Genomic DNA, 55,234 nt, shown 5'->3' with positions numbered 1-55,234 from the left:
CGCGCCGTGCGCGAGAACGTCGTCGCCGCGGTGGAGCGCATGACCGGGCTCGAGGTCGTCGAGGTCAACATCGCGGTCAGCGATGTGAAGCTGCCGGACGAGGAAGAAGAAGAGCCGGAACCGCGGATCCAGTAGCCCAGTGGCGGATCCAGTGGCTCCAGCAGGGGAGCGAGCTCACGAGAGGGGCTCACGATGAGCATGGCGGTGGCCGGCCTGTTGGCCGGCATGGCGCTCGGATTCGCCGGGTACTTCGGCGGTTTCGGGGCCTTTCTCCTGGTGGCCGCGCTCGGCGCGGTCGGGTTCGTGGCCGGCCGCTTCCTGGACGGCGACCTCGAACCGGGTGACTTCTTCCGGCGCCGCGAGCACGGCGACCGGCGGAGGTGACACGGCGTGGCCGCGGAGTCGACTCCGCCCGTGGCGACGAAGGAGATCGAGGCGGCGGAGCGGGGAGCGACGACGATCGCCGACCGGGTCGTCGCCAAGATCGCCGCGCAGGCGGCGCGGGAGGCCCTCGTACAGGTGCCGGAGGGCGGTGAGGCTCCCCACGCCACGGTCACTGTGCACCATGACCACGCCCGCGTGCGGATCAGCCTCGAACTCGAATACCCCACCGACATCGGCGAGCAGTGCCGCGCCGTGCGTCGCCGTGTCGCGCAGCGGGTAGAGGCGTTGGCGGGGATGGAGGTGCCCGAGGTGGCCGTACAGGTCGAGCGGCTGCACTCCGTCCACACGCGCCGGGCGGCCCAGGGGAGGCTCCGATGACCGAACCCGTGAAGGAAGAGGAACAGGAGAAGGAACTGGACCAGTCGGCCTCCGCGGCCGCGTACCGGCCCGCCGCCGTGGACCAGGACGACCGCCGCGGACGCTTCTGGTCCAAGCGGCGGATCCCGGCCGGACTGCTCGCGGCCGTGGTCGCCGCCGTCGCGGGGATGCTCCTGTACGACGTCGCGGCCGTCCGGGCCGACCGGCCCGCCATGGCCTGGCGCCAGGGGATCGCCGACCGGCTGGAGCGATGGCCCGTCGACAACACCTGGGTGCTGGTGGGCGCGGGCGTCGCGGTGCTGCTCGGGGTGTGGCTGCTCGTGCTCGCGGTGACGCCCGGGCTGCGGGGACTGCTGCCGATGCGGCGGGACCCGTCGGACACGGACGTACGGGCCGGACTGGACCGGGAGGCCGCCGCGCTGGTGCTGCGCGACCGGGCGATGGAGGTGTCCGGGGTGCAGTCCGTGCGCGTACGGATGGGGCGGCGCCGGGTCGGGGTACGGGCGGTGTCCCACTTCCGTGAACTCGACGACGTGCGGTCCGACATGGACGCGGTACTCGGTGCGGGAATCCGGGAACTCGGGCTGGCGCATCCGCCGGCGCTGTCCGTGGTCGTCCGGCGGCCTGCGAAGAAGGGGTGACCGGGATGCTCCGCGTCGTCAACCGCGTGCTGCTCGGCCTCGCCGGGCTGGTGCTGCTGGCCGTGGGTGGAGGGGTGCTCGCCGCCGGGCTCGGCCTGGGCGTGCCGTCCTGGTGGCCCTGGTCGGGTCCCGACGACGTCCTGCTGAGCGGGAGCGCGCGGCAGCGGTGGCGGGCCGAGGGCTGGTGGTGGCCCGTCGTCATCGCGGCGCTCGCGGTCCTCGTGCTGCTCGCCCTGTGGTGGCTGGTGGCGCAGTTGCGCCGCTCGCGCCTCGCGGAGGTCCTGGTCGAAAGCGGCGACGGCGAGGGTGCGCTGCTTCGGGGCCGGGCGCTGGAGGCCGTCCTTGCGGGCGAGGCGGAGCACCTGGACGGCGTGGCCCGTGCCCGGATCGCCCTCCACGGCCGGCGCACGGCGCCCACGGCCCGGGTCCGCCTGCTCCTGGAGCCCTACGCGTCCCCGGGCGAGACCCTGCACCGCCTCTCGACGGAGGCGCTGACCCATGCCCGTGACTCGGCGGGCCTCGCGTCGCTCCCGTCGGAGGTCCGCCTCCGTGCGGAGAAGCACCGCGCACGCCGTGTGACGTGACGGGGCGCGCCCGTCGGCCCCCGGAGGGCCCACCGGGGCGAGCCCGCACACCTTCGGTTCCGGCGCCCACGGCCCGGGTGTCCGTTCCCAGGTGCCGGACCGGCTGGGCGCGGCCGTTGCAAAGCCCTCAGCAGGCGGCGACCTCGGGGCCGGGCCGGACGGTCGCTCGGGATGCGGGCCCGCGGGGGCGCTGGTTGGCTGGAGGAGCCCGCTCATTCCGACGTCCGAGGAGTGACCATGAGCGTTGCAGGTGAATCCGGTGGGCGCGTCCGGCAGATGCGTCAGAAGGCAGAGGAATTGAAGCAGGCTGCGGAACGGGCGACCGACCCGGAGGAGCGGCAGCGGCTCCAGGACAAGGCCCGCAGGTTGCAGGAGCAGAGCGAGCAGGAGAGCGCCATGGGCGCGGGGGACATATACCCCCAGGAGTAAGCACTCAGGCGTTCACCGGCCGGTGGCCGCTCGCGACACACCAGACGCGAGCAGTCACCGGCTCCGTGCATAGGGGCAGCCCTCAGCAGCCCTGAACGGCCCCGGCCGACCCCACCGAAATCCACCCCGGCGCCGCCGCGCCGCCACCGTGCTCAGAAGCCGTGCCGAGCCCCGCCGTCCACCGGGAGCATCACGCCCGTCAGATACGACGCCGCAGGGGACAGCAGGAACGCCGCCGTACGGCCGAACTCCGCCGGAGTGCCGTAGCGCCGCAGCGGAATGCGGGACTCGTTGACCGCGCGGGCCGCGTCCGCGTCGCCGGAGAGGGCGTCGAGTTCGCGGACGCGGTCCGTGTCGATGCGGGCCGGGAGCAGCCCCACGACCCGAATGCCGCGCGGGCCCAGTTCGTCGGCGAGGGACTTGGCGAAGCCCGCGAGGCCCGGGCGCAGACCGTTGGAGATGGTCAGGCCCGGGATCGGCTCATGGACCGAGCCGGACAGCACGAAGCCGATGACCCCGCCGTCGCCGAGCGCCTCCGCCGCAGCACGCGCCAGCCGCACCGCGCCCATGAAGACCGAATCGAACGCCGACCGCCACTGCTCGTCCGTGTTGTCCGTGACAAAGCCGGGAGGCGGGCCGCCGACGCTGACCAGGACGCCGTCGAGGCGGCCGAAGTGCTCGCGCGCTGCTGTGATCAACTGCTCGGCGACCGCCGGGTCGGCGTTGTCCACGGCGACTCCGACCGTCTGCGGGCCCAGCTCGGCGGCGGCCTTCGCGACGGACTGCTCCTCCCGCCCGGTGATGACCAGCTTCGCGCCCTCCGCCGCCAGCGCCCGCGCCGAAGCGTTGCCCAGTCCCCGCGTCGCTCCGGTGACGACGTACACACGGTCCTTCAGTCCAAGATCCATGGGCCCCATCCTGCCGCCTCGCACCAGGACAGGGACAGACCGGGGACGCTTGGGACCGCACCGCGGCCGACCGGGCGGCCGCCCGCGGAGCTGCCTACGCGGCCGCCGTCACCGACTCGGCCGCATCCTGCTCGCCCGCGGCCGCCGCGCGGTCGCGCTTCTCGCGGCGTACGAGGATCACCCAGCCGACGGGCACACCGGCCGCGAACAGCCACCACTGCACGGCGTACGCCATGTGCGCACCGATGGAGTCGTGGTCGGGGTCGGGGATCAGCTCGGGGGAGCCGCCGGCGGGTTCCGGCGCGGTCTGCTCCAGATAGCCGCCGAGTACCGCACGGCCGAGACTCTTCCCCTGCTGCTCGCTGTTGATCAGCATGATCTGGCGGGGCGGCAGCCCGGACAGGTCCTTGATCCCGCTGGAGCTCGTCGTCTGATCGGCCATCAGCCTCCCGGTGACGGTCACTTCGCCCCCGGGCGCGGGCGGCACCTCGGGGAAGGCCGCCTGGTCGGCCGCGGTGGGCACCCAGCCGCGGTTGACGAGGACTGCGCGGCCGTCGGTGAGGATCAGCGGGGTCAGTACGTGGAAGCCGACCCGGTCGTCGGCATTGGTGCGGCGGCGTACGACGACCTCGTGGGCCGTGTCGTACGTGCCGGTCGCGGTGACCCGCCGCCAGTAGTCGGCGCGGGGGACGGTGTGACCGGGGGAGGTCAGCTCGGCGACCGGGACGGGCCGGGCGGTGAGGTTGTCCGAGATCAGCTCGTTCTGTGCGACCCGGTGCTGGTGCCGGTGCAACTGCCAGAAGCCCAGTTCGACCATCGCGGGAATGAGGACGAGGCTGACGAGGGTGAGGATCACCCACTGCCGGGACAACAGGAAGCGGTACACCCCATGACCGTACAACTCGGCCATGGGGTGCTCGGAGGGAGGGTCCCGGGGCCGGGGAGCCTCGGGGAGTCCGGGAGTCCGGGACCCGCGCGGGAGGATCAGACCTTGTCGATGATGCCCACCTTTCCCTCGGAGCGTGCGCAGTGGGCGCCGCAGTACCAGTGCCCGTCGGCCTCGACGCCCTGGCCGATGATCTGGACCCGGCAGTGTTCGCAGACGGGGGCCATCCGGTGGATGGCGCAGGAGAAGCAGTCGAAGACGTGCACCGCGCCCTGCGCGTGCACCTCGAACGACATGCCGTAGTCGTTTCCGCAGACCTCGCAACGTGCCATGCGCCGCATGCTGCGGAGCACGGGGCACCGGAGCAAGATCCGCGCTGGCGGGTCGGCGCGGCAGCACCCGACCGGCGCAGCAGCGGATCCCTGCTGGTGCGGCCGGCGAGGCGGCATCCGGCCGCGTGGCGGCGCGGCGCCCTCCGGTCTGTATGGAGCCGAGAGCCGGCGTCCCGGCCGTCGCGGAGCACCGGGACGGCCCGGACTCAGTCGTCGGCCGCGGCCACGTCCCTCAGCAGCTGTGTGAAGGCCGCCTCGTCGACGATCGGCGTCCCGTACGACTTCGCCCTGACCGTCTTCGAGGTCGCCGCGTCGGGGTCGTTGGTGACGAGCAGGCTCGTCAGCCGGGAGACGCTCGTCGCGACATGGAGCCCGGTCTCGATCGCGCGGTCCTCCAGGAGCTCGCGCTCGATGGACGTGTCGCCCGAAAAGGCCACCCGCATGCCCTGCTTGAGTGGTTTGTCCGGCTCGTAGCGGCCAGGGTTCGGATACGGACACGCGGGACGCCTGCGCGACGGGCGCCAGCTGTTCGGCCGGTACGAGGACCCCGACGCCTGGTGGCCGATGCGTGGTGTGGTGGGCGTGGACGACCACTCGGTCAGCGGTCGGCACTCCAGCAGGGGCAGCCGCACTCCGCGCTCGGCGGCGGCGTGCAGGCTGGGCCGGAACGCCTCGGCCAGCACACGCGCGTCGTCCAGCGCGTTGTGCGCGCGCCGCTGGACGACACCGAAGTGGGCGGCCAGCGACTCCAGCTTGTGGTTGGGCAGCGGGAGCGAGAGCTCCTTGGAGAGGGCGATCGTGCACAGCCGCTGCCGCACGGGCGCGACGCGCTCCGCCCGCGCGTACTCCCTGGCGATCATCGACCAGTCGAAGATCGCGTTGTGCGCGACGAGGACCCGGCCGTCGAGCCGGTGCGCGAAGTCGTGGGCGATATCGGTGAAGAGCGGTGCGCTCTCCAGCACCTCGCTCGTCAGTCCATGGATCCACACCGGACCCGGATCCCGCTCCGGATTCACCAGCGTGTACCAGTGGTCCTCGACATTTCCCTGGGCGTCCAGCCGATAGACGGCAGCCGACACTATCCGGTCGTCGCGGGCGAGTCCGGTGGTCTCCACGTCGACGACCGCGTACCCCTGGGGATACGCGGCCGGCCACGCTGCTGCTGTCGTACGGTCGTCGAGCATGGTCACAGAGCTTACGGGCCGCCACTGACACGGCCGCCCCGGCCCGCTCGCGACCGGGTCGAACGGCCCGGGTCGCGACCGGCTCGGCCGAGCGCCGCCACGAGGTCCCCCGCCGCCAGCTGTTCCAGGCCGCAGCCGTCAACGGGCCCCGGCAGCAGGCGGTATACGGACCCGCGCGCACCCGACGGCGCGAGGTCGCCCTGCACCAGTGCGAGCAGCACCTCCCGCCCCTCGGCGGCCTGCTCCGCGTCGACGGCCTTGCCCCGGCCCTGCGGCTCCGTCAGCCCCCGCACGCGGGCGGCGAAGTCCGTGCTCCGCTCACCCTCGCGCCGCCGGTAGTGCCACAGCTCCTCGCGGTGTACGACCGCAACCTCGTCCGTGCGCGCGGCCGCGTGCCAGACCGCCAGATCCCACAAGGTCGTGCGGCCCGCCGTGAAGTACTGGTACAGGTCCTTGCCGATCCGGCCCAGATCGGCGCTGTGCCGGTACACGCTGTGGTAGCCCTCGGCCGGCGGCAGATGCACGTCGGTCCACAGGAACGTGCGCCGCTCCAGGTCGACCACCATCGGCACATGGATCCGGGAGTCCCCGACCAGGTCGTAACGCTGCCGCACGGTCCGCGGGTCGTACGAGGCGTCCCGATCGCTCTCGCGGGCCGAAGGAAGCGCCATGAACCCGGCGAAAGCGTCCAGGAGCTTCTCGAACGGCACATTGTTGAAGCTGAAGACGATGGGCATCGCGAAGCGCACGCCCGCGGCGGCGAGCCCCGCCGTGTCCAGGTCGACGTACTCCGTCGCACCGTCCGGCGCGGGAGCGGACGTCAGATCGCCGGAGTGGACGGCGACCCGCTTCCCGTACACGAGGCTCGTGTAGTCGCACAGTCCGACGTACTTCCACTCGGCGTCGAACATCGCCACCGACAGGTCGAGGTCCACCACGGTCTTCGCGGGCTCGGTCCAGTGCAGGAACATCCGCAGGATCTCGCCCTGCGGCAGCGGCTGCGTGCTGCCGCGCGGCAGGGAGACCAGGGCCTTCACCGCCGCGCTCTCGGCCGCCGGGACAGCGAGTCCGGCCAGGTCCGCGTCCAGGACGGCCACGTCGAACCGGGACGCACCCGACAGCCGGCGCACGACCTCGCGCTCCAGCAGCTCGCACACCCGCTCGACCGTGGCCGTCGGCAGCGGAGCGCGGGTGTCGTCCAGCGTGTACGAATGAGCCACCTGGCCGCGTGGGAAGAACACCCGGCGGTCGCCGGACATATGACGGATCCTCAGCCGTCCGAGAGCGGCCAGCAGCGGGCCGGGACCGGCCTTGGCCAGCCCCTCCTCCAGGACGGTGATCACCGCGGACGACGGTTCCCCGCCCTCGTGCAGACGCAGGACGTGGTCGAGCCGGCGCAGCAGCTCACCCGGCCGCTGTGCCAGCAGGCGGACGGCTGTGTCCAGTTCGCGTCCGGCGAGTGCCTGTTCGACCCGTCCCGTCCAGGTGTTCGGCTTGATCCGGGCGCCGTCGATCCGTACCGCCGCAGGGTGCCCGGCGGCCGTACGCAGCAGCGCGGCGCCCATCGGTCCCGCGGACAGGTCGGTGGCGCGCACCACCGCGAAGGCGAGCGCCGCCCTCGGGTGGCGTTCGTGGCGCTCGTACGGATGAAGGATCTCCGCCGCCCGCTTCCACCGCATCGAGTGACGCAGTACGTCCTCGACGAGTGACGTCGCCTCCAGCGCGTCGAGCACGCCGAGCAGTTCGCGCCGCAGCCCGCGTGGAAGCGAGCGGAACCGCCGCTCGTCGAGCAGGTCCGCCTCGCCGCCCGACCAGACGCTCAGCAGCCGCAGCACATCGGTCGCGGTGGTCAGATACACGGGCAGCAGCGGCCGTACGGCCTCGCGCGTGCGCCGGTCCAGCAGGAGCGTCCCGAGGACCAGCGACTTGGTCTCGCGTACGGGGATGTCGTCCGGCAACCAGTCGAGATCGGCAGGGGCGTGCGCGAGCAGCACCTTCACGTCGTCACGGTCCCGCGGCGGCAGCGGTGTGCGGCGGGCCAGCAGCTTGTCCAGGGCTCTGGCCGCGTCGGCGCCGGCGTCGATCCCGAGCGTGAGCGGCTTCAGCGGGCCCGCATAGCCGTCGGCCGTATCGGGAGAGGCGGGCCGGGAGGGCCGGAAGAAGGGGTCGGTGCGGTCGATGCGACGGTTGCAGACCGGGCAGCCGGCGTAGTCGGCGCCGTCCCAGCAGGTCCGGCACACGAGGTGCGCGCACGGCGCGACGGGATGCACGCTGCCGACCGTGCCGCACAGCACGCACGGCTGGTCGGGCCACTGCAGGAGCAGCGTGAACACCCGGTCGATGTACAGCTGGTACGTGTTCCCCGGCACGGACACCGGGAAGCTCCGGAAGAGCGGCATGTGCGTGCGGTCGGCGCCCAGCTCCGCGTCGATCAGACGCAGCAGCTCCTTGCCGGCCTCGCCGAGGCCCGCCGGGCCGAGCCAGGCGAGGGCATCGCGCAGTTGCGCGGTCGGGGTGAACCCGCGGTCGAGCAGTTCGGCTTCGAGGGCGACGAGCCCTTCGTCGGTCGGTGCGTCACCGGGGCGGGGCCCGGCCTGGGTGACGTAGACCGTACGGAGACGGCGCAGCAGCACGGGCGCGAGCGACGACGGCGACAGCACGGACAAACAGATCCCCCCGGACCTCGGAAAGTGTGAAGCGAGGGCGGAGAGTGAGCGCGCTACGGATTCATAGAAAGAGAGAGAAGGAAGCACGCTTGCGGAGCCGCCCCCGCTGGGAACGACTGTACGAGAGGCCTCCGCGGCGTTCCACCGATTTAATTCGCCTGTCCCGCCTGTCGATTCCCCTGGGAAAGCAGCGACTCCACCAGAGCCCGCACGGAGACGGCGAACAGCCGCTCAGGGTCGGCCGGGCGGGCGAGCGCACGTGCCAGCGCCGGGTCCTGCTCGGCCGGGTCGTCCTCCGCGCTCGCGCTGCCCCACAGCTCCTCCTCGCCCGGTGACTGCACGGGCGCGCGCTCCCGGTTCCGCTCGACGAGGACGAAGCCGACGATCTGGACCTGCACGGCCCGTACGGCCTCGGCGGCACGCGCACCACGCAGCCCGGCGGCATGCACTTCATGGACGAGCGCCCGCTGGGCGGGCAGGAACATCCGCTCGGTCAGACCCCGTTCATGGACCATCGCGATCAGATGCGGCCGTGCCCGCAGCTCGCGGCGCAGACGGCGCGCGACCGAGACGATCCGCTCCGCCGGGGTGCGCCCGGTGGGCCGGATCGCCCCCATCTCCTGGACCGTCCGCTCCACGAGCGCGTCCAGCAGCGACTCCCGGTTGCCGACATGCCAGTAGATCGACGTGACGGCCGTGCCGAGCCCGGCGGCGAGCTTGCGCATCGTGAGGGCGTCGGGGCCGTGCTGCTTCACGAGGCCGGCTGCCGCCTCCAGTACCTGGTCACGGCTCAGCGCGTTACGTGACATCGGCTCCTCGACTCCTGTCGCTGCAGGGCTCTTTACCCTTCATCGGCGCCGGTGTAACAGTGTTACAGGACCGGCCCCCGACGAACGACGAAGGGTGGTACGACATGGCACGCGTACGGTACGGCGCGCGCACCGAGGCCGAGATCACGGCCGCCCGCGCAGCCGGCGCCAAACTCCCCGGCATCTGGTCCACGGGCGTCGTGGCGGTCTGGGAGACCGACCCGGACGCGGTCGCGGCCGTCCTGCCGCCGCCGCTCAAACCCACCGAACGCCCGCTCGTGCGGGCCAACATCAGCAAGGTCGATCTGCCCGGCTGTCCTCCCCCGCAGCCTTCGGCGCGGGAGGTACTCCCAGGCGCGGGCTCGGTCGCCGTCGCCGCCGCACACGGCGATCGGCAGGGCTGGTATCCGCTCGTCATGCCGATGACCCATGAGCGGGCCCTCATCGGCGGCCGTGAGGTCTTCGGCGAGCCGAAGAAGCTGGGCGAGGTGACCGTCGAACGCGACGGCCTGGTCGTCCGGGCCGCCCTCGCCCGGCACGGGATCGCCTTCGTCGAGGTGCGGGCCGCGGTGTCGGGCCCCCTGCCGCTGCCCGAGCCGGGCGAGAAGCTGGACTTCTACTTCAAGTTCCTGCCGTCGGTGGACGGTTCGGGATCCGGATTCGACACCGACCCGGTCCTCGTCCACTGCGTACGGGGCGAGAGGTTCCGCAGGCTGGAGCAGCTCACCGGCGATGTCGTCCTGCGGGAGTCGATGTACGACCCGGTCGCGGACCTGCCCGTACGGAAACTGGTCGGGCTCACCATCGGTGAGAAGACCACCGACCAGAAGGGCCGCGTGGCCGAACGGGTCAGCGCCCGGGCCCTGCTCCCGTACATCCACCAGCGGTACGACGACCCGCAGCAGATCCTCGACGGACCGCCGGAGGGGAGCGTCCGGTGAGGCTCGCGGAAGGGCAGGTCGCCGTCGTCACCGGGGCGGCGGGCGGCATCGGACTGGCGATGGCCCGGCGGTTCGCCGCGGAGGGGCTGAAGGTCGTCCTCGCCGACGTCGAGGACGCCGCCCTGAGCAAGGCCACGGACGACCTCGTGGCGGCCGGCGCGGACGTCCTCGCACGGGTCGTCGACGTGTCCGACCGGGACTCCGTACAGCAGCTAGCCGACGCCGCGTACGAGACCTTCGGCGCCGTCCATGTCCTGTGCAACAACGCGGGGGTCGGCTCCGGTGCCGAGGGCAGGATGTGGGAGCACGAGCCGAACGACTGGAAGTGGGCCTTCGCGGTCAACGTGTGGGGTGTCTTCCACGGCATCCAGGCCTTCGTCCCGCGCATGATCGCCGGCGGTGAGCCCGGCCATGTCGTCAACACCGCGTCCGGCGACGGCGGTATCGCACCCCTGCCCACGGCGTCCGTGTACGCCGTCACCAAGGCGGCCGTCGTGACCATGACCGAGTCGCTGTACGCGCACCTGAAGGCCGAGGGTGCCCGGGTCGGCGCGTCCGTGCTCTTCCCCGGCCCGCACATGCTCCGCACCGGACTGTGGGAGTCGCACCGCAACAGGCCCGCGCGCTACGCCAAGGAACGGCCGCGCAGGACCCCGTACCGCAGCCTCGACCAGTGGGAGGCGGCGATGAGGGCCGCGGGGCACGAGGTCACGTTCACGCCGGTGGAGCAGGTCGCCGAGCACGTCGTGGACGGGATCAGGGCCGACCGCTTCTGGATGCTCCCGGCGAGCGAGCACAGCGACCGCCAGATCCGGGCGCGGTCGCAGTCGATGCTCGACCGGGCCGACCCTTCGTACCTGGAGAGCTTCATACTCGACTGAGGGAGCCGCGATGACGGACCCGTACGCACCGGCACCGAACGACCCGTACCTGATCATCTCCTCGGACTGCCACGCGGGACTTCCCACCGAGCGGTACCGGTCCTACCTCGACGCCCGCTTCCACCGGGACTTCGACGAGTTCCTCGCCGGGCGCGACCGCCGCCGCGAGGAGATGACCCGCCTCGGCGTGCGCAACGAGGCCTTCGCCAACAAGTGGTTCAGCGACAACGAGGAGGGCCTGCGCGGCGGCTGGGACACCGCACAGCGTCTCAAGGAGCTCGACGGGGACGGGGTGGCCGCCGAGGTCGTCTTCCCCGACGCGGACGCCGTCGACAGCGGGACCGCCGCGCCCTTCGGCGTGGGTCTCGGGCTCTCCGGCGACCAGGATCCGGACCTCGGCATGGCGGGCGCGCAGGCGCACAACCGCTGGCTGGCGGAGTTCGTCGGCGGGAACGCCGAGGACGCGGCACGGCACTGCGGTGTCGCGCTCCTCCCCGTCACCGGCGAGGTCGACAAGGTCGTCGCCGAGATCCACCGGGCCAAGGAGTCCGGGCTCGGCGCGCTGATGATCCCGTCGATGTGGGTGGACAAGGCCCCGTACCACGACCGGCGCTACGACCCCGTCTGGGCTGCCGCCGCCGAGACCGACATGCCGCTCGTCACCCACTCCGGTGCCGCCCCGCGCCACGAGTACGGAGACCACCTGGGGATCTACGTCTCCGAGGTCACCTGGTGGCCCGCCCGGCCGCTCTGGTTCCTGCTCTGGTCCGGGGTCTTCGAGCGCCACCCCGGGCTGAGGTTCGGCGTCGCCGAGTCGGGCTGCTGGTGGCTGCCGAATCTGCTCTGGTTCATGGACCGCCTCTACCTCGGCGCCCACGGCGGCAAGAAACTCTCGCCCTTCGCGGAGCTGCGGCGGCCGCCCAGCGAGTACCTGGACCGGCAGGTCTTCATCTGCGCCACCAACACCAAGCGGCGCGAACTCGCCCAGCGGTACGAGATCGGCATCGACAACATCCTCTGGGGCTCCGACTTCCCGCACCCGGAGGGCACCTGGCCCCACACCCGTGCCTGGCTGAAGAACACCTTCCACGACATCCCCGTCGCCGAGACCCGCCGCATCCTCGGCCTCGCGGCCGCCGAGGTCTTCGGCTTCGACACCACGAAACTCGCGCCGGTCGCCCGCCGCATCGGCCCGACCCCGGCCGAACTCGGCCAGCCCGACGACCAGGCCGCCGTGGAGGCGTCCTGGGCGCGCTCGCGCGAGGTCGGCCGGCACTGGCTGACGGACCACGACTTCCCGTCCCTGGGGGTGGACTGACCGATGGAGCGCTACACCGTCATCTCCGCCGACTGCCACGCAGGCGCCGATCTCCTCGATTACAAGCCGTATCTGGAGAAGCGCTTCCACGACGACTTCGACGCCTGGGCGGCGGCGTACGTCAACCCGTACGAGGACCTCGTCGCCGACACCGCGGACCGCAACTGGAACTCGGACCGCAGGATCGCCGAGCTGGAGGCCGACGGCATCGTCGCCGAGGTCGTCTTCCCCAACACCATCCCGCCCTTCTTCCCGTCCGCATCGCTGATGGCGCCGGCGCCGGCGCGCGAGGAGTACGAGCTGCGGTGGGCCGGGCTGCGCGCCCACAACCGCTGGCTCGCCGACTTCTGCTCCCTCGCCCCGGGCCGCAGGGCGGGCGTCGCGCAGATCCAGCTGAACGACGTGGACGAGGCGGTGGCGGAGGTCCGCCGCAGCAAGGAGGCGGGCCTCACCGGGGGGATCCTGCTGCCCGGCGCCCCGCCCGGTTCGGGCGTCCCCGAGCTGTTCTCGCAGACGTACGACCCGCTGTGGGCGGTGTGCGAAGAGCTCGACGTACCGGTCAACCACCACGGCGGGTCGGCCTCGCCGCCGCTGGGCGACGAACCGGCCGCACGGGCCGTGTTCATGGTGGAGACGACGTGGTTCTCGCACCGGGCGCTCTGGCATCTGATCTTCGGCGGCGCCTTCCGCCGCCACCCCGGGCTGAAGCTGGTGCTCACCGAGCAGGGCTCGGGCTGGATCCCCGCCGTCGTCGAGATGCTCGACTACTACCACGGCCGGCTCGTTGCCGCCGCGACCAGGGCAGCGACCGCGGAGTCCAAGTTCGGCGCCGGGCTTGCCGCCTCGATGGGCAAGGGCCCCAGCGAGGTGTGGCGCGACAACTGCTTCGTCGGCGCGAGCTTCATGCGGCCCCACGAGGTGCCGCTGCGCGACAGGATCGGCCTCGACAAGATCATGTGGGGCAGCGACTACCCGCACGACGAGGGCACGACCCCGTACTCCCGCGAAGGCCTCCGCATCGCCTACGCGGGGCTCCCGCGCGACGAGATCGCGGCGATGGCGGGCGGCAACGCCGCCCGGGTGTACGGCTTCGACCTCGCCTTCCTCGACACCGTCGCCGCCGTGCACGGCCCGACCGTCGAGGAGATCGCCGAGCCCCTGAAGGAGGTCCCGGCCGGTGCCACCAGCCCCGCCTTCGCGCCGGGCGGGTCGGTAAGGGTGTGGTGACTGGGCCCGCACCGCCCGAGGTGAGACCCTCCCCGCGTGACCGAACCCACCCACCACGAGCCCCACGGCGAATCCCTCGGTACACGTCTCAACTGGCTCCGCGCCGCCGTCCTCGGCGCCAACGACGGCATCGTCTCCACGGCAGGTCTCGTCGTCGGCGTCGCGGGGGCGACGAGCGACCGCGGGACGCTGCTCACCGCCGGCCTCGCCGGACTGCTCGCCGGCTCCATGTCGATGGCGGCCGGCGAGTACGTCTCGGTCTCGACCCAGCGCGACTCGGAGATGGCGGCGCTGGCGACCGAGAAGCGTGAGCTGCGCGAACAGCCGGAGGCCGAACTCGACGAGCTCACCGACCTCCTGGAGGAGCGCGGCCTCTCGCGCGACGTGGCACGTGAGGCCGCGGTCCAGCTCACGGAGCGCGACGCCCTGCGCGCCCACGCACGCGTGGAACTCGGCATCAACCCGGACGAACTCGCGAACCCCTGGCACGCGGCGGGCGCCAGCTGCCTGGCGTTCACGGTGGGCGCGCTCCTGCCCCTCCTGGCGATCGTGCTCCCGCCGTCGTCGGCCCGCCTGTGGGTGACCGTCGTGTCGGTGCTCGTCGCCCTGACCTTCACCGGCTGGTGGAGCGCCCGGCTGGGGGACGCGCCGGCGGGGCGGGCGATGGGGCGGAACGTGGGCGGGGGAGCGCTGGCGATGGGGGTGACGTACGCGGCGGGGTCACTGCTGGGGGCGGCGGGGGTCTAGTCGTGTGGTCCGGTCGTGTGGTTCGGCTGCGTGGTCCGTTGCGTGGCCGGCCGCTTCGTCCGGCCCTGTCGGCCAGTCGCGTCGCACGATGCGACCGGGCGGGAACAGCTCTTCGCCGATCACCGACGTACCGCGGCTCAGGGTGAGGACCAACCGCTCCATGCCGAGCAGCGGCCGCAGGCCGAGGCCGCATCCATCGGGGCCTGCGCACGCCGAGAGCCACAGCGAAGTCAGCTTGGGCAGCTCGCGCAGGGCCTCGAGCCCGTTCGGCAGCCCGCAGCGCCACATGATCAACCGGGCCGGTTCGGGCAGGTGAACGATCCGGCGCAGGTCGAGCGAGCTCTGTATCCGGAACCGCAGGCCGGTCGCCCGACGAGTGACGGCATCTCCGCGACCTGCCGGCCCTGGGCGTCGCCCACCACGGTGAGAACACCACGGACGACACCCTGCGGCGGCACGCTTGGCAGAAGTCACCAAAGACGCTGACAGGTTGTCTCGCATACTTGTTGGTAACGGCATCTAGCCGAGCCGCCGCACGCGCCTCTACGGTGCCCGCATGCCGTCCAACCTGCCCGATGTCGTGCTGTGGTCGATACCCGCCTTCGTCCTGCTCACCGTCCTGGAGATGGTCAGCTACCGGCTCCATCCCGACGAGGACGCCGCCGGCTACGAGGCCAGGGACGCCGCCACCAGCATCAGCATGGGGCTCGGCAGTCTCGGCTTCGACCTCCTCTGGAAGATCCCGGTCGTCGCCGTCTACGCGGCGGTGTACGAACTCACCCCGCTCCGCGTGCCCGTGCTGTGGTGGACCGTCCTCCTGATGCTGCTCGCGCAGGACTTCTTCTACTACTGGTCCCACCGCGGCCATCACGTCATCCGGGTCCTGTGGGCCTGCCACGTCGTCCACCACTCCAGCCGGAAGTTCAACCTCAGCACGGCGCTGCGCCAGCCGTGGACCGGGTTCACCTCCTGGCCGTTCTACCTGCCGCTGATCGCCTGCGGCGTCCACCCGGCCGCCCTCGCCTTCTGCTCCTCCGTGAACCTCGTCTACCAGTTCTGGATCCACACCGAGCGGATCGACCGGCTGCCGCGGCCCTTCGAGTTCCTGTTCAACACCCCCTCCCACCACCGGGTCCACCACGCCTCCCAAGGCGGCTATCTGGACCGGAACTTCGGCGGGATCCTGATCGTCTGGGACCGGCTCTTCCGGTCCTTCGCGGCCGAGACCGAGCGGCCCGTCTACGGGCTCACCAAGAACATCTCGACGTACAACCCGCTGCGCGTCGCGACGCACGAGTACGTCGCCATCGTCCGCGACGTGCGCGCCGCGAGCAGCTGGCACGAGCGCGCCGGGCGGATGTTCCGGGGTCCCGGATGGCAGCCGGGGCCGGCCGCCGTGCAGGGGAGCGCCGGGGACGCCGTACCGGGTCCTGCGGCCGCCGCGGAGCGTACGGCGTGAGCGCGGATGCGGATGCGGATGCGGATGCGGATGCGGATGCGGATGCGGATGCGAGCGCGGGCGCGGAGGCGGGGGCCGCGGCGGGCGCCTCCTCCGCGGCGCCTGCCGACTCCGACTGCGACTCCGACGTCGGTGAGCGGAGCTCCGGCCGCAGCGCCGGCAGGAAGAGCCTCGCCCGGCTCCTGCAGGCCCTCTTCGCGGCCGCCCTCCTGCTCGACCTCGGTGCCCTGCTCGGTGGCTGGGACACCGGGCATCTGATCGCCAAGCCGCTCCTGATGTCGCTGCTCGCGGCATACGCGGCGACCCGCGGCGCGCCCCGGCTCCTTGTGGCCGCACTCCTCTGCGGCTGGGGCGGGGACGTGTTCCTGATGGCCGACGCCGACTGGGCGTTCCTCGTCGGGATGGGGCTCTTCGCCGCGGGGCACGTCTGCTACCTCGTGCTCTTCGGCCGGAGGCGTACGAGCCCGGCGCTCGGCATCGCGTACGGCGCGTTCCTCGTCGGCGCCGTCGGGCTGCTCTGGGCGGACCTGCCGGCAGGGCTGCGGATCCCCGTCGCCGGCTACTCGCTGCTGCTGACCGCCATGGTCTACCGGTCGGGCGCGCTCGGGCGGACCGCAGGGGCGGGCGGGGCGCTGTTCCTGGTCTCCGACATGCTCCTGGCGACCGGCCTCGCCGAATGGCCGCAACTCCCTGCGCCCGACTTCTGGATCATGCTCACGTACGCGGGGGCGCAGTACCTGCTGACGACGGGCGCCCTGGGCGCCCTGGGTCGGTCCGGGGACGCGCCCTCGCCCGACCGGGCGTACCGTGAGGCGCGTACCGCCGTCTGAGAAGCCCCCGAGAAGGACCGCCGTCATGCGCGCCACCACGATCCACGCCCCGTTCGACATGCGCGTGGAGGACGTTCCCGACCCGGAAGTGCAGCAGCCGACCGATGCCGTGGTGCGGGTCCTGCGGGCCTGTATCTGCGGCAGCGACCTGTGGGCGTACCGCGGTGAGTCGGAGCGGCGGCCCGGGCAGCGCATCGGCCACGAGTTCCTGGGCATCGTGGAGGAGGCCGGCCCCGAGGTGACCGGCTTCGCGCCCGGGGACCTCGTCGTCGCGCCGTTCGTCTGGTCCGACGGCACCTGCGAGTACTGCGCCGAGGGACTGCAGACGTCCTGCCCGCAGGGCGGCTTCTGGGGCTCGCCCGGCTCCGACGGCGGCCAGGGCGAGGCCGTGCGCGTGCCCTTCGCCGACGGCACCCTCGTCAAGCTCCCGGCCGGCGCTGCCTCCGACGAGCGGCTGCTGACCGCCCTGCTCGCACTCTCCGACGTGCTCGGCACCGGCCACCACGCCGCCGTCGGCGCGGGCGTCACCAGGGGCGGCACCGTCGCGGTCGTCGGCGACGGCGCGGTCGGCCTGTGCGGGGTGCTGGCCGCGAAGAGGCTCGGCGCCGAGCGGATCATCGCGCTCGGACGCCACCAGGTGCGCACCGACATCGCCAGGACCTTCGGCGCCACGGACGTCGTCGCCGCGCGCGGGGACGAGGCGGTGGCCGCCGTACGCGAGCTGACCGGCGGTCACGGCGCGCACGCCGTCATCGAGGCAGTCGGCACCGAGCAGTCCATGCGCACGGCCGTCGGGATCACCCGCGACGGCGGCGCCATCGGCTATGTCGGCGTCCCGCACGGCAGCGGCACGGGCCTTGACCTCGGCGTCATGTTCGACCGCAACATCGCGCTGCGCGGGGGTGTCGCGCCCGTCCGCGCGTACATTTCGGAGCTGCTGCCCGACGTCCTCGACGGCACCGTCGACCCGTCCCCGGTCTTCGACCTGACCATCGGCCTGGACGGCGTCCCCGGCGGCTACAAGGCGATGGACGAACGCACGGCCCTCAAGGTCCTGATCAAGCCGTAGCCCACCCGCTGCGCCCTTCGGGCGCCTGCGGCGGGCTCTCCCCCGCTCCGCCCTTTCCGGGGTCAAGCCCTGTGGAGCGTCTCTGATTGGCTTAGGGGACCTGAGTACTGCTCAGGGTGTGAGCCAATCGCCTTCGTGCCCTGGTGCTGAACGGCAGGAGCCGTCAGCCCGCGTGGCACGTCCCTCCGGACGCTGGTCGGCTGGGCCGTATGACCCGACCGAGGAGGGTGCCCGACGTCGCCTGGGCGCCGGGCGTGCACGTAACACTCTGCCACAGGATCGCTACGTTTCGCTAATCCGAATGGTGAGCCTGGCCGCGTTCGAGGACGGAGACCCGGGTTGCCGGGTGGGTACCGATCCAGCCCGGCGCTCGAGGACGGACACACCGGACGACCGTCCGGTGAGGCGGATCCGCAGCGCGGTGGAGCCGCACCATGGGTGGGGCGGGACGCCACGCCCGCCGCAGACGCCGGTCAGAGCCACGTCGGCGCGTCCGCGCCCCAGACGCCCGGTGGGCGTGACCAGGTCGTCGGGCCGCCGTCGTACGACACCGGCGGCAGGGCGTACCGCAGCCTGCCGAGCGGGCTGTCGGCCTCGGCGAGCAGGCGACCGGCGTCGTACGACTCGGCCTCGCCGCCCGCCACGGACGACAGGCCGTGCGTCAGGAAGTGCGCGGTACGCGCCAGCGCCAACCGCACGAGACGCGTGCCGCCGTCCCGCTCCTGCTCGGTCAGCGACCGCAGCACCGCCGCTGCGAGCAGGTATCCGGTGCCGTGGTCGAGCGCCTGCGCGGGCAGGGTGCCCGGACGGTCCGGGGAACCCTCCACGACGGCGATCCCGCTCGCCACCTGTACGAGGCTGTCGAAGCCGCGCCGGTCGCCCCACGGCCCGTCGTCACCCCACGCCGACACCTGCGCGACGACGAGTCCGGGCCGGGTGAGGCCGTAACCGTCGAGCGCCCCCGGACGGTAGCCGGTGACCAGCACGTCGGCCCGGTCGAGGAGTTCGTCGAAGGTCCGCCGGTCCGCCGGGCTGTCGAGGTCCAGCGTCGCGGACCGCTTGCCGAAGCCGGTGTCGGCATGCTGGTCGGGGAGCTCGGGCAGCCCGGGCGGGTCGACGCGCAGCACATCCGCGCCGAGCAGCGCGAGCGTCCGCGTGGCGACAGGTCCCGCGATGACCCGGGTCAGGTCGAGCACCCGCAGCCGGTGCGAGCGGCGTCGCGGGGCGGTGTCGTCGAGCCGCTCCCGCGCCACCAGCCGCTGCCGGGCCGCCGCCGCGCCCTGCGGGTGCGCCGCCCACTGTTCGGGGGTGCGCAGGGCGACGGCCAGTCCGCCCGCCGCGTGCACCGTCTCCTCGACCTCCAGCGCCCGGCGCCCGGCGAGTGCTCTCTCCACACCGTCTTCGTCGGTGTCCAGCGCGGTGAGCAGGGCCGCCCGGTGGTGCGGGTAGTTGGCGTGCGTACGGACCCAGCCGTCGGCCGTGCGCCAGAAGCGGGACATCGGGGCGAAGTTGACCGGAGCCCGCCCGTCGAGCAGCAGATGCCGCTCGCTGACGAACGCCGTGGCGACCGCGCCGTCGTCGACCCGTACGGCGGGAACCGGGCCCGCGGCCCCGCACGCGGCACGCTCGGCGGCCGCGAGCGCGCACACCGCGACCGTGGCGCGGGCCAGTTCCATGACGGGGAGCCGGGCCGTGAGCAGCCCGCGCGGGCCGCTGTACGAGATCCGTCGGGTCAGCTCGGGGTCACCGCCGAGGGCCGCCCACAACTGCGCGGTCCCTTGCGACGTCCTCGGAGCCCCTGATGTTCCCGGAGTTCCCGGAGTTCCCGGTGTTCCCGGAGTTCCCGGAGTTCCCGGAGTTCCCGAAGTGTCCTGCGGAGTCCCGTGCGGACGAGTGTCGCTCACGGCCGCACTATGGCACCCCGTGCCGGACCGTGGCACAGGAAGGGGCCCGGGCGCGATCCACACGCCCGGGCCCCTCGGCACAACTCGCCTACCGGCGCACCGCGTCCAGCGCGTCCGTCAGCCCGGTTCCGTAGAACCCGTTCTTGCCCTTGCCGCCCTCGCACACGGCGTCGACGGTGCCGTCGCCGTTGATGTCGTACGGAGCGCCGCACGCCGTGTCGTCGGCCTGCGCGTACAGCAGCGCCTTGACCTCGGCCGCCGAAGCACGCGGGTGCGTCGACTTGATGAGCGCGGCGACACCCGCGACATGCGGGGACGCCATCGACGTACCGGCCTTGTAGCCGTATCCGCCGTTCATCACGGTCGACAGGATCAGGCCGCTGGTGGCGGGGGCGTCCGGCTTCTGGTAGGCCGTCGAGTCGCCGCCGGGCGCGGAGATGTCGATGTTGCCGTGGCCGTAGTTCGAGTACGACGACTTCAGACCCTTGGCGCCGGTCGCGGAGACGGTGACGACACCCGGCAGCATGGTCGGGTAGTCGAGGCACTCGCGCGGGTTGATGACCCGCGTCACCGGCGTGGTGTCGTTGGGGCTGGTGGTGTCGGTGAGCTCGTTCGCCGCAAGGTCCATCCGGGAGTTGCCGGCCGCGGCGACGTTCACCGCGCCCTTGCGCTCCGCGTACTTCGCGGCCCGCGTGACCGACTCGAGCAGGGCCTTCTGGTCCTCGTCGGTCTTGCAGGCGAACAGCCACGGGTCCGTGTAGTAGCTGTTGTTGGTGACGTCGACGCCGTGCTCGGCGGCCCAGACGAAGCCGCAGACGACCGACTCGGTGTAGAAGAAGCCGTCGGGGTTGGCCACCTTGATGCCCGAGACCTTGACGCCGGGGGCGACGCCGGTGACGCCGACATCGTTCTTCGCGGCGGCTATGGTGCCCGCGACATGGGTGCCGTGGTCGCTCTCGCCCGCGGCCGGCCGCCACGAGCCGGGGGTGGTGTCCGGCGCGCCGGACACGCAGTTGGCGGACGCCTCGACGTCGAAGTTCGGCGCCAGGTCGGGGTGCGTGTCGTCGACACCGGTGTCGATGACGGCGACGGTGACCTTCTTGCTCCCCAGCGTCTTCTGGTGGGCCTTGTCCGCCTTGATGGCGGGCAGGTCCCACTGCAGCGGCTCGAGCGGGTCCTGGTCGCCCGTCGCGCGTGCCGCCGCCTCGGCCGCCTCGGCCGTGCCGAGGGGCTGTTCGGCGTCGATGGCCGTGTCGGTCTGCGGGGCCAGCGGGTTGGTGCGGGTGGCGCCCGCCGAGGCGACGCCCTTGACCGCGCGGATCTGCCGCGCGAAGTCCGGGTTCTGCGAGTGGACGACGATGACGCCTATCTGGTCGTAGGCGATCACCACCGTGCCACCGGCCTTCGCTATCGCCCTCTTCACGGCCTTGGCGGTGGAGTGACCGCCGTGCGTGTTGACGACGTACGACAGCTTCGGACCGTCGGTGGCGACGGCGGCCGGCGTGGAGTCGTCGAGGGATACGGCCGACGCGGCGCCTGCGGGCATGAATCCGAGCGAGGCCGTGAGCGCCAGACCGGCGGGCAGGGCTATTGCGCGCGTCCGTCTGGATCGCAGATGAGCCATGGGTTCTCCACATCATCCGTAAAGCCGCCCAGACACCCGGTGCGAATGGGCGGGTACATGACGAGTGAAGTTATCCCGATCATCGGGGTACATCAACGACTTCCGATGGAAAACCCTGACGGGAAAAGACCGGAAGTGAACCGCTTCGCTGCCGCTTCCGTGCCGTTGTCAGGGGTGGAGCAGCATGCGTCCGTCCCCGTGAGGTCCCCGTATCCATACCTGCCGCACCCGCGTCGCGAGGAGATTCCGTGTCTACCGATGCACCGCCACCGCCCACGGGCGGTACGGACACCAGCCCTGCCCAGCCCACGACGGAGAAGTTCGCCGAGGTGCAGGAGAGTGCGGAATTCGGCGAACTGCGCCGCACGTACCGCTCCTTCGCCTTCCCTCTGACCATCGCCTTCATCGCCTGGTACCTGCTGTACGTCCTGCTGTCCAACTACGCGGGCGGCTTCATGGGCACCAAGCTCTTCGGCAACATCAATGTGGCGCTCGTCCTCGGGCTCGCCCAGTTCGCCACCACGTTCCTCATCGCCTGGTTCTATGCGCGGCACGCGGCCGAGAAGCTCGACCCCAAGGCGGATGCCATCAAGTCCCGTATGGAGGCCGACGCATGAGCAGCACCACCCTCCACAGCGTCCAGCTGGCCGCATCGAGTGCCACCAGCGAGCACCGGCCGCTGATCATCTCGCTCTTCGCGGCGTTCGTCGTCGCGACGCTGTTCATCACCGTCTGGGCCGGCCGGCAGACCAAGAGCGCCGCCGACTTCTACGCGGGCGGCCGCCAGTTCACCGGCTTCCAGAACGGCCTCGCCATCTCCGGCGACTACATGTCCGCCGCGTCCTTCCTGGGCATCGCCGGCGCCATCGCCCTCTTCGGCTACGACGGCTTCCTGTACTCCATCGGCTTCCTCGTCGCCTGGCTGGTCGCCCTGCTGCTCGTGGCCGAACCGCTGCGCAACTCCGGCCGGTTCACGATGGGTGACGTCCTCGCGTACCGCATGCGCCAGCGCCCGGTCCGCACCGCGGCCGGCACCTCCACCATCGTCGTCTCGATCTTCTATCTGCTCGCTCAGATGGCGGGTGCGGGCGTGCTCGTCTCGCTGCTGCTCGGCATCACCACCGACGCCGGCAAGATCGCGATCGTCGCCCTCGTCGGCATCCTGATGATCGTGTACGTCACCATCGGCGGCATGAAGGGCACCACCTGGGTGCAGATGGTCAAGGCCGTCCTGCTCATCGCGGGCACCCTGCTCATCACCTTCCTGGTGCTGTGGAAGTTCAACTTCAATGTCTCCGACCTGCTCGGCAAGGCCGCCGAGGAGAGCGGCAAGGGCGCGGCGTTCCTGGAGCCCGGCCTCAAGTACGGCGCCACCGGCACCTCCAAGCTGGACTTCATCTCGCTCGGCATCGCCCTGGTCCTCGGCACCGCCGGACTGCCGCACATCCTGATCCGCTTCTACACGGTGCCGACCGCCAAGGCCGCCCGTAAGTCCGTCATCTGGGCCATCGGCATCATCGGCTCCTTCTACCTGATGACGATCGCGCTCGGCTTCGGTGCCGCGGCGCTCGTCGGCCCCGAGGAGATCACCGCCTCCAACAAGGCCGGCAACACGGCGGCACCGCTGCTCGCGCTCCACATCGGCGGGGTCGACTCGGCGGGCGGCGCGATCCTGCTCGCCGTGATCTCCGCGGTCGCCTTCGCCACCATCCTCGCCGTCGTCGCCGGACTCACCCTGGCGTCCTCGTCGTCCTTCGCGCACGACATCTACGCCAACGTCATCCGCAGGGGACAGGCGACCGAGAAGGAGGAGGTCCGCGCGGCCCGCTGGGCGACGGTCCTCATCGGCATCGTCTCCATCGCCCTCGGCGCACTGGCCCGCGATCTGAACGTGGCGGGCCTGGTCGCGCTCGCCTTCGCGGTCGCCGCCTCCGCCAATCTGCCGACGATCCTCTACAGCCTCTTCTGGAAGAGGTTCACCACCCAGGGCGCCCTCTGGTCGATCTACGGTGGCCTGATCTCGTCGGTGCTGCTCGTGCTCTTCTCCCCGGTCGTCTCCGGCAAGCCCACGTCGATGTTCCCCTCGGTGGACTTCGCCTGGTTCCCGCTGGAGAACCCCGGCCTGGTCTCGATCCCCCTGGGCTTCCTGCTCGGCTGGATCGGCTCCCTGCTCTCCAAGGAGGAGCCGAACAAGGGCAAGTACGCGGAGCTCGAGGTCAAGTCCCTCACAGGCGTCGGCGCCCACTGAGGAGGATTCCGTCATTCGCCTGAGCGCGGCCGCGTCGTAGAGTCCTACGACGCGGCCGCGTCGTACGTCGTGTCATTCGGCACCTGGCGATGTCACAGGTGTCACGTAGGCTCGGCTGTATACACGAGTTCCTGTACGACTTCCGGACACCGGGGAGGGGGCCCGCAGTGCTCATCGACACCTACGGCCGTGTGGCCACTGACCTGAGGGTCTCGCTCACGGACCGGTGCAATCTGCGGTGTGCCTACTGCATGCCGGAAGAGGGACTCCAGTGGCTCGGCAAGTCCACTCTGCTCACCGACGACGAGATCGTCCGGCTCATCGGTATTGCCGTCACGGATCTGGGGATCACCGAGGTGCGCTTCACCGGCGGTGAGCCGCTGCTGCGGCCCGGCCTGGTCGGCATCGTCGAGCGCTGTGCGGAGCTCGCTTTCCGCCCGAAGATGTCCCTGACCACCAACGGCATCGGACTCAAGCGCACCGCGACGGCGCTCAAGGCCGCCGGACTGGACCGGGTCAACATCTCCCTCGACACCCTGCGGCCCGATGTCTTCAGGACCCTCACGCGCCGCGACCGCCACCGCGACGTGCTGGAAGGACTGCAGGCCGCCCGCGACGCCGGACTGACCCCGGTCAAGGTCAACTCGGTCCTCATGCCCGGACTCAACGACGACGAGGCTCCCGAGCTGCTCGCCTGGGCCGTGGAGCACGACTACGAGCTGCGGTTCATCGAGCAGATGCCGCTGGACGCCCAGCACGGCTGGAAGCGCGACGGCATGATCACCGCCGGTGACATCCTGCAGTCGCTGCGTACGCGCTTCGACCTCACGCCCGAGGGGGACGAGGCCCGTGGCTCCGCACCCGCCGAGCGCTGGATCGTGGACGGGGGACCGCACCGGGTCGGGGTCATCGCCTCCGTCACCCGTCCGTTCTGCCGTGCCTGCGACCGCACCCGCCTCACCGCCGACGGACAGGTCCGCACCTGTCTCTTCGCGCAGGAGGAGACCGATCTGCGCGCGGCCCTGCGCTCCGACGCGCCGGACGAGGAGATCGCCAGGATCTGGAAGCTCGCGATGTGGGGCAAGAAGGCCGGGTCCGGCCTCGACGACCCGTCGTTCCTTCAGCCCGAGCGTCCCATGTCAGCCATCGGCGGCTGAGTCCGTCCCCGCCGTCCCGGACCCCTGCTCCCACTCGTCGAGCGTCACGACATCCTTCAGGAAACCCCGGACACCGAGGAACTGGGACAGATGCTCGCGGTGCTCGTCGCACGCGAGCCAGGTCTTGCGGCGCTCCGGCGTGTGCAGTTTCGGGTTGTTCCACGCAAGCACCCAGACGGCGGCGGCACGGCAGCCCTTGGCGGAACAGATCGGGGTCTCGTCACTCACTCGATCATTGTCCACGACCATCGACGATCGCCGGTCGGCGAGTCATCGGACCCGGCGGGATCAGTGCGCCCGCAGGATCGGCGGGCGCTCCGCGATCGCTGGCCCGAAAAGGCGACGCCGAGCAGCCACGGGGGGAGCTGCCCGGCGTCGGTCCGTCGCTCCGACGGGGGATGCGGAGCGCACACGCAGTATGTCACGCGGAACCGCCCGCGGTGCACTGGAACTTCACGATTGATCTGAGGTTTTCCTGAGCTTCACAGAGCCCGGTTTCCGGGCCCTGTGAGCCGCGGACGCCGGCCCGGGGCCGACGGGGCGTCAGCTCTGGCGGGCGGGCCGTTCCGCCTGCTCCTCCGCTCTGGGGCCGCCCACGTTCGCTGCGGGCGACTGCACGTCCGGCGTGGAGCCGCCGGCGTCGATCATCGGCCGCAGCGGCGGGGCGAGGTATGTCGACGGCAGGGACGGCGCGTTCTCCCGGCCGGCATTGGCGATCACCACGGCTATGTACGGAAGCAGCACACCCAGCGCCAGCGCCACGATCGCCACATGCCGCTCGACATTCCAGAGCACCGCGGCCAGGATCACCGACAGGGTCCGGACCGACATCGAGATCACATAGCGACGCTGCCGGCCGCGCACATCGTCGGCGAGCCCCTGGCGGGCTCCGGTGATCCGGAAGACTTCGTTCGTATTCTTCCGCTTCCGCATGACATTCCACCGCCCGACCGCCGCGCCGGACTCTTCCCGGCTCAATCCTGGCTCCACGGTACGCCGCGGCTGCGACGCATTCGAGACCGGGTCACCGCTCAATCGGGCATAGGCCCGCCGCCGTACCACGTACGGAGCTGTCCGACATGCGTCGTATGGCTGATAAGCCGAGACTGTCCCGTAACTGCTCACGTCGATCCGAAACCGGGAGGCAGCCATGGGCTGGTTGTGGGCGATCATTGTCGGGTTCGTGCTGGGACTGCTGGCCAAGGCGATCCTGCCGGGGAAGCAGCACAGCCCGCTCTGGCTGATCACGATCTTCGGCATCATCGGCGGGATCGTCGGCAACTCTCTCGCCATGGCGTTCGGCATCGGCGAGACCCGGGGCATCGACTGGGGCAGGCACGCGCTGCAGATCGTCGCCGCGCTGGTCGTCGTGTGGCTCGGCGACATGGCCTACATGGCCCTGCGAGGCAGAAAACAGAGCGCCTGACGGACCCCGAGCGCCTGACCATCCGACAGGTCCGGGCGACCCGGGCCCAGGGCGCAGGCCCAGGCACGGCAGCGGCCGGGTGGGGACGGTCCCCCGGCCGCTGCCGTGCGTGTCGTGTCTTCGCTGCCGGTGGCTGTGCGCCGGTCCTGCGCGACGGGTCAGCCGCCCGCGACCTCGACCGCCGCCAGGTTCTTCTTGCCGCGGCGCAGCACGAGCCAGCGACCGTGCAGCAGGTCCTCCCGGGCCGGGACCGCGTCCTCGGCCGTGATCTTCATGTTGTTCACGTAGGCCCCGCCCTCCTTCACGGTGCGGCGGGCCGCCGACTTGCTGGCCACCAGACCCACCTCGGCGAAGAGATCCACGACCGGAGCGAGGCCGGCCACCCGTGCATGCGGCAGCTCGGCGAGCGCCGCCCGCAGCGTCGGCTCGTCCAGCTCGCCCAGCTCGCCCTGCCCGAACAGCGCCTTCGACGCGTTCACGGCGGCCGCGCACTGGTCGGCGCCGTGCACCAGTGTCGTCAGCTCCTCGGCCAGCGCACGCTGGGCAGCGCGGGCCTGCGGACGCTCCTCGGTGAGCTTCTCCAGCTCCTCGATCTCCTCGCGGGACTTGAAGCTGAAGATCCGCAGGAACTTGGAGACATCGCGGTCGTCCGCGTTCAGCCAGAACTGGTAGAACGCGTACGGCGTGGTCCGCTCGGCGTCCAGCCAGACCGTGCCGGACTCCGTCTTGCCGAACTTGGTGCCGTCCGCCTTGGTGATCAGCGGAGTGGCCAGGGCGTGCACCGCCGCGTGCGGCTCGACCTTGTGGATCAGATCGGCGCCCGCGGTGAGATTGCCCCACTGGTCGCTGCCGCCGGTCTGCAGCACGCAGCCGTGCCGCCGGTACAGCTCCAGGAAGTCCATGCCCTGCAGGATCTGGTAGCTGAACTCGGTGTAGCTGATGCCCGCGTCGGAGTTCAGCCGCCGGGCGACGGCCTCCTTCGCGATCATCTTGTTGACCCGGAAGTGCTTGCCGACGTCGCGCAGGAAGTCGATCGCCGACAGGCCCGCCGTCCAGTCCAGGTTGTTGACCATGGTCGCGGCGTACGGACCCTCGAAGTCGAGGTAGCGCTCGATCTGCGCGCGCAGCCGCTCCACCCAGGCCGCGACGACGTCCGGCGCGTTGAGCGTGCGCTCGGCGTTCGGCTTCGGGTCGCCGATGAGGCCCGTCGCGCCGCCGACCAGACCCAGCGGGCGGTTGCCCGCCTGCTGGATCCGGCGCATGGTCAGGATCTGGACCAGATTGCCCAGGTGCAGGCTGGGCGCGGTCGGGTCGAAGCCGCAATAGAACGTGACGGGACCGTCCGCGAACGCCTTGCGCAGTGCGTCCTCGTCAGTGGACAGGGCGATCAGCCCCCGCCACTGCAGTTCGTCGACGATGTCCGTCACGTCTCTCGTGTCTCCTTGCATGTGCTTACGGATGTCCTGGCGAAAGTCCTCGCGGACGTCTCCGAGGTTATACGCCCTGGCTGACCGAACTCATATTGAAATCGGGCACCCGGAGCGCGGGCATCGCGGCCCTGGTGAACCAGTCGCTCCACTCACGCGGCAGCGTCTTCTCCGTCCGGCCCGCCTCGGCGGCCCGCGACAGCAGGTCGACGGGTGACTCGTTGAACCGGAAGTTGTTCACCTCGCCGACCACCTCGCCGTTCTCGACGAGATAGACGCCGTCCCTGGTCAGCCCGGTCAGCAGCAGCGTCGCGGGATCGACCTCGCGGATGTACCAGAGGCAGGTCAGCAGCAGTCCGCGCTCGGTGCTCGCGACCATGTCCTCCAGGGAGCGCTCGCCGCCGCCCTCCAGGATCAGGTTGTCGATGCCGGGGGAGACCGGCAGGCCGGTGAGGCCGGCGCTGTGCCGGGTGGTGACCAGCCGGTCCAGCTTCCCTTCCCGTACCCACGCGGTCGAGGACAGCGGAAGACCGTTGTCGAAGACCGAGGCGTCGTCACCGGAGGCGTGCGCGATCACGAACGGCGCGGACTCCAGACCCGGCTCGTTCGGGTCGCTGCGCAGGGTGAGCGGCAGCTGGGACAGCGTCTCGCCGACACGGGTGCCGCCGCCGGGCTTGGAGAAGACCGTACGGCCCTCGGTGGCGTCCCGGCCGGTCGACGACCACATCTGGTAGATCAGCAGGTCCGCGACCGCGGTGGGCGGCAGCAGCGTCTCGTATCGCCCGGCGGGCAGCTCGATCCGGCGCTCCGCCCAGCCGAGGCGCGTCGCCAGCTCCGCGTCCAGCGCGGCCGGGTCCACGTCCTTGAAGTCGCGCGTCGCCCGGCCCGCCCACGCGGAACGGGTCCGGTCAGGGGACTTGGCATTGAGCTCCAGCGTGCCGGTGGGCTGGTCGTGGCGCAGCCGCATGCCCGTGGACGTGCCGAGATACGTCGAGGTCAGCGTGTGGTGGGCGAAGCCGTACAGCTCACGGTCGCCCGAACGGGCCCGGGCGAACGCCTCGCCCAGCGCGGGCGCGAAGTCCGCGAAGACGGCCGACGACGTCTCGGCCGGCGCGTCCGTGAAGTCCCCGGCGACCGGCACGCCCGGCACCAGAGGCTGCGCGTCCTCGGCGGGCCCGGCGGTCCGGGCCGCCGCCTCCGCGGCCCGCACCAGCGGTTCCAGGTCCTCGGCCGTCACGGCCGACCGCGACACCACACCGGACGCGGTGCCCTGCGTCCCGTCGACCGTGGCGATGACGGTGAGGGTGCGGCCACGGGTGACGCCGTTGGTGGTGAGGGCGTTCCCCGCCCAGCGGAGATTGGCGGACGAGTGCTCGTCGGCGATGACCACGCAGCCGTCGGCGGTGGACAGCTCGAGGGCGCGCTCGACGATCTCGTGCGGCTTGCTGACGGGGCTCATCGAGCGGCCTCCTGCGTGGTGTCGAGACGGTGCTGTCCCGGGGGACACTGCATCGGACCGCGGCCGGGCCGCGGTCCGGACCCCGGGCAGGGGACGGTGCGGGCGCGACCCGTGCTCATCGTCCGGCCTCCTGCGTCGTGTTCAGGATGTTGACGTCGCGGAACAGGGCGGACGGGCAGCCGTGCGAGACCGCCGCGACCTGGCCCGGCTGGGCCTTGCCGCAGTTGAAGGCGCCACCCAGGACGTACGTCTGCGGGCCGCCGACCTTCTCCATCGAGCCCCAGAAGTCCGTCGTCGTCGCCTGGTAGGCCACGTCGCGCAGCTGACCGGCCAGCCGGCCGTTCTCGATCCGGTAGAAGCGCTGCCCCGTGAACTGGAAGTTGTAGCGCTGCATGTCGATCGACCATGACCGGTCGCCGACCACATAGATCCCGCGCTCCACACCCCCGATCAGGTCCTCCGTCGACAGCCCGCCCGGCTCCGGCTGCAGCGACACGTTCGCCATCCGCTGCACCGGTACATGCGAGGGCGAGTCCGCGAAAGCACATCCGTTGGACCGCCCGAGGCCCGTCAGCCGGGCGATGCGCCGGTCCAGCTGGTAGCCGACGAGCGTGCCTTCCTTGACCAGGTCCCAGCTCTGCGCCTCGACGCCCTCGTCGTCGAACCCGACCGTCGCGAGACCGTGCTCCGCGGTCCTGTCGCCGGTCACGTTCATCACCGGCGAGCCGTACCGCAGCTTGCCCAACTGGTCGAAGGTCGCGAACGACGTCCCCGCGTACGCCGCCTCGTAGCCCAGCGCCCGGTCCAGCTCGGTGGCGTGGCCGATCGACTCGTGGATCGTCAGCCAGAGATTGGACGGGTCCACGACCAGGTCGTACCGCCCCGCCTCGACGCTCGGCGCGCGCATCTTCTCGGCGAGGAGCTCCGGGATCTCCTCCAGCTCGCTGCCCCAGTCCCATCCCGTGCCGGTCAGGTACTCCCAGCCGCGGCCCGCCGGTGGCGCGATCGTCCGCATCGAGTCGAACTCACCGGTCGTCTCGTCCACGGCGACCGCCGTGAGCTGTGGATGCAGCCGCACCCGCTGCTGGGTGGTGACCGTACCCGCCGTGTCCGCATAGAACTTGTTCTCGTGCACGGTGAGCAGCGAGGCGTCCACGTGCGCCACGCCTTCCGCGCCCAGCAGCCGCGAACTCCAGTCCGCCAGCAGCCCGGACTTCTCCGCGTCGGCGACCGTGAACGGATCGATCTCGTACGACGAGACCCACGTCCGCTCCGCGTGCACCGGCTCGTCGGCGAGCTCCACCCTCCCCCAGGCTTCGCCGGGGGGACCCCCAGCCGACCCGGCCGCCGCGATCACCTGAGCGGACAGCTTCGCCATCGCCACCGCCTGGCCCGCGACCCGGGCGGCGGCGTCCATGGTCAGATCCACGCCGGAGGCGAAACCCCACGCGCCGCCGTGCACCACCCGGACCGCATAGCCGAGATCGGTCGTGTCGGACGAGCCGGCCGGCTTGGCGTCCCGCAGTCGCCACGCCGCACTGCGCACCCGCTCCAGCCGGAAGTCGGCGTGCTCGGCGCCCAGCGCACGGGCCCGCGCGAGCGCCGCGTCGGCGAGGGCCCGCAGCGGCAGCGCGAGAAACGTTTGATCGATGTCATGGGCCACAGGCGGCCACTCCTTTTCACGCGTGCGTGCTCGGATCACTACGCGAAGTCAAGCACGCGGCCAGGACGGTTCCGAGGGGGTTTCCACACTCGTCGTCGCCGCTGTCACCGTCCTCGCCGTCCCACCGGGCCGTCCTGCGCCACCGTCGGCGCCGGACGGCCCGGTGGGACGGCGCGTCGCCCCGGCGCGCGTCCCGATCACCGGGGACGCCGACTGTAGGGTCCCCACAGCAGACGCGGGGAGCCACTGTCGGTGGCCGGTTCTCGTGATGCCGGGCGGTACCGATAGGTTTTCGCTGTAGAGACCGTATGCAGACCGCTATCGAAAGGGTGATCCGTTGAGCCGCTCGGTTCTCGTCACCGGAGGAAACCGGGGCATCGGCCTCGCCATCGCCCGCGCCTTCGCCGACGCAGGCGACAAGGTCGCCATCACGTACCGGTCGGGTGAACCGCCGGAGGAGCTGACCAAGCTCGGCTGCCTGCCGGTCCGCTGCGACATCACCGACGCGGAACAGGTGGAGCAGGCCTACAAGGAGATCGAGGAGAAGCACGGTTCTGTGGAGGTGCTGGTGGCCAACGCCGGTATCACCAAGGACCAGCTGCTGATGCGGATGTCCGAGGAGGACTTCGTCTCCGTCGTCGACACCAACCTCACCGGCGCCTTCCGCGTCGTGAAGCGCGCCAACCGCGGCATGCTGCGCGCCAGGAAGGGCCGCGTCGTGCTGCTCTCCTCGGTCGTCGGGCTGCTCGGCTCGGCGGGGCAGGCCAACTACGCCGCCTCCAAGGCCGGACTCGTCGGATTCGCCCGGTCCCTGGCCCGCGAACTCGGCTCGCGGAACATCACCTTCAACGTCGTCGCACCCGGTTTCGTCGAGACCGACATGACCAAGGTGCTCAACGACGAGCAGCGTGCGGGCATCGTCTCGCAGGTGCCGCTCGGCCGTTACGCGCAGCCGGAGGAGATCGCCGCCGCGGTGAAGTTCCTCGCCTCGGACGACGCCTCGTACATCACTGGAGCCGTCATCCCGGTTGACGGCGGATTGGGCATGGGTCACTGATCACATGAGTGGAATCCTCGCCGGCAAGCGCATCCTCATCACCGGTGTGCTGATGGAGTCCTCCATCGCCTTCCACACCGCGAAGCTGGCCCAGGAGCAGGGTGCGGAGATCATCCTGACGGCCTGGCCGCGGCCCACTTTGACCGAGCGGATCGCCAAGAAGCTCCCCAAGCCCGCCAAGGTCATCGAACTCGACGTCACCAACGACGAGCACCTCGGCCGCCTCGCCGACCTGGTCCGCGAGGAGCTCGGCAGCCTGGACGGTGTCGTCCACTCCATCGGCTTTGCGCCGCAGGACGCGCTCGGCGGCAACTTTCTGAACACCCCGTTCGAGTCCGTGTCGACCGCGATGCACGTCTCGGCGTTCTCGCTGAAGTCGCTGACCATGGCCTGCCTGCCGCTCTTTCCGCACGAGGGCGCGTCGGTCGTCGGCCTGACCTTCGACGCCCAGTTCGCCTGGCCGCAGTACGACTGGATGGGCCCGGCGAAGGCGGCGCTGGAGGCCACCTCCCGCTACCTCGCCCGCGACCTGGGCAAGCAGAACGTCCGCTGCAACCTGATCTCGGCGGGCCCGCTCGGCTCGATGGCCGCCAAGTCCATCCCGGGCTTCAGCGAGCTCGCGGACGTCTGGAACCACCGCTCCCCGCTGGAGTGGGACATGGCCGACCCCGAGCCGACCGGCCGCGGTGTCGTCGCGATGCTCTCGGACTGGTTCCCGAAGACGACGGGCGAGATCGTCCACGTCGACGGCGGCGTACACATGATGGGCGCGTAACGCACCGTTACGCGTCAGTACGGATTCACCCGTTCGCCTGTGATGCCCCGGTCACCCGCTGTGTGCGGCGTGGCCGGGGCATCGCCCGTTCGGAGTAGTGGAACAGGCGCCAGGGCCGCCGGCGGGTGACTCTGGAGAGGCAATCCCTCCCTTGTGGTGCAGCAGCGGTCCAGCCGCAGTACGGCCGAGGAGGTCTGCCTGTGCGTACGACCTGGCGTTCCATGCCCGCACTCGGGGTGCTCGCGACCCTGTTCCTGCCGGTGTCCACCGCAGCCGCGCTGTCGCCCGGGGATTCCGCCCCGCGGCCCTTCGGGGCCGACTGCGACGTCGTCGTCGAGGGTTCGCGTGCCACGGCGTACTGCCGCAACTCCTATCTCGACACGGACCGGGTCCAGCTGCATGTCGAGTGCGCGCGGTGGTGGGACGTCGATGCGGACAGCCGCCCCGTCGACGTCGCTCCCACCGCCCACGCCACGCTCACCGAGCGCTGCTGGAAGGAGATACGTACCGCCTGGGTGAGTCACGTACGCGTCTTGTGAACGCGGTGGTCCTGCGGCTTCGTGAGCGGGTCCCCGCGGCATCGTGGGGCCGTCGCCCTACGACTGCGCCGGGTTGCGCAGGCACATGAAGGGGTAGCTCGCCGCCTCCGCCGCCGCGGTGTCCCCGTCCCCCTCGCGGATGGCGTCGACGAGCCGTGCGTGGTCCATGTGGTTCTCCGGGCGCAGCTCGTGGCCCACGTCGTCGCGGAGCCAGTCGCGCAGCAGATCCCCGAGATCCGCGTAGAGCCCGGTGAGGACCTCGTTGTGGGACGCGGCGACCACGGCCAGGTGGAAGGTCGCGTCGGCGGTGACGAACAGCTCCGCGTCGCCCGTCTCCCAGGCCTCCTCGCGGCGCGCCAGCAGCGCGTCCAGTTGCTTCAGATCCCGTTCGGTGCGGCGCTCGGAGGCCATTCGCGCCGCCGACGACTCGAGCGTGGAACGCACTTCGGCGACATGACGTGGATCGGCGTCGGCGAACCTCCTGTGCATGACCCCGGCCAGTTCGCTCGTCGCCACGACGTACGTGCCGGAGCCCTGGCGGATGTCCAGGAGGCCGTTGTGCGCGAGCGCGCGGACCGCCTCGCGGACGGTGTTCCGGGCCACGCCGAGCTGCTCGACCAGCTCGGGCTCGGTCGGAATCCGTGAGCCCACAGGCCACTCGCCCGAGGTGATCTGGTTCCGCAGCTCGGTGATCACCTGGTCCGAGAGCGCGGAACGCCGGGGAGAGGACAGCGCCATGGTGCTCCTTGTCGACGAGACTCGTTCGGGATTGGACAACCAATCATCCTATGATTCTATGATGGCTCCATGGCGGACGAGACGCAGACCCAGACCGAGACCCACACTCGGACCAGGACCCTCAGCCCCGCCGCCACGACACTTCGTACCGGCATCGATTCTCCCGCCGCCAACCCCTCGGTCTGGCTCATCCGGCTGGTACTCGTCGGCCTCGCCCTCTCCGCGCTCAATCTCCGCCCGGCCATCACCAGCCTCGGCGCGGTGCTCGAGGAGGTGCGGGGCGGGCTCAACATGAGCGGCAGCGTGGCCGGGATCCTCACCTCCGTACCGCCGCTCTGCTTCGCCGTCTTCGGCCTCACCGCGCCACGGCTCGCCCGCCGCTTCGGGCCCGCCGCGATCGTCTGCGCCGGGATGGCGGCGATCGCCACGGGACTGCTGATACGGCCCTTCGCGGGCGGCACCCCCGGCTTCCTCGCCGCCAGTGCGCTCGCGCTCATGGGCATCGCCGTCAGCAACGTCCTGATGCCGGTGATCGTCAAGCGCTACTTCCCGGACCGCGTCGGCACTGTCACGGGGCTCTACTCCATGGCCCTGTCGCTCGGGACGGCGCTCGCCGCGGCCGCAACCGTGCCCATGGCCGAGGCGCTGGGCGGCAGTTGGCGCACGGGCCTCGGGGTGTGGGCCCTGGTCGCCGCCGTCGCCGTACTGCCGTGGATCCCACTGGTGCGCGACCGGGACCGGGACCGGAACCGGAACCGAGGTCGTGGTCGCCGGCCGAAGCGGGCCGGCGTTCCCGCCCAGGCCGTTCCCGCCCATGCCGCTCCCGGTCAGGCCACTTCCGGTCGGGCCGGTCCCGCCCAGGTCCCTCCCGTCCTGCGCATCACCCGCAGCCGCACCGCCTGGGCCCTCGCCTGCTTCTTCGGCCTCCAGGCCACCGGCGCGTACATCACCATGAGCTGGATGCCGCAGATCTTCCGCGACGCCGGCGTCTCGGCGGGCACGGCAGGCGTCCTGCTCGCCGTCACGATGGTCATGGGTGTACCGCTCGCCTTCGTCATCCCGCGGCTGGCCACCCGGCTCAGGACCCAGGGCCCGATCGTCGCCGCCCTCGGCCTGTGCGGACTCACGGGCTACACGGGTCTCTTCCTCGCGCCCGCCGCGGGTGCCTGGGTCTGGGCCCTGCTGCTGGGCATCTCCAACTGCGCGTTCCCGCTCGCCCTGACGATGATCGGCATGCGCGCGCGGACCGGAGCCGGCGTCGTACGGCTCTCCGCCTTCGCCCAGAGCACCGGCTATCTGATCTCCATCCCGGGCCCGCTCCTGGTCGGTGTGCTCTACCAGCACAGCGGCGGCTGGGGGCTCCCGCTGGCGCTGATGGCCGGGCTCATGGTCCCGCAGATCGTCGCCGGCAGCCTCGCGGGCCGGGACCGGACGATCGAGCACGAAGCCGGGATGCGAGACTGACCGCATGCCTGTGCTCGACCCGAACCCCCCGAACGGCCAGAAGAAGCTCCTGCTCGTCTTCGGCGCGATGATCGCCATCACCGTCGTGATCGGCGTGATCGCCTCGATCGCCGCACCGTGACGTCCGCCGTGCGTGCGGCGGATGGTGGTGCCGGCACCACCATCCCCTAGGGGGCCAGTGTCAGGGTGAAGTGGGTGGGTCACCGGATGGGAGACCGGGCCCATGATCCGTAGGTTTGAAAGCAGCTGAGCAGCCCGGCTCGGCAGCGCACCTTCAGACTCCACGGAGGCGGCCATGTCGGCCCGTACGCACACCCGCTCCCATGCCCCGGCCGCGGGCCGTGTGGACATACGGCTGCCGTGGTGGGCGCTCGTGCTGCCGGTGATCGCCTTCGCCGCGCTGCTGGTCCTGATGACCGCGTCCGGCGAGGCGCATGCCGTCCCCGGTGTCGCCGGTGACCCCTCGGTCGGCCTCATCCTGGACCGGATACAGACCCTGACCGGTCCATGACCAGTCCGTTGACCGGTCCATGATCGGTCCATGACCGATCGCTCATCGGCCCGGAGCCCCTGAGGGCTCCTGACCAGCCGGTGTCGTGACCCCGACACGACTCCGGACGCACGACGTCATCCTTGGCGGGGATGCGCATCAACACCCTGCGCCCGATGGCTGATTTCATGCGAAGCTGGGGACCATGAGCGCCGCTGAGCTTTCCGGGGGAACAGCCCCCGGATCCCCCGAAGCCCGAAGGATCGTCCTACTCCGCCACGCGAAGGCCGACTGGCCCCAGGTGTCCGACCATGAGCGGCCGCTCGCCGATCGAGGCCGCCTGGAAGCCGCCGTCGCCGGACGCAAGCTCGCCGACACCGGCATCCGCGTCGACCTGGCCCTCTGCTCGACCGCGGTCAGGTCGCGCGAGACATGGAAGCTGGCCGTCCATGAGCTGCCGCACCGTCCGCGGACGGTGTACGAGGAGCGGCTGTACGAGGCTTCGCTCGGTGACCTGCTCGCGCTGATCAACGAGACGCCCGACGATGTCGCCGACCTGCTCCTGGTCGGCCACAACCCCGGCATGCACGCCCTCGCCGACTCCCTCGCCGGTCAGGCCGAGGGCGACGCCCTGGCCAGGATGAACCGGGGCGGCTTCCCGACCGCGGCGTTCGCCGTCATCGGTTTCGAGGGCTCCTGGAAGTCCGTCGAGCACGGCGTCGGCAAGCTCCTCGACTACTGGGCCCCGCACGACTGACCGCCGCGCACCGGCAGACGAACGGCCCCGGTACGCGGATCGCGTACCGGGGCCGGATGCTTACCGGGGCCGGGAGTTGGCGCCGCGGACGGCCGGGCGCCCATGCGCCCCGGGGACCCGCCGCTCGTGCTCAGCCTTCGTGGACGTCCGCCGCCTCGACCTCTTCACGGGTGATCCCGAGCAGATACAGCACGGCGTCGAGGAACGGCACGTTGAGCGCGGTGTCGGCGGCCTTCCGCACCACCGGCTTGGCGTTGAAGGCGACGCCGAGCCCGGCCGCGTTGAGCATGTCCAGATCGTTGGCGCCGTCACCGATCGCGACCGTCTGGGACAGCGGCACCCCCGCCTCCGCGGCGAACCGCCGCAGCAGCCGCGCCTTGCCCGCCCGGTCCACGATCTCGCCGGTGACCCGGCCCGTCAGCTTGCCGTCCGCGATCTCCAGCGTGTTGGCGGAGGCGAAGTCCAGGCCGAGACGCTCCTTGAGGTCATCCGTGACCTGCGTGAATCCGCCCGAGACGACGCCGACTTGGTAGCCGAGCCGCTTCAGCGTACGGATCAGGGTGCGGGCGCCGGGCGTGAGCCGTACCTCCGCACGCACCTTCTCCACGACCGAGGCGTCGAGGCCCGCCAGCAGCGCCACGCGCGCGTGCAGCGACTGCTCGAAGTCCAGCTCCCCGCGCATCGCCGCTGCGGTCACCTCGGCGACCTCGTTCTCGCAGCCCGCGTGCGCCGCGAACAGCTCGATGACCTCGTCCTGGATCATGGTGGAGTCCACGTCCATGACCACCAGCCGCTGTGCCCTGCGGTGCAGCCCCGTCGACACGACGGCGACGTCCACCCCGATCTCCGCGGCCTCGGTGGCGAGCGCGGTGCGCAGCGGTTCGGTCTCGCAGCCGGACACCGCGAACTCGACGGCGGTCACGGGGTACTTCGCCAGCCGGAAGATACGGTCGATGTTGCCGCCGGTCCCGGTGATCCGCGCCGCTATGGCCGCGGTGGACTCCGCGGTCAGCGGGTGTCCGAGCACGGTGACATGGGAACGGCCACTGCCACGCGGCCGGTTGTCGCCCGTGCCCGAGATGATCTCGGCCTGGAGCTTCAGCGACTCGGCCCAGCTGTGCACGGTGGCCCGCAGTTCGCCCTCGCCCCCGACGGACGGCTCCGTGACGAGCGCGCACAGGGTGATGCGGCCTCGCGTGACGACCTGCTCGATGTCGACCACGTCGACGGAGTAGGCGGCGAGAGTGTCGAAGAGTCCGGCGGTGATCCCGGGACGGTCCTTCCCGAAGATCTTGACGAGGAGGGTGGGGACGTCGGAAGTCTCTGGGGACTGCGGTGCGCTCATGGTGCCTCCACCGTATCCGGCACCCGGTGCCACGCGCCGCTCCGTCCCGCGTACCGGACACGGGGAATGCGCCACCGGCCCGCACGGCGGAACGACTGATGACAAACCGCCCACAAACCCACCCGACGGCAACTGTCCGACGGCCACCCGGCGGCCTCAGCGCCAGGTACGCGGCACTCCGGGAGGCGGCGGCCCGTCGGGCGGCCCCTTCGACGGCGCTTCGGGCGGACCTGCCGGCGGCGGCCGGTCCTGCGGGCCCGGCAGGGGCGGCAGCCGCAGATAGGGGTTCGTGTCCGGGTTCGGCGGGCGGTAGGGCACCGACGGCCGGTACGGCCCGTCGGGCGGAGCGGGCACCGACGGCCCGCCCACGGCGAACGGCGCCGCCCGCCTCCCCGCCGCCCCGACCCCGTACGCCAGCAGTGCCCCCACACCTCCCGCCCCAGCTCCCCACACCGCTCCCAGTACCACCGCCATCCCCGGATGCCCGTGCAGCTCGATCCCCGCCCCGAACGCGTCGATCCCCAGCACCGAGAGCGACGCGTCCGCCGACACATCGGTCAGCACCACCAGCACCGGCAGTGCCACCGCTGTCACCACCCCCAGCGCCAACGCGCACCGCCCCGCGAACCCGGCGGCCCCCACCCCCTTCCGCAGCGGCGTCCGCGCCCCCACCAGCACGCCGGCGCACAGCATCATCGACGCGCACGCCACCGCCAGCAGCCACACCCGCCCGTCGAGCTCGGCCAGCCGCCCCACCGTCACCGGCTCGTCCGCCGAGATCCGCAGCAGCTCGTCCAGCGGATCGGGCAGCACCTTCGCCAGCTCGCCGGTCGCCTTCCCCTCCCACGGCACGAAGAGCCCGAGGGGCACACCGAGCCACGCGCCGTTCGGCGCGCCGAGCAGGGCCGCGCCGCCGATCCTCGCCGGGTGCTCGTCGCCGATCGCGGCGTACGCCGCCGCGGCGATTCCCGCCGTCACGGCGACCAGCAGCACGGTCACCAGGGCCGAGACCGCCGGCCGCACCGACCGGTGCACCGCCTCCCAACCGGGCGGCAGCGGCGTCCGGCGCGAGGCGAGCAGCGCGACGAGCAGCACTCCGAGCACCCAGAACAGCGCGCCCGCCAGCGAGTCGGCGGTGTCGACGCTGAATCCGACCGACGCTTGCGCGTCCACCAGATCCCCGAGCCGGTCGGGCAACAGCCCCCCGATGTCGCCGATGTCGCCGATGCCCCCGACGTCACCGAGTCCCGGGATCTCGAACCCGCCGTCCGTGTCTGCGTCCCCGCCCCCGTCGCCGTCCGGCAGTTCGTCCAGCCGCACTGCACCGCCGTCGAGCGTGATGACGTCATGCCCCGCCCAGGCCAGCCCGCCGACGACCCCGAGGAAGAGCGCCACCAACACCCCGGCCCGCGCGGCCAGTTCCGTACCCGACACCCACGCGCCCGCCGCGCGCAGCGACCTCAGGAAGAAATGGGACAGCAGCAGTGCCCCGACCAGGGCAACGCCGAGGGGCGTGAAGTCGAAGGCCGTCGACGCCTCTGCTCCCTCCAGGCCGAACAAGGACACATCGCCCGATGGCGTGATGGATCCCCCGACCGCGAGCACGGTCACCGCCGCGGTCATCGGTCCCAGTGAGCCGCTCGCATCGGCGCCCAGCAGATGCAGTCCGAGCGCCGCCGTGCCGGCCATCCCGGCCATCGCCCAGCTCACCGCGGCGATCGAGGCGAGCACCACATCACCCCATGGCACCGCACGTTCCGGGCCCCTGCCGTCGCTCGCCGCCATCAGGACCCCCCGATCCGTACGGACTTGTCCCCCTCGTGCCGGATCCGTGCGCACTCATGGGCGCTTACCACTCTCCGGGCACGTTTCTCCGCCGTCAACGGCGCGCCCGTCCGCGCCTGGACACCGTCTTGAGGAGGGCCGACTTTCGGTTACGGGACCGGGCCTGAAATAGTTCCTCACGATGTTCACCATCCCTAGACTCCCTGCGACGGGGGTAACTCGGGGGACAACTAGTGGGGCATGGAGTGCCTGAACTCGTACTGGAATTGAACGGAAGGACCTGGACCCTCGATCCGTCCAGGTCGTACACCCTGGGACGCGATCCTCAGGGGGACCTGGTGATCGAGGACGCCAGGGTCTCCTGGCGGCACGCCACCATCAGCTGGGGCGGCCGGAGTTGGGTCATCGAGGACCACGGCAGCACCAACGGCACCTATGTGCAGGGTCAGCGGATCCACCAGATGGAGATCGGCCCCGGCTCCGCCGTGCACCTCGGCAACGCCACCGACGGCCCGCGGCTCAGTCTGTCCGGTGCCGCCGCCGACGCGTACAGCGCCCAGAAGCCCGCCCCGCAGCAGGCGCAGGGCGCGGCGGGCGCGCAGGCCCAGCAGCCGCAGCAGTGGCAGCAGCAGGGCCAGGGGCCGGGCCAGGCGCAGGCCCAGGTCCCGCAGCAGCAGTGGCAGCAGCAGGCCCCGGCCGCGCAGATCCCGCACCAGCACTCCCCGGGGCAGCACTCCCCGGGCCAAGGCGCTGCCGCGGGCGCGCCGCCGGTGTACGGCGACCGCAGCCCGACCACCTTCCACCAGTTCTCGCTCGGCCGCGTCATGCGCATCGGCCGTGCGCTCGACAACGAGCTCGTGGTCTCCGACCTGCAGGTCTCCCGCCACCACGCCGAGTTCCACGCCACGCCCGACGGCCGTTTCGAGATCCGCGACCTCGGTTCCCACAACGGCACGTACGTCAACGGCCAGCCGATCGCCAAGGGCGGCACGGCGCTCCTCGGCCCCAACGACATCGTCGGCGTCGGCCACTCGACCTTCCGTATCGTCGGCGGACAGCTCGAGGAGTTCGTCGACACCGGCGAGGTCTCCTTCTCCGCCCGCCATCTCACGGTGACGGTCGACGGCGGCAAGCAGATCCTGAAGGACGTCTCCTTCGGCGTCCCGGAGAAGTCGCTCGTCGCGGTCATCGGCCCGTCCGGCTCCGGCAAGTCGACCCTGCTGAAGGCGCTCACGGGCTACCGTCCGGCCAACCAGGGCGATGTCCTCTACGACAACCGGAACCTGTACAAGCAGTTCGCCGAGCTGCGCCAGCGCATCGGTCTGGTTCCGCAGGACGACATCCTGCACAAGGAGCTGACGGTCAAGAAGGCGCTCAAGTACGCCGCCAAGCTGCGCTTCCCCGCCGACACCACTGCCCAGGAGCGCGAGGCCCGCATCGACGAGGTGCTGCGCGAGCTCAAGCTGGACATCCACAAGGACAAGAAGGTCACCTCCCTCTCCGGCGGTCAGCGCAAGCGTGTCTCCGTCGCCCTGGAGCTGCTGACCAAGCCCTCCCTGATCTTCCTGGACGAGCCGACCTCCGGCCTCGACCCGGGCATGGACCGCGACGTCATGCAGCTGCTCCGCGGTCTCGCCGACGACGGCCGCACCGTCCTCGTCGTCACGCACTCCGTGGCGGAGCTCGCGCTGTGCGACAAGCTGCTCGTAATGGCGCCCGGCGGTTCGGTGGCCTACTTCGGCCCGCCGGAGGAGGCGCTGAACTTCTTCGGCTACGACACCTGGGCCGATGTCTTCTCCGCCTTCGAGAACTACCGCGACTACGACTGGGCGGGCCGTTGGAAGGGCTCGCAGCACTACCAGATGTACGCCGCGGACATCGACGCCGTCGCCCCGCAGTCGGTGCACATGCCGCCGCCGCAGGCGATCAGGCCGCCCAAGCCACAGGGCTGGTTCTCCCAGCTCGGCACGCTGGTCCGGCGCTATGTCTCGGTGATCGCATCCGACCGGGGCTTCCTCGCACTGATGGTGATCCTGCCGGCCGTGCTCGGCGCGGTGAGCCTGCTCATCGATCCGGACAAGGGCCTGCTCCCCAACGGGGCGAACCCGCAGAGCGGCAGGATCATCCCCAACGGCACGGCCACGACCGTGCTGCTGATCCTCGCGGTCGGCGCGTGCTTCGCCGGCGCCGCCAACTCCGTCCGTGAGCTGATCAAGGAACGGGTGATCTACGAGCGCGAGCGCGCGACGGGCCTGTCCCGCTCCGCGTACCTGATGTCCAAGGTGATCGTCCTCGGCATGATCACGGTGTTCCAGGGTGCGCTGGTGGGTGTCATCGGCTTCTCCAGCCGTGAGATCCCCGAGGAGGGCCTCGTCCTCGGCAGCGCCACGCTCCTGGAGCTCTCGCTTCCGATCATGGCGCTCGGATTCACCTCGATGATGTTCGGCCTGATCATCTCGGCACTCGTGAAGACCGCCGAGAAGACCATGCCGCTGCTGGTGATGTTCGCCATCGTCCAGGTCGTCTTCACCGGCTGTCTGTTCATTCTGAACGGCACCGTCGGCGTGAACGAGTTCTCGTACCTCATGCCGTCCCGCTGGGCGGTCGCCGCCGCAGGCGCCACGCTGGACTTCAACAAGATCAGCCCGAACCAGGACGACCCTTCCAACACGGACCCGCTCTGGGACCACGAGGTCGGGGCCTGGGGCCTGGACATGGCCGCCCTGCTGGCGCTCGGCGCGGTGTGCGGTTTCTTCGTGGCACGTTTCCTGCGCCGTCACGAGCCCGAGGTCATGCGCAAGTAACCGCGCAGCACGCGCGACGCGGTCGTCCGCACCCGCGGTCGTCCGCACCCGCGGTCGTACGACGCCGAAGGGCGGCACCCCGCACGGGGTGCCGCCCTTCGGCGTGTGTGTCCGGCAGCGGTACAGCCGTACCGCCTTCACAGCGTCCGTCAGTAGGCGCTGTTGACGTTGTCGATCGAGCCGTAGCGGTCGGCCGCGTAGTTGCAGGCGGCGACGATGTTGGCGACCGGGTCGTACTGGTCCCAGGCGGTGCCGGGGATGTGGTACGCGTCGAAGGTGGGCTTGATGACCTGCAGCAGGCCCTTGGACGGAACACCGTTGATGGCGTTGATGTCCCAGTTGTTGATCGCGCGCGGGTTACCGCTCGACTCGCGCATGACGTTCTTGTGGATGCCGTGGTAGCTGCCCGGGATGTCGTGCTTCTTCATGATGTCCAGGGCCTCGCGGATCCAGCCGTCCAGGTTGTTGGCGTAGACCGGCTTGCGGGCGGCGGCGCGGCTGGCGGCGGCCTGCTTCGCGGCGCGCGCCTCGGCCTTGGCCTTGGCGGCGGCCTCGGCCTTCGCCTTGGCGGCAGCGGCGGCCTGGGCCTCCGCCTTGGCCTTGATCGCGGCGGCGGCGTCGGCCTTGACCTTCGCCTCCTGCTGGGCCTTGGCGTCGAGGAAGGCGGACTGGTTGGCGATGCTCGCCTGAAGGGCGGCGACCTTCGCCGTGTCGACGCTGGAGGACCAGGCGACATTCGCGGAGGACACGGCCTGCGTCTCGGTCTCGGCGACGGCGTTGCCCGGGACGAGGGAGAACGCGAGGGCGGAGGCGCCAACGGCGGCCACACCGGCAATCGTGAACTTGTGGGTCTTGGACAGACGAGCGGAACCGTGGGTGCGGGACGCGAACATGCGAGACGTACCTCTTCGAATAGCGGGTCGTCGCTACAGCCGGGTGGCTCAGCGCCTTCTCGGCGGCGACGGAACGCAATTCTTAGCGGCAGCAAAATCCTGTGGCAAAGGTGTGACGTACTACCCCGCATAGTGGATCAGGGTCAGGTGCGGACGCCCGAAAAGTGGCCCTGCTACCCGTTCACGTGGCGATTATTCGTCCCTTTTGGTTCCACTAGTTCGCTTCGTAAGTGATGTGGGTCCTATGCGCGGGCTCACATCGGGCACGCCGCAACCTCACCACCTGTTGATTCCTCATTGCAAAGCGTGAAGGTTGTCATTCGGGAATGAGGTGGGTGTCGCCGAACTCGTGCCAGAGGTAGAGACGGCGTAGTGCCTCGGCATAACCGCTCGCCAGGGCCTCGCGGCCGGCGATCGCCTCCAGCATCAGCAGATGCGAGGCCTCCGGCTCGTGCAGCCCGGTCAGCAGGCCGTCCACGGCCCGTACCCCGCGTCCGGGGGTGACGACGAGGTCGGTCCAGCCGGAGGCCGCGCGCACGACCCCGTCGGGGCCCGCGGCCGACTCCAGGGCCCGTACCGCCGTCGTCCCGACCGCGACGATCCTCCCGCCCGTCGCCCGGCCACCACCCCTGAACGAGACGCTTCGCGCCGCGAGACGATGCGCACGGGCCGCGTTCACCAGCCACGCCGTGGTCGCGGGCACAGCGAAGCGCTCCGGGTACGGCGGTTCGTGCGCCTCAGCCGACGCCACACCCGTGTGCAGCGTGATCGGAGCGAACTGCACCCCCCGGCACACCAGCCCCGCCACCAGGGCCTCGGTGAAGGGGCGGGCCGCACTGGGCATCTCGGCCGAGCCGGCCCCGTCGGGCACGGGCAGCGCGAACACCGTCTGATATGCGGCCAGCGGCTGGTCGCGTTCCGTGTAGCGGTAGCGGATGGGCCTGCCGTACCTCTTCATCAGTGTCGGCACGTCGACCGACGCCCGGGCCCACCACAGCCGGTCCGCGCCCCGCACCAGCGGTTCCTCCGGTACGAGCAGCCCGCCGCCGGGCAGCCGGATCTGTGCCCCCGCCGGTCCGCCCGCCCTCGGCAGCGTGCTCCCCGTCCCGTCCGGCGAACGCAGCTCCACCGCCCACAGGCCCTCGTCCCCGCGCGTGGAGAAGTGGACGACCAGCCGCTCCGCGCCCAGCCGGCCGTCCACCGCGGCGGGCAGCGTCGCCGACGTGTTCACCACCAGCACGTCACCGGCGCGCAGCAGTCCCGGCAGCTCCCGGAACGCGTGATGCGACACCTCCGTCCCCCGCGACACCATCAGCCGTACGTCGTCCCGCCCGCGCCCGCGCTGCTCCGCCGGCACCCGTGCCGACAACTCCGTCGGCACCCGCAGCGTCTCCAGCCCCTTCACCGCGCCCCCAGCAGCGAAGGCGCCGCATACCGTCCGCTCACCGGCCGCTCGTCCAGCAGCCGCAGGAAGCCCGGCACCACGGACTCCGCCGAGGGCCTCGGCTCGTCGTCGTCCGGCACGGCCGCCGCGTACAGATCCGTCTGCATGTCGCCCGGGTCGACCGTCCACACCCGCAGGTCCGGCTCCTCCACCGCCAGGACCGCCGCGAGGTGGTCCAGCGCCGCCTTTGAAGCCCCGTAACCGCCCCACGTCTCGTACGCCTCCGCCGCCGCGTCCGACGAGACCGCGATCACCGCCCCCGCACCGCTCTCCCGCAGCAGCGGCAGCGCCTCCTGCACGAGCCCGAGCGCGGCCACCGCATTGGTCTCCAGCGCCACCCGCAGCCCTTCGAGCGGGAGCTCCTCGAGCCGCACCAGCGGCTCGGCGCCCAGCGCGCTGGCGTTGCTCACCAGCAGCTCGAGCGAGCCGAGGTCCTTGGCCGCGGACACCAGGTCCTGGCGGTGACCGGCGTCCGTGACGTCCCCGGGCAGCGCCACGACGCGAGTCCCGTACCGCTCCAGTTCGCCGGCGGTGCCCTCCAGTACGTCCGGCGTCCGCGCGTCCAGCACCAGATCCCAGCCACGCTGCGCGAGCGCCGCACCCAGCGCACGCCCGAGCCCCTTCGACGCCCCCGTGATGATCGCGACAGGCATGACATCCATCCCCTCTGTGTCGGTGCCACCAGCGTGGATCGGGGCCCGGGCCGGCCACCTCGTCCCGGGGCCCGTACCGTGCAGGGCACTTCGACCTAGGCCCTCGGCCCCAGTGGGACGCCGTCCACAGGCCGATACGCACGGTCACGCCCCGCCGGTACGGTGATCTCATGAGCCATCGACCGAGCTCCGGCCTCGCCGCGGTGAGCACCGCTCTCCTCGCGATGAGCAGGCATCTCGAGGTGCGCGACGTCCTCAAGACGATCGTCGCCTCGGCCCGCGAGCTGCTCGACGCCGAGTACGCGGCGCTGGGCGTGCCCGACGACCACGGAGGCTTCGCCCAGTTCGTCGTCGACGGCGTCAGCGACGAGCAGTGGCGGGCGATCGGACCGCTCCCGCGCCAGCACGGCATCCTCGCCGCGATGCTCAGGGACGCGAAGCCCGAGCGGCTCGCCGATGTGCGCAAGGACCCGCGCTTCGAGGGCTGGCCGTCCGCCCACCCCGACATGTCCGACTTCCTGGGCCTGCCCATCAAGGACGGCGACGAGACGATCGGTGCGCTGTTCCTCGCCAACAAGAGGTGCCCCAGACCGGCAGGCAGCGGTTGCGGCTTCACCGGGGACGACGAGGAGCTTCTCTCGATCCTCGCCCAGCACGCCGCGATCGCCCTCACCAACGCCCGGCTGTACGAGCGCAGCCGCGAGCTCACCATCGCCGAGGAGCGCTCGCGCCTCGCCCATGAGCTGCACGACGCCGTCAGCCAGAAGCTCTTCTCGCTGCGGCTGACCGCCCAGGCCGCCGCCACGCTCGTGGACCGCGACCCCGTCCGCGCCAAGGGGGAGCTGCAGCAGGTCGCCGTCCTCGCCGCCGAGGCCGCCGACGAGCTGCGGGCGGCCGTGGTGGAGCTGCGCCCCGCCGCCCTCGACGAGGACGGCCTGGTCAACACGCTGCGTACGCAGATACAGGTTCTCGACCGCGCCCACACCGCCCACGTCACTTTCGACAGCTGCGGGGTCCGGGCACTGCCCGCCGCCCAGGAGGAGGCACTCCTGCGGGTCGCGCAGGAGGCCCTGCACAACGCCCTGCGTCACTCGGGCGCGGAGCTCGTCGCGGTCAGCCTGGCCCGCAGGGGCCAGGGCGCGGTCCTCAGCGTCACGGACGACGGCAGGGGTTTCGAGCCCCGCTCGGTCCGCAGGGCGGGCCGCCACCTCGGTCTCGTCTCCATGCGCGACCGGGCGGGCGGTGTCGGCGGCACACTCACGGTGGAATCGGCGCCCGGCAAGGGCACCACGATCGAGATGGAGGTGCCCGGTGGGTGACAAGGCGATCCGGGTGCTGCTGGTGGACGATCATCAGGTCGTCCGCCGCGGCCTGCGTACGTTTCTCGAGGTCCAGGACGACATCGAGGTCGTGGGGGAGGCGGGGGACGGCGACGAGGGCGTCGCGCGTGCCGAGGAGCTGAAGCCCGACGTCGTCCTGATGGACGTGAAGATGCCCGGCACCGACGGCATCGAGGCCCTGCGCAAACTCCGCGCGCTCGCCAACCCGGCGAAGGTGCTGGTGGTCACGAGCTTCACGGAGCAGCGGACGGTGGTCCCCGCCCTGCGGGCCGGCGCGTCCGGTTATGTGTACAAGGACGTGGACCCGGAGGCGCTGGCCGGCGCGATCCGGTCCGTGCATGCGGGCCATGTCCTGCTCCAGCCCGAGGTCGCGGGTGCGCTGCTCGCCCAGGACGACCCCTCCACCGGGCAGGGGCGGGGCACGTCGCTCACCGAGCGGGAGCGCGAGGTGCTCGGCCTGATCGCCGACGGCCGCTCCAACCGGGAGATCGCGCGGGCCCTGGTCCTCTCCGAGAAGACGGTGAAGACGCACGTGTCGAACATTCTGATGAAGCTCGATCTTGCGGACCGCACCCAGGCCGCGCTCTGGGCCGTGCGCCACGGGCTCACGGGCTGATCGGATCGTTTCGGCAGGTCAGGCCGACAGCCATCCGGACCGTCGCCTTCCGGTGTGAGATTCATACCGTCGGGTGTATGTCGCCCACATGGCGTATCCCGGGCGATGTTCCGGCGTTCTCCATGGCGTGCTGCCGCGAACCCGCCGCAGCGATGACCAGGAGGGTCCTGAAGTGAAGAACCTGAAGAAGGCCGTAGCCGTCACCATGGCCGCCGGTGGCCTCATCGCCGCCGGTGCCGGTGTTGCGTCCGCCACCTCCGCGCACGCCGGCGGCCAGACCAGCCACTCGCCGGGCGTCGGCTCCGGCAACCTGGTCCAGGTCCCGGTCCACGTCCCGGTCAACGCCGTGGGCAACACGGTGAACGTCATCGGCGCGCTCAACCCGGCGTTCGGCAACGAGGGCGTCAACTTCTGAGTTCCGACGCAGCCGCCGGCGGTCCCCGCCGCGTCGCCGTGACCACCGGACCCCGGGCATCGCCCGGGGTCCGGTCGCCTCACGCGCCCCTCGCACCGCGGGGCCCCGCCCGCCACCGCGACGCGGCGTCCGGCGGCGCAGGGTTCGAGGCCCCGCTAGTGGTCCCTCTGCCGCTCCAGCTCCTCGACGTACGCGTTGTACGCCGCCACCTGGGCGCGCCGGGCCACCCGCTCCACGGGCCGCAGCGCCGCACCCCGCGCCGCCATTTCCGACGCGCTCACCGCACCGCCGTGCCCGTGGTCGTACGCCAGCGAGATCAGCAGCCCGATCCGCTGCGCCAGCTCCAGCACCCGCACCGCACGAGGCGGATACCCGGGCGCCAGCACCTCGCGGCCCGCGTGAGCCCGAGCACGGTACGCGTCCACCGCCGCCTCCGCGACCGGGCCCGACGCCGCCACATCGAGCCGCGACAGCACCGCCGTCGCCTCCCGCAGCGCCTCCGCGAGCTCGCGCTCCGCCTCGCCGAGCGAGGGCACGTCGGCCGGCGGAGCCTCCCGCACGGGCAGGCAGTGCCAGACGACCTCCACGTGCACATCACCGGCCGGCCCGGCCTCGTACACCTCCGGCACCAGCCCGTACGCCGCCCCGTGGCCGACGACCGCCTCCTCGGCCTCCAGCGCCCGCGCATTGAACGCAGGCGGCCCGCTGAGCCCCAGCGGATGCCCCGGCGCGGGCAGCGCGACGCGGAAGCCGCTCACACCGAACCCGCGCAGCCGTCCGAGCGCCAGCGTGAGCCCGACCGGGCCCGCCTCGCCCGGCAGCCCCTCCACACGGTGCACCGCGTCGTCCCCGACAATCGCAAGCACCGCGTCATCCGGTGATACATATCCGGCCAACAGGGCATTTCCCCATGCGGCCAGCCGTCCTGAGCGTGGTTCCGAGAGCATGGACCCAGCCTAGGTACCGGACCGGGCCGTCGACCCACCCGGCAGGTGGCGTAGGTTTTCCCTGGGAGTCACGCCCACAGGCGGACCGGACTCCCGGGACTTCTCGAGACCTCTCGACGATTGCATGGGGAGACAACGCGCTCATGAGCGATGTACTGGAGCTGGTGGACGTATCCGTGGTCCGCGACGGACGCGCTCTGGTGGACGACGTCTCCTGGTCGGTCAAAGAGGGCGAGCGCTGGGTGATCCTCGGCCCCAACGGCGCCGGCAAGACCACCCTGCTCAACATCGCCTCCAGCTATCTCTTCCCCACCACCGGCACGGCGACGGTCCTCGGCGACCGGCTCGGCAAGGTGGACGTCTTCGAGCTCCGCCCCCGCATCGGCATCGCCGGCATCGCCATGGCGGAGAAGCTGCCCAAGCGCCAGACGGTCCTGCAGACCGTCCTCACCGCCGCCTACGGCATGACCGCCACCTGGCACGAGGACTACGACGCCGTCGACGAGGAGCGCGCCCGCGCCTTCCTCGACCGGCTCGGCATGTCCGACTACCTGGACCGCAAGTTCGGCACGCTCTCCGAGGGCGAGCGCAAGCGCACCCTCATCGCCCGCGCGCTGATGACCGACCCCGAGCTGCTTCTCCTGGACGAGCCCGCCGCCGGGCTCGACCTCGGCGGCCGCGAGGACCTGGTGCGCCGCCTCGGCCGGCTCGCCCGCGACCCCTACGCACCCTCCATGATCATGGTCACCCACCATGTCGAGGAGATCGCACCCGGCTTCACCCACGTCCTCATGGTCCGCCAGGGCAAGGTGCTCGCCGCCGGGCCCATGGAGACCGAGCTGACCTCCCGGAACCTGTCCCTCTGCTTCGGCCTGCCGCTCGTCGTCGAGAGCAACGGCGAACGCTGGACGGCCCACGGCCTGCCGCTCGCCTGATCGCGCCCTGTCGGGGCGGCGTCCGCGGTCCTACCATGCCCCTGTGGACATCGACGCATGGGTGTGGTGGCTCATCGCAGCGGTGGGACTCGGCATCCCGCTCGTGCTCACCGCCATGCCCGAATTCGGCATGCTCTCCGCAGGAGCGGTCGCCGGAGCCGGCACCGCGGCCCTCGGGTTCGGCGTGGTGGCGCAAGTGCTGGTGTTCGCCGCGGTGTCGGTCGCGCTCATCGCGGTCGTACGGCCCATCGCGGCCCGCCACAGCTCCCAACGCCCCCAACTGGCCACGGGCATCGACGCCCTGAAGGGGCGTCAAGCCGTCGTCCTGGAACGGGTCGACGGCACCGGTGGCCGCATCAAACTCGCGGGAGAGGTCTGGTCGGCGCGTTCGCTCGACACGGAACGGGCCTTCGAACCCGGTGAGCAGGTCGACGTCGTGGAGATCGACGGAGCGACCGCCGTGGTCATGTGACCGCCCGCCAGGTGACCACCCGTCACGACACCGATGGCCACTCGTCATGATCATGTGACCGAACCGCCCCCACGACCGTCCGCGGTCTGGGAAACTCGATCATCAGATCCATCCGGCAGCGAAGGGCACGGGGAGCACGATGCCATCGATCATCATCGTCCTGGTCATTCTGGTGATCCTGGTGTTCATCGCCCTGATCAAGACGATCCAGGTCATCCCACAGGCCAGCGCCGCCATCGTCGAACGGTTCGGCCGCTACACCCGCACCCTCAACGCGGGCCTGAACATCGTGGTCCCGTTCATCGACTCGATCCGCAACCGGATCGACCTCCGGGAGCAGGTCGTCCCCTTCCCGCCCCAGCCGGTGATCACCCAGGACAACCTCGTCGTCAACATCGACACCGTCATCTACTACCAGGTGACCGACGCCAGGGCCGCGACGTACGAAGTCGCCAGCTACATCCAGGCGATCGAGCAGCTCACCGTCACCACCCTGCGCAACATCATCGGTGGCATGGACCTCGAACGCACGCTCACCTCCCGCGAGGAGATCAACGCGGCCCTGCGCGGCGTCCTCGACGAGGCCACCGGCAAATGGGGCATCCGCGTCAACCGCGTCGAGCTCAAGGCCATCGAGCCCCCGACCTCCATCCAGGACTCGATGGAGAAGCAGATGCGCGCCGACCGCGACAAGCGCGCCGCGATCCTCACCGCCGAAGGCATCCGTCAGTCGCAGATCCTCACCGCCGAGGGTGAGAAGCAGTCCGCGATCCTGCGCGCCGAAGGTGAGGCCAAGGCCGCCGCCCTGCGCGCCGAGGGCGAGGCCCAGGCGATCCGTACGGTCTTCGAGTCCATCCACGCCGGTGACCCCGACCAGAAGCTGCTCTCGTACCAGTATCTCCAGATGCTCCCGAAGATCGCCGAGGGCGACGCCAACAAGCTCTGGATCGTGCCCAGCGAGATCGGCGACGCGCTCAAGGGCCTCTCCGGCGCCCTCGGCAACTTCGGCGGCAGCCCGCTCGGCGGCAACAGGAGCGACAACGGCGGCAACGGGAACGGCGGCAACACCATCCCGAAGCAGGGCGGCGGCACCGAACGCCGTGAGCAGCCCCCCATCGACTGACCCGGCCCCCCTCAACCGGCAGAGACGTGCAGTCGTGCATGATCGATGCGGCCCCTCGACCTTCAAGGCGGGGAGGCAGCACTCTGATCATGTAAGGAGATGGCGTTGTCCGTCTGGGAAGCGCTCGCGGTGTTCGCCGCCGGTACGGCAGCCGGCACGATCAACACCATCGTCGGCTCGGGGACGCTCATCACCTTCCCCGTTCTGCTCGCCACCGGACTGCCCCCGGTCACCGCGACCGTCTCGAACGCCCTCGGCCTGATACCGGGATCGGTCAGCGGAGCCATCGGCTACCGCGAGGAGCTCACCGGCCAGCGCCGCCGCATCCTCCGTCTCGGCTCCGCCGCCCTCATCGGAGGCCTCGGCGGAGCGATGCTGCTGCTCCTGCTGCCCTCGACGGCCTTCGAGACCGTCGTCCCCGTCCTGGTCGCGCTGGCCCTCGTGCTCGTGATCCTGCAGCCGCGGATCACCGGGGCCGTCCAGCGCCGGCGCGAGCGCAACGGGTCCGGAGCCCCCCACCCCGACGGCGGACCGCTCCTCTTCACCGCCATCATGCTCGCCAGCGTCTACGGCGGATACTTCACCGCCGCCCAGGGGATCATCTACCTCTCGCTCATGGGCATGCTGCTCCACGACAGCATGCAGCGCCTCAACGCGACGAAGAACGTCCTCGCCGCGATCGTCAACGGCGTGGCCGCGCTCTTCTTCCTCTTCGCCGCCGACTTCGACTGGACCGCGGTCCTGCTGATCGCGGTCGGCTCCGCCATCGGCGGCCAGATCGGCGCCAGGATCGGCCGCAAGCTCTCGCCCACGGTGCTGCGGACCGTGATCGTCATCGTGGGTACGGCCGCCATCGTCCAGCTGGTGCTGCGCTGACACCGTCGGCGCCACCCGCACGCGGAAGCCCGCCTCCCGAAGAAGGCGGGCCTCTGTCATCCCTGCTTCCGTCGCCCGACGGCTGCCGCCCGTACGACTGCGCGGTTACGCCGCCGACTGAACGACGGGCTGTGAGCTGTGCTGCGCCAGCCACTCCGGAAGCGCCGACCGCTCACCCGCCCGCAGCGCCAGCAGCATCGCGTCCGCCGGAGTCGGCACGAACGGCTCGTGCAGCAGCGGCATACCCGCCTGCTCCGGCGTACGGTCCGCCTTGCGGTGGTTGTCCTCGGCGCACGACGCGACGGTGTTCAGCCAGCTGTCCGCACCACCCTGCGCTCGCGGCACCACGTGGTCCACGGTCGTCGCCCGCCGCCCGCAGTATGCGCACCGGTTCTGGTCCCGTACCAGCACACCCCGCCTCGACCACGGGGCCTGTCTTCGGAACGGCACCCGTACGTATCTGCAGAGCCTGATCACCCGGGGCACCGGAAGATCCACCTCGGCACCACGCACACGCAGCTCGGGGTGGGCCTGCTCGACAACGGCCTTGTCCTGCAGCACGAGCACCACCGCACGGTTGAGCGTCACCGTCGAAAGCGGCTCGAAGCTCGCGTTCAGTACCAGCGTGTCCCGCATTGTGCCCCACCTCCCGTGTGCCGGCCCGGCCCTTGTGGCGGGCTCTGGGCTTGGATCAACTCTGGCCGGGCACGCCGCGATGGACAACGCAATATCCGCGCACAACGAAAGATGCCCGCTCCTGATCTCTCCAAGACCAGGAGCGGGCAAACAACAAGCGAACCCTCGGAAGGCTAGCCCCGGTTCTCGTACTCGCCGATGAGCTGGGCCCGCGCGAGCGCATGGAACCGCAGGTTGAAGCCCACGACCGCGGGCGACACATCGTCACGGGGCCCGAGCTTCTCCTGGTCCACCGCGTACACGGTGAACACGTAGCGGTGCGGTCCGTCGCCCTTCGGCGGCGCCGCCCCGCCGAAGTCCTTCGACCCGTAGTCGTTACGGACGTGCACGGCGCCCTTGGGCAGGCCCTCGAACGAACCGCTGCCGGCGCCCGCCGGCAGCTCCGTCACCGAGGCCGGGACGTCGAAAAGCACCCAGTGCCAGAAACCGCTTCCCGTCGGTGCGTCCGGGTCGAAGCACGTCACCGCGAAGCTCCTGGTCTCCGCGGGGAAGCCCTCCCAGCGCAGCTGCGGCGACGTGTTGCCGGACGAGTGGACCTGGGCGTCCTTCAGGACACCACCCGGCTCGATGTCGGCGCTCGTCACCGTGAACGACGGCACCGGCGGATGGAAGTCATGAGGCAGCGGAGCCCTCTTCGCCTCGGTCACGTCTGAACCTCCGAATCGGCGTTCCTGCGCATACGCGCTTGCGGCACCGAGCCTAGAGCCAGTTGCGACGGCCGCCGACATCGGCGAGCCACTGGTTGAGGTAAGCGGCGTAATCGGTCGCCTGGAAGTTGTGCAGATCCACCTGGAACGCGCGGTAGGAGTCGCTGCCCTGGCTGAAGAGCCCCGGCTTCTTGTCCATCTCCAGGACGACGTCCATCTCCCGGTTGTCGGCGACGAACGTCAGCTCGACCTGGTTCAGCCCCCGGTACTGCTGCGGCGGCAGGAACTCGATCTCCTGGTAGAACGGCAGCCGCTGCCGCGTTCCGCGAATGTGGCCGCGCTCCATGTCCGCGCTCTTGAAGCGGAAGCCCAGCTGGATGAAGGCGTCGAGAACCGCCTGCTGAGCCGGCAGCGGGTGCACATTGATCGGGTCCAGATCACCCGAGTCCAGGGCACGGGCGATCTCCAGCTCGGTCGTCACACCGATGTTCATCCCGTGCAGCTGCTGCCCGGCGATGCTCGTGATCGGAGTCTCCCAGGGGATCTCCAGACCGAACGGCACCACGTGCAGGGCACCGGCCTTCACCTCGAAGGCACCGCCGAGGCGCTGCTTGGTGAACTCGATGTCCTGCTTGACCTCCTGGTCACCACCCTCGACCTCGACCCGGGCCTGGAGACCGACCGACAGTCCCTCGATCTGCTGATCGACCGACCCGCCCTGGATCCGCACCTCGCCCTGGACGACGCCGCCCGGAACGACGTTCGCCTCGGTCAGCTCCGTCTCGACCGACGCACCGCCGGCACCCAAGCTCGCGAGCAGCCTCTTGAAGCCCATGTTCATTCCTCCTAGGTTCTGACCCCTACATACGCGCCAAGACCGTAGCCGGTTCCCCGGCAGGGACGAGTACCCTCCTAGGCCATGATCGAGAGCCCCGACCGAACGCCGCTGTCCCGGGACTTCTTCGACCGCCCGGTCCTCGTGGTCGCCCCCGATCTCCTCGGCCGCGTTCTGGTACGCAACAGCGAAGACGGCCCCATCGAACTCCGCCTCACCGAGGTGGAGGCCTACGCGGGCGAGGCCGACCCGGGCTCCCACGCCTACCGCGGCCGCACCGCCCGCAACGGAGTGATGTTCGGTCCGCCGGGACACGCGTACGTCTACTTCACCTACGGCATGTGGCACTGCCTCAATCTCGTATGCGGCCCCGAGCGCAGCGCCAGCGGAGTCCTGCTCCGCGCCGGCGAGATCCGGGTGGGCACCGAGCTCGCCCGCAAACGTCGAATCTCAGCCAGAAACGACAGGGAACTGGCCAAAGGCCCGGCCCGCCTGGCCACGGCCCTCGACATCGACCGCACCCTCGACGGCGCCGACGTCTGCGGTGGTACCGACACCCCTCTACGTATCCTCACCGGCACGCCTGCCGCCTCTGAACAGGTACGTAACGGCCCGCGCACGGGAGTGGGCGGGGCGGGGGCCGGCCACCCCTGGCGCTACTGGATCAGCGACGACCCCACCGTGAGCCCCTATCGGCCTCACTCGCCACGCCGCAGGTCAACTTGACTCTGCGTTTCGGGACGCCTAACGTAGCCCGAGCCGCTTGAACAGGGACTGCTGTTCAACAGCCCCCGAAGCGGCCATCCACTACTACGACGAACCCAAACCGGGTGGGATTTCGGCATGCCGAAATTCAACTCGATCGGCTCGATTATGAGTCGCCAGGGAAATCGGCTAACGTAGTGAACACGCCGAAAGGCAAAAGGCCCTCCAACGGCCACTGGAAACAGAATCCGAACCGGGAACGGAACGGAAAATGAATCTGGTAAGGTTGGAAACACCGAAGG

At 71.0% G+C, this 55,234-nt stretch carries 57 protein-coding genes (1 of these 57 cut by a window edge); 34 read left to right on the top strand and 23 right to left on the bottom strand.

Annotation, left to right across the window (positions count from 1 at the left end; all coding sequences use genetic code 11):
- The 6 genes from ABT078_RS08385 to ABT078_RS08360 form a co-directional block, all read left to right on the top strand.
- Positions 1-135, top strand: partial view of an Asp23/Gls24 family envelope stress response protein gene (locus ABT078_RS08385; protein ID WP_351225195.1) — the end only. It extends 330 nt beyond the left edge of the window; 135 of the gene's 465 nt are visible here — the last part of the coding sequence; its start codon lies off the left edge, out of view; its stop codon occupies positions 133-135.
- 57 nt (positions 136-192) lie between these two features.
- Positions 193-384 carry a hypothetical protein gene (locus ABT078_RS08380; protein ID WP_351225194.1) on the top strand — a complete coding sequence of 64 codons (192 nt, stop codon included), beginning with the start codon at positions 193-195 and terminating at the stop codon, positions 382-384.
- Between the two features lie 6 nt (positions 385-390).
- On the top strand, positions 391-762 hold the full coding sequence (locus ABT078_RS08375; protein ID WP_351225192.1) for an Asp23/Gls24 family envelope stress response protein: 372 nt from the start codon (positions 391-393) through the stop codon (positions 760-762).
- Entirely contained in the window at positions 759-1,403 is a 645-nt protein-coding gene (locus tag ABT078_RS08370; RefSeq protein WP_351225190.1) for a DUF6286 domain-containing protein, read from the top strand. Before ABT078_RS08375 ends, ABT078_RS08370 begins: the two co-directional genes overlap by 4 nt.
- A 5-nt stretch (positions 1,404-1,408) precedes the next feature.
- Entirely contained in the window at positions 1,409-1,987 is a 579-nt protein-coding gene (gene amaP / locus ABT078_RS08365) for an alkaline shock response membrane anchor protein AmaP (RefSeq protein WP_351225592.1), read from the top strand.
- 237 nt (positions 1,988-2,224) lie between these two features.
- On the top strand, positions 2,225-2,416 hold the full coding sequence (locus ABT078_RS08360; RefSeq protein ID WP_351225188.1) for a DUF6381 family protein: 192 nt from the start codon (positions 2,225-2,227) through the stop codon (positions 2,414-2,416).
- A gap of 152 nt (positions 2,417-2,568) precedes the next feature.
- Here the strand turns inward: ABT078_RS08360 and ABT078_RS08355 are convergent, their stop codons facing one another.
- The 6 genes from ABT078_RS08355 to ABT078_RS08330 all read right to left on the bottom strand — a co-directional run bounded on the left by ABT078_RS08355 (position 2,569) and on the right by ABT078_RS08330 (position 9,201).
- Entirely contained in the window at positions 2,569-3,324 is a 756-nt protein-coding gene (locus ABT078_RS08355; protein WP_351225186.1) for an SDR family oxidoreductase, read from the bottom strand.
- Between the two features lie 94 nt (positions 3,325-3,418).
- Positions 3,419-4,210 carry an SURF1 family cytochrome oxidase biogenesis protein gene (locus ABT078_RS08350; protein ID WP_351225590.1) on the bottom strand — a complete coding sequence of 264 codons (792 nt, stop codon included), beginning with the start codon at positions 4,208-4,210 and terminating at the stop codon, positions 3,419-3,421.
- A 98-nt stretch (positions 4,211-4,308) separates the two neighbouring features.
- Entirely contained in the window at positions 4,309-4,542 is a 234-nt protein-coding gene (locus ABT078_RS08345) for a metallothionein (protein ID WP_351225184.1), read from the bottom strand.
- 206 nt (positions 4,543-4,748) lie between these two features.
- Positions 4,749-5,732 carry a DEDDh family exonuclease gene (locus ABT078_RS08340; protein ID WP_351225182.1) on the bottom strand — a complete coding sequence of 328 codons (984 nt, stop codon included), beginning with the start codon at positions 5,730-5,732 and terminating at the stop codon, positions 4,749-4,751.
- A gap of 5 nt (positions 5,733-5,737) precedes the next feature.
- Positions 5,738-8,383: an MXAN_6230/SCO0854 family RING domain-containing protein gene (locus tag ABT078_RS08335; RefSeq protein WP_351225588.1), complete on the bottom strand. Its 2,646-nt coding sequence runs from the start codon at positions 8,381-8,383 to the stop codon at positions 5,738-5,740.
- A 158-nt stretch (positions 8,384-8,541) separates the two neighbouring features.
- Positions 8,542-9,201 carry a TetR/AcrR family transcriptional regulator gene (locus tag ABT078_RS08330; RefSeq protein WP_351225180.1) on the bottom strand — a complete coding sequence of 220 codons (660 nt, stop codon included), beginning with the start codon at positions 9,199-9,201 and terminating at the stop codon, positions 8,542-8,544.
- 104 nt (positions 9,202-9,305) lie between these two features.
- Between ABT078_RS08330 and ABT078_RS08325 the strand changes: the two genes are divergently transcribed.
- The 8 genes from ABT078_RS08325 to ABT078_RS08290 all read left to right on the top strand — a co-directional run bounded on the left by ABT078_RS08325 (position 9,306) and on the right by ABT078_RS08290 (position 17,673).
- Positions 9,306-10,142 carry an acetoacetate decarboxylase family protein gene (locus tag ABT078_RS08325; RefSeq protein ID WP_351225178.1) on the top strand — a complete coding sequence of 279 codons (837 nt, stop codon included), beginning with the start codon at positions 9,306-9,308 and terminating at the stop codon, positions 10,140-10,142.
- A complete protein-coding gene (locus ABT078_RS08320; protein WP_351225176.1) occupies positions 10,139-11,023 on the top strand; it encodes an SDR family NAD(P)-dependent oxidoreductase in 885 nt (294 codons plus the stop codon). Before ABT078_RS08325 ends, ABT078_RS08320 begins: the two co-directional genes overlap by 4 nt.
- Before the next feature lie 10 nt (positions 11,024-11,033).
- Positions 11,034-12,341, top strand: a complete 1,308-nt coding sequence (locus ABT078_RS08315) for an amidohydrolase family protein (RefSeq protein ID WP_351225174.1) — start codon at positions 11,034-11,036, stop codon at positions 12,339-12,341.
- A 3-nt stretch (positions 12,342-12,344) separates the two neighbouring features.
- The gene (locus ABT078_RS08310; RefSeq protein WP_351225172.1) at positions 12,345-13,568 is read left to right on the top strand and encodes an amidohydrolase family protein; all 1,224 of its coding nucleotides are present in this window, start codon (positions 12,345-12,347) and stop codon (positions 13,566-13,568) included.
- A gap of 36 nt (positions 13,569-13,604) precedes the next feature.
- Positions 13,605-14,315, top strand: a complete 711-nt coding sequence (locus ABT078_RS08305) for a VIT1/CCC1 transporter family protein (protein WP_351225170.1) — start codon at positions 13,605-13,607, stop codon at positions 14,313-14,315.
- A gap of 556 nt (positions 14,316-14,871) precedes the next feature.
- A complete protein-coding gene (locus ABT078_RS08300) occupies positions 14,872-15,774 on the top strand; it encodes a sterol desaturase family protein (RefSeq protein WP_351225168.1) in 903 nt (300 codons plus the stop codon).
- 182 nt (positions 15,775-15,956) lie between these two features.
- The gene (locus tag ABT078_RS08295; protein ID WP_351225586.1) at positions 15,957-16,604 is read left to right on the top strand and encodes a lysoplasmalogenase; all 648 of its coding nucleotides are present in this window, start codon (positions 15,957-15,959) and stop codon (positions 16,602-16,604) included.
- 25 nt (positions 16,605-16,629) lie between these two features.
- Positions 16,630-17,673 carry a zinc-dependent alcohol dehydrogenase family protein gene (locus tag ABT078_RS08290; RefSeq protein WP_351225166.1) on the top strand — a complete coding sequence of 348 codons (1,044 nt, stop codon included), beginning with the start codon at positions 16,630-16,632 and terminating at the stop codon, positions 17,671-17,673.
- A gap of 473 nt (positions 17,674-18,146) precedes the next feature.
- Here ABT078_RS08290 and ABT078_RS08285 read toward each other — a convergent pair whose 3' ends face one another.
- Positions 18,147-19,439: a CoA transferase gene (locus ABT078_RS08285; RefSeq protein ID WP_351225164.1), complete on the bottom strand. Its 1,293-nt coding sequence runs from the start codon at positions 19,437-19,439 to the stop codon at positions 18,147-18,149.
- A gap of 226 nt (positions 19,440-19,665) precedes the next feature.
- Complete coding sequence (locus ABT078_RS08280; protein ID WP_351225162.1) at positions 19,666-21,201, bottom strand: S8 family peptidase; 1,536 nt, start codon at positions 21,199-21,201, stop codon at positions 19,666-19,668.
- Between the two features lie 248 nt (positions 21,202-21,449).
- On the opposite strand from ABT078_RS08280, the gene ABT078_RS08275 reads away from it, so the two are divergent.
- The 3 genes from ABT078_RS08275 (at position 21,450) to moaA (ending at position 24,606) form a co-directional block, all read left to right on the top strand.
- Complete coding sequence (locus ABT078_RS08275; RefSeq protein ID WP_351225160.1) at positions 21,450-21,818, top strand: DUF485 domain-containing protein; 369 nt, start codon at positions 21,450-21,452, stop codon at positions 21,816-21,818.
- Positions 21,815-23,449 carry a monocarboxylic acid transporter gene (locus ABT078_RS08270; protein WP_351225158.1) on the top strand — a complete coding sequence of 545 codons (1,635 nt, stop codon included), beginning with the start codon at positions 21,815-21,817 and terminating at the stop codon, positions 23,447-23,449. The genes ABT078_RS08275 and ABT078_RS08270 overlap by 4 nt, the downstream gene beginning before the upstream one ends.
- 167 nt (positions 23,450-23,616) lie before the next feature.
- Positions 23,617-24,606: a GTP 3',8-cyclase MoaA gene (gene moaA / locus ABT078_RS08265; protein WP_351225156.1), complete on the top strand. Its 990-nt coding sequence runs from the start codon at positions 23,617-23,619 to the stop codon at positions 24,604-24,606.
- Here the strand turns inward: moaA and ABT078_RS08260 are convergent.
- Together ABT078_RS08260 and ABT078_RS08255 are read right to left on the bottom strand one after the other, a co-directional pair.
- Complete coding sequence (locus ABT078_RS08260) at positions 24,589-24,855, bottom strand: hypothetical protein (RefSeq protein ID WP_351225154.1); 267 nt, start codon at positions 24,853-24,855, stop codon at positions 24,589-24,591. The two genes, moaA and ABT078_RS08260, sit on opposite strands and share 18 nt — an antisense overlap.
- A 294-nt stretch (positions 24,856-25,149) precedes the next feature.
- Positions 25,150-25,539: a DUF3099 domain-containing protein gene (locus ABT078_RS08255; protein WP_351225153.1), complete on the bottom strand. Its 390-nt coding sequence runs from the start codon at positions 25,537-25,539 to the stop codon at positions 25,150-25,152.
- A gap of 217 nt (positions 25,540-25,756) precedes the next feature.
- Here ABT078_RS08255 and ABT078_RS08250 point away from each other — a divergent pair, with 217 nt between their 5' ends.
- Positions 25,757-26,032, top strand: a complete 276-nt coding sequence (locus tag ABT078_RS08250; RefSeq protein WP_351225151.1) for a GlsB/YeaQ/YmgE family stress response membrane protein — start codon at positions 25,757-25,759, stop codon at positions 26,030-26,032.
- Between the two features lie 158 nt (positions 26,033-26,190).
- Here the strand turns inward: ABT078_RS08250 and tyrS are convergent, their stop codons facing one another.
- From tyrS to ABT078_RS08235, 3 genes are all read right to left on the bottom strand, one after another.
- On the bottom strand, positions 26,191-27,459 hold the full coding sequence (tyrS, locus tag ABT078_RS08245; protein WP_351225149.1) for a tyrosine--tRNA ligase: 1,269 nt from the start codon (positions 27,457-27,459) through the stop codon (positions 26,191-26,193).
- Between the two features lie 67 nt (positions 27,460-27,526).
- The gene (locus tag ABT078_RS08240; protein WP_351225147.1) at positions 27,527-28,918 is read right to left on the bottom strand and encodes a metallopeptidase TldD-related protein; all 1,392 of its coding nucleotides are present in this window, start codon (positions 28,916-28,918) and stop codon (positions 27,527-27,529) included.
- A gap of 115 nt (positions 28,919-29,033) precedes the next feature.
- Positions 29,034-30,581, bottom strand: a complete 1,548-nt coding sequence (locus ABT078_RS08235; RefSeq protein ID WP_351225145.1) for a TldD/PmbA family protein — start codon at positions 30,579-30,581, stop codon at positions 29,034-29,036.
- A gap of 337 nt (positions 30,582-30,918) precedes the next feature.
- Here ABT078_RS08235 and fabG point away from each other — a divergent pair, with 337 nt between their 5' ends.
- The 3 genes from fabG (at position 30,919) to ABT078_RS08220 (ending at position 32,952) form a co-directional block, all read left to right on the top strand.
- Positions 30,919-31,638, top strand: coding sequence for a 3-oxoacyl-[acyl-carrier-protein] reductase (fabG, locus tag ABT078_RS08230; protein WP_351225143.1), 720 nt, complete (start codon positions 30,919-30,921; stop codon positions 31,636-31,638).
- 4 nt (positions 31,639-31,642) lie between these two features.
- Complete coding sequence (gene fabI, locus ABT078_RS08225) at positions 31,643-32,413, top strand: enoyl-ACP reductase FabI (protein ID WP_351225141.1); 771 nt, start codon at positions 31,643-31,645, stop codon at positions 32,411-32,413.
- A 221-nt stretch (positions 32,414-32,634) separates the two neighbouring features.
- Entirely contained in the window at positions 32,635-32,952 is a 318-nt protein-coding gene (locus ABT078_RS08220) for a hypothetical protein (protein WP_502981181.1), read from the top strand.
- Between the two features lie 57 nt (positions 32,953-33,009).
- Here the strand turns inward: ABT078_RS08220 and ABT078_RS08215 are convergent, their stop codons facing one another.
- A complete protein-coding gene (locus tag ABT078_RS08215) occupies positions 33,010-33,690 on the bottom strand; it encodes a FadR/GntR family transcriptional regulator (RefSeq protein WP_351225137.1) in 681 nt (226 codons plus the stop codon).
- 69 nt (positions 33,691-33,759) lie between these two features.
- Between ABT078_RS08215 and ABT078_RS08210 the strand changes: the two genes are divergently transcribed.
- The 4 genes from ABT078_RS08210 to ABT078_RS08195 all read left to right on the top strand — a co-directional run bounded on the left by ABT078_RS08210 (position 33,760) and on the right by ABT078_RS08195 (position 36,401).
- Positions 33,760-35,154, top strand: a complete 1,395-nt coding sequence (locus ABT078_RS08210) for a CynX/NimT family MFS transporter (protein WP_351225135.1) — start codon at positions 33,760-33,762, stop codon at positions 35,152-35,154.
- A 4-nt stretch (positions 35,155-35,158) separates the two neighbouring features.
- On the top strand, positions 35,159-35,275 hold the full coding sequence (locus ABT078_RS08205) for an SGM_5486 family transporter-associated protein (RefSeq protein WP_351225133.1): 117 nt from the start codon (positions 35,159-35,161) through the stop codon (positions 35,273-35,275).
- 174 nt (positions 35,276-35,449) lie between these two features.
- Complete coding sequence (locus tag ABT078_RS08200; protein WP_351225131.1) at positions 35,450-35,665, top strand: hypothetical protein; 216 nt, start codon at positions 35,450-35,452, stop codon at positions 35,663-35,665.
- Positions 35,666-35,849: 184 nt separating this feature from the next.
- Entirely contained in the window at positions 35,850-36,401 is a 552-nt protein-coding gene (locus ABT078_RS08195; protein ID WP_351225129.1) for a SixA phosphatase family protein, read from the top strand.
- Positions 36,402-36,531: 130 nt separating this feature from the next.
- Here ABT078_RS08195 and serB read toward each other — a convergent pair whose 3' ends face one another.
- Both serB and ABT078_RS08185 read right to left on the bottom strand, forming a co-directional pair.
- On the bottom strand, positions 36,532-37,746 hold the full coding sequence (serB, locus tag ABT078_RS08190; protein WP_351225127.1) for a phosphoserine phosphatase SerB: 1,215 nt from the start codon (positions 37,744-37,746) through the stop codon (positions 36,532-36,534).
- A 156-nt stretch (positions 37,747-37,902) separates the two neighbouring features.
- Entirely contained in the window at positions 37,903-39,531 is a 1,629-nt protein-coding gene (locus ABT078_RS08185; protein ID WP_351225125.1) for a streptophobe family protein, read from the bottom strand.
- A gap of 245 nt (positions 39,532-39,776) precedes the next feature.
- Here ABT078_RS08185 and ABT078_RS08180 point away from each other — a divergent pair, with 245 nt between their 5' ends.
- Positions 39,777-42,335, top strand: a complete 2,559-nt coding sequence (locus ABT078_RS08180) for an ABC transporter ATP-binding protein/permease (protein WP_351225123.1) — start codon at positions 39,777-39,779, stop codon at positions 42,333-42,335.
- A 149-nt stretch (positions 42,336-42,484) separates the two neighbouring features.
- Here ABT078_RS08180 and ABT078_RS08175 read toward each other — a convergent pair whose 3' ends face one another.
- The 3 genes from ABT078_RS08175 to ABT078_RS08165 form a co-directional block, all read right to left on the bottom strand.
- Entirely contained in the window at positions 42,485-43,228 is a 744-nt protein-coding gene (locus ABT078_RS08175; protein ID WP_351225121.1) for a transglycosylase SLT domain-containing protein, read from the bottom strand.
- Positions 43,229-43,544: 316 nt separating this feature from the next.
- Positions 43,545-44,633: an S-adenosylmethionine:tRNA ribosyltransferase-isomerase gene (locus ABT078_RS08170; protein WP_351225119.1), complete on the bottom strand. Its 1,089-nt coding sequence runs from the start codon at positions 44,631-44,633 to the stop codon at positions 43,545-43,547.
- Complete coding sequence (locus ABT078_RS08165) at positions 44,630-45,325, bottom strand: SDR family NAD(P)-dependent oxidoreductase (RefSeq protein WP_351225117.1); 696 nt, start codon at positions 45,323-45,325, stop codon at positions 44,630-44,632. Before ABT078_RS08165 ends, ABT078_RS08170 begins: the two co-directional genes overlap by 4 nt.
- Positions 45,326-45,495: 170 nt before the next feature.
- On the opposite strand from ABT078_RS08165, the gene ABT078_RS08160 reads away from it, so the two are divergent.
- From ABT078_RS08160 to ABT078_RS08150, 3 genes are all read left to right on the top strand, one after another.
- Positions 45,496-46,644, top strand: a complete 1,149-nt coding sequence (locus tag ABT078_RS08160; protein WP_351225115.1) for a GAF domain-containing sensor histidine kinase — start codon at positions 45,496-45,498, stop codon at positions 46,642-46,644.
- A complete protein-coding gene (locus tag ABT078_RS08155; protein ID WP_351225113.1) occupies positions 46,637-47,281 on the top strand; it encodes a response regulator in 645 nt (214 codons plus the stop codon). Before ABT078_RS08160 ends, ABT078_RS08155 begins: the two co-directional genes overlap by 8 nt.
- Positions 47,282-47,453: 172 nt before the next feature.
- Entirely contained in the window at positions 47,454-47,696 is a 243-nt protein-coding gene (locus ABT078_RS08150; protein WP_351225111.1) for a chaplin, read from the top strand.
- 155 nt (positions 47,697-47,851) lie between these two features.
- On the opposite strand, the gene ABT078_RS08145 is transcribed toward ABT078_RS08150, so the two are convergent.
- Positions 47,852-48,643, bottom strand: coding sequence for an Rv1486c family protein (locus tag ABT078_RS08145; RefSeq protein ID WP_351225108.1), 792 nt, complete (start codon positions 48,641-48,643; stop codon positions 47,852-47,854).
- Between the two features lie 143 nt (positions 48,644-48,786).
- Here ABT078_RS08145 and ABT078_RS08140 point away from each other — a divergent pair, with 143 nt between their 5' ends.
- The 4 genes from ABT078_RS08140 (at position 48,787) to ABT078_RS08125 (ending at position 52,049) form a co-directional block, all read left to right on the top strand.
- A complete protein-coding gene (locus ABT078_RS08140; protein ID WP_351225106.1) occupies positions 48,787-49,578 on the top strand; it encodes an ABC transporter ATP-binding protein in 792 nt (263 codons plus the stop codon).
- Positions 49,579-49,621: 43 nt separating this feature from the next.
- Positions 49,622-50,050 carry an NfeD family protein gene (locus ABT078_RS08135; RefSeq protein WP_351225104.1) on the top strand — a complete coding sequence of 143 codons (429 nt, stop codon included), beginning with the start codon at positions 49,622-49,624 and terminating at the stop codon, positions 50,048-50,050.
- 139 nt (positions 50,051-50,189) lie between these two features.
- A complete protein-coding gene (locus tag ABT078_RS08130) occupies positions 50,190-51,173 on the top strand; it encodes an SPFH domain-containing protein (RefSeq protein ID WP_351225102.1) in 984 nt (327 codons plus the stop codon).
- A gap of 99 nt (positions 51,174-51,272) precedes the next feature.
- Positions 51,273-52,049, top strand: a complete 777-nt coding sequence (locus ABT078_RS08125) for a sulfite exporter TauE/SafE family protein (RefSeq protein ID WP_351225100.1) — start codon at positions 51,273-51,275, stop codon at positions 52,047-52,049.
- A gap of 105 nt (positions 52,050-52,154) precedes the next feature.
- Here ABT078_RS08125 and ABT078_RS08120 read toward each other — a convergent pair whose 3' ends face one another.
- The 3 genes from ABT078_RS08120 to ABT078_RS08110 all read right to left on the bottom strand — a co-directional run bounded on the left by ABT078_RS08120 (position 52,155) and on the right by ABT078_RS08110 (position 54,227).
- The gene (locus tag ABT078_RS08120; protein WP_351225098.1) at positions 52,155-52,685 is read right to left on the bottom strand and encodes an HNH endonuclease; all 531 of its coding nucleotides are present in this window, start codon (positions 52,683-52,685) and stop codon (positions 52,155-52,157) included.
- 173 nt (positions 52,686-52,858) lie between these two features.
- The gene (locus tag ABT078_RS08115) at positions 52,859-53,392 is read right to left on the bottom strand and encodes a YbhB/YbcL family Raf kinase inhibitor-like protein (RefSeq protein ID WP_351225096.1); all 534 of its coding nucleotides are present in this window, start codon (positions 53,390-53,392) and stop codon (positions 52,859-52,861) included.
- A 52-nt stretch (positions 53,393-53,444) separates the two neighbouring features.
- Positions 53,445-54,227 (bottom strand): sporulation protein, encoded by a 783-nt coding sequence (locus ABT078_RS08110; protein ID WP_351225094.1) that lies wholly within the window; start codon positions 54,225-54,227, stop codon positions 53,445-53,447.
- 84 nt (positions 54,228-54,311) lie between these two features.
- On the opposite strand from ABT078_RS08110, the gene ABT078_RS08105 reads away from it, so the two are divergent.
- Positions 54,312-54,953, top strand: a complete 642-nt coding sequence (locus ABT078_RS08105) for a DNA-3-methyladenine glycosylase (RefSeq protein ID WP_351225092.1) — start codon at positions 54,312-54,314, stop codon at positions 54,951-54,953.
- Positions 54,954-55,234: the final 281 nt, after the last annotated feature.

The sequence above is a fragment of the Streptomyces sp. NPDC002133 genome (genome assembly GCF_040296405.1).
In the GTDB taxonomy this organism is placed as follows: domain Bacteria; phylum Actinomycetota; class Actinomycetes; order Streptomycetales; family Streptomycetaceae; genus Streptomyces.
This window is presented reverse-complemented; position numbering and strand designations above follow the sequence as displayed.

What these genes read in the sequence shown, in the direction of transcription:
- ABT078_RS08380 (WP_351225194.1), top strand. Translation starts at nt 193, where the DNA reads ATGAGCATGGCGGTGGCCGGCCTGTTGGCCGGCATGGCGCTCGGATTC.
- ABT078_RS08370 (WP_351225190.1), top strand. Translation starts at nt 759, where the DNA reads ATGACCGAACCCGTGAAGGAAGAGGAACAGGAGAAGGAACTGGACCAG.
- amaP (WP_351225592.1), top strand. Translation starts at nt 1,409, where the DNA reads ATGCTCCGCGTCGTCAACCGCGTGCTGCTCGGCCTCGCCGGGCTGGTG.
- ABT078_RS08360 (WP_351225188.1), top strand. Translation starts at nt 2,225, where the DNA reads ATGAGCGTTGCAGGTGAATCCGGTGGGCGCGTCCGGCAGATGCGTCAG.
- ABT078_RS08355 (WP_351225186.1), bottom strand. Translation starts at nt 3,324, where the DNA reads ATGGATCTTGGACTGAAGGACCGTGTGTACGTCGTCACCGGAGCGACG.
- ABT078_RS08345 (WP_351225184.1), bottom strand. Translation starts at nt 4,542, where the DNA reads ATGGCACGTTGCGAGGTCTGCGGAAACGACTACGGCATGTCGTTCGAG.
- ABT078_RS08330 (WP_351225180.1), bottom strand. Translation starts at nt 9,201, where the DNA reads ATGTCACGTAACGCGCTGAGCCGTGACCAGGTACTGGAGGCGGCAGCC.
- ABT078_RS08325 (WP_351225178.1), top strand. Translation starts at nt 9,306, where the DNA reads ATGGCACGCGTACGGTACGGCGCGCGCACCGAGGCCGAGATCACGGCC.
- ABT078_RS08315 (WP_351225174.1), top strand. Translation starts at nt 11,034, where the DNA reads ATGACGGACCCGTACGCACCGGCACCGAACGACCCGTACCTGATCATC.
- ABT078_RS08310 (WP_351225172.1), top strand. Translation starts at nt 12,345, where the DNA reads ATGGAGCGCTACACCGTCATCTCCGCCGACTGCCACGCAGGCGCCGAT.
- ABT078_RS08300 (WP_351225168.1), top strand. Translation starts at nt 14,872, where the DNA reads ATGCCGTCCAACCTGCCCGATGTCGTGCTGTGGTCGATACCCGCCTTC.
- ABT078_RS08290 (WP_351225166.1), top strand. Translation starts at nt 16,630, where the DNA reads ATGCGCGCCACCACGATCCACGCCCCGTTCGACATGCGCGTGGAGGAC.
- ABT078_RS08280 (WP_351225162.1), bottom strand. Translation starts at nt 21,201, where the DNA reads ATGGCTCATCTGCGATCCAGACGGACGCGCGCAATAGCCCTGCCCGCC.
- ABT078_RS08270 (WP_351225158.1), top strand. Translation starts at nt 21,815, where the DNA reads ATGAGCAGCACCACCCTCCACAGCGTCCAGCTGGCCGCATCGAGTGCC.
- ABT078_RS08260 (WP_351225154.1), bottom strand. Translation starts at nt 24,855, where the DNA reads ATGGTCGTGGACAATGATCGAGTGAGTGACGAGACCCCGATCTGTTCC.
- ABT078_RS08255 (WP_351225153.1), bottom strand. Translation starts at nt 25,539, where the DNA reads ATGCGGAAGCGGAAGAATACGAACGAAGTCTTCCGGATCACCGGAGCC.
- ABT078_RS08250 (WP_351225151.1), top strand. Translation starts at nt 25,757, where the DNA reads ATGGGCTGGTTGTGGGCGATCATTGTCGGGTTCGTGCTGGGACTGCTG.
- ABT078_RS08240 (WP_351225147.1), bottom strand. Translation starts at nt 28,918, where the DNA reads ATGAGCCCCGTCAGCAAGCCGCACGAGATCGTCGAGCGCGCCCTCGAG.
- fabI (WP_351225141.1), top strand. Translation starts at nt 31,643, where the DNA reads ATGAGTGGAATCCTCGCCGGCAAGCGCATCCTCATCACCGGTGTGCTG.
- ABT078_RS08220 (WP_502981181.1), top strand. Translation starts at nt 32,635, where the DNA reads ATGCCCGCACTCGGGGTGCTCGCGACCCTGTTCCTGCCGGTGTCCACC.
- ABT078_RS08215 (WP_351225137.1), bottom strand. Translation starts at nt 33,690, where the DNA reads ATGGCGCTGTCCTCTCCCCGGCGTTCCGCGCTCTCGGACCAGGTGATC.
- ABT078_RS08210 (WP_351225135.1), top strand. Translation starts at nt 33,760, where the DNA reads ATGGCGGACGAGACGCAGACCCAGACCGAGACCCACACTCGGACCAGG.
- ABT078_RS08205 (WP_351225133.1), top strand. Translation starts at nt 35,159, where the DNA reads ATGCCTGTGCTCGACCCGAACCCCCCGAACGGCCAGAAGAAGCTCCTG.
- ABT078_RS08200 (WP_351225131.1), top strand. Translation starts at nt 35,450, where the DNA reads ATGTCGGCCCGTACGCACACCCGCTCCCATGCCCCGGCCGCGGGCCGT.
- ABT078_RS08195 (WP_351225129.1), top strand. Translation starts at nt 35,850, where the DNA reads ATGAGCGCCGCTGAGCTTTCCGGGGGAACAGCCCCCGGATCCCCCGAA.
- serB (WP_351225127.1), bottom strand. Translation starts at nt 37,746, where the DNA reads ATGAGCGCACCGCAGTCCCCAGAGACTTCCGACGTCCCCACCCTCCTC.
- ABT078_RS08185 (WP_351225125.1), bottom strand. Translation starts at nt 39,531, where the DNA reads ATGGCGGCGAGCGACGGCAGGGGCCCGGAACGTGCGGTGCCATGGGGT.
- ABT078_RS08175 (WP_351225121.1), bottom strand. Translation starts at nt 43,228, where the DNA reads ATGTTCGCGTCCCGCACCCACGGTTCCGCTCGTCTGTCCAAGACCCAC.
- ABT078_RS08165 (WP_351225117.1), bottom strand. Translation starts at nt 45,325, where the DNA reads ATGCCTGTCGCGATCATCACGGGGGCGTCGAAGGGGCTCGGGCGTGCG.
- ABT078_RS08160 (WP_351225115.1), top strand. Translation starts at nt 45,496, where the DNA reads ATGAGCCATCGACCGAGCTCCGGCCTCGCCGCGGTGAGCACCGCTCTC.
- ABT078_RS08145 (WP_351225108.1), bottom strand. Translation starts at nt 48,643, where the DNA reads ATGCTCTCGGAACCACGCTCAGGACGGCTGGCCGCATGGGGAAATGCC.
- ABT078_RS08140 (WP_351225106.1), top strand. Translation starts at nt 48,787, where the DNA reads ATGAGCGATGTACTGGAGCTGGTGGACGTATCCGTGGTCCGCGACGGA.
- ABT078_RS08130 (WP_351225102.1), top strand. Translation starts at nt 50,190, where the DNA reads ATGCCATCGATCATCATCGTCCTGGTCATTCTGGTGATCCTGGTGTTC.
- ABT078_RS08125 (WP_351225100.1), top strand. Translation starts at nt 51,273, where the DNA reads ATGGCGTTGTCCGTCTGGGAAGCGCTCGCGGTGTTCGCCGCCGGTACG.
- ABT078_RS08120 (WP_351225098.1), bottom strand. Translation starts at nt 52,685, where the DNA reads ATGCGGGACACGCTGGTACTGAACGCGAGCTTCGAGCCGCTTTCGACG.
- ABT078_RS08110 (WP_351225094.1), bottom strand. Translation starts at nt 54,227, where the DNA reads ATGGGCTTCAAGAGGCTGCTCGCGAGCTTGGGTGCCGGCGGTGCGTCG.
- ABT078_RS08105 (WP_351225092.1), top strand. Translation starts at nt 54,312, where the DNA reads ATGATCGAGAGCCCCGACCGAACGCCGCTGTCCCGGGACTTCTTCGAC.